Source organism: Enterococcus sp. AZ140, from assembly GCF_051714405.1.
In the GTDB taxonomy this organism is placed as follows: domain Bacteria; phylum Bacillota; class Bacilli; order Lactobacillales; family Enterococcaceae; genus Enterococcus_B; species Enterococcus_B pernyi.
Map to the genome: position 1 here is coordinate 1,330,857 of NZ_JBIORU010000001.1, position 57,671 is coordinate 1,388,527.

General features: G+C 38.1%; 43 protein-coding genes and 1 other RNA gene (2 of these 44 cut by a window edge). 40 read left to right on the forward strand and 4 right to left on the reverse strand.

Going from position 1 to position 57,671, the window contains the following annotated elements:
- The 27 genes from IGJ39_RS06330 to IGJ39_RS06460 form a co-directional block, all read left to right on the forward strand.
- On the forward strand, positions 1–205 hold the final stretch of the coding sequence (locus IGJ39_RS06330) for a Fur family transcriptional regulator (protein ID WP_019724202.1). 221 nt of this gene lie to the left of the window's left edge; the window shows 205 of its 426 coding nt (coding positions 222–426); the start codon falls outside the window, past its left edge; its stop codon occupies positions 203–205.
- Between the two features lie 372 nt (positions 206–577).
- Positions 578–1,930 carry an NADH oxidase gene (locus IGJ39_RS06335; RefSeq protein ID WP_010735565.1) on the forward strand — a complete coding sequence of 451 codons (1,353 nt, stop codon included), beginning with the start codon at positions 578–580 and terminating at the stop codon, positions 1,928–1,930.
- Positions 1,931–2,191: 261 nt separating this feature from the next.
- A complete protein-coding gene (locus tag IGJ39_RS06340; protein WP_023519579.1) occupies positions 2,192–2,482 on the forward strand; it encodes a DUF5960 family protein in 291 nt (96 codons plus the stop codon).
- Between the two features lie 237 nt (positions 2,483–2,719).
- Positions 2,720–3,424, forward strand: a complete 705-nt coding sequence (locus IGJ39_RS06345) for a DnaD domain-containing protein (RefSeq protein WP_010735563.1) — start codon at positions 2,720–2,722, stop codon at positions 3,422–3,424.
- 1 nt (position 3,425) lies between these two features.
- Positions 3,426–4,091: an endonuclease III gene (gene nth, locus IGJ39_RS06350; protein ID WP_019724458.1), complete on the forward strand. Its 666-nt coding sequence runs from the start codon at positions 3,426–3,428 to the stop codon at positions 4,089–4,091.
- Between the two features lie 474 nt (positions 4,092–4,565).
- Positions 4,566–5,141: a hypothetical protein gene (locus IGJ39_RS06355; RefSeq protein ID WP_066026564.1), complete on the forward strand. Its 576-nt coding sequence runs from the start codon at positions 4,566–4,568 to the stop codon at positions 5,139–5,141.
- Positions 5,142–5,360: 219 nt separating this feature from the next.
- Positions 5,361–5,765, forward strand: coding sequence for an IS200/IS605 family transposase (gene tnpA, locus IGJ39_RS06360; protein WP_071866345.1), 405 nt, complete (start codon positions 5,361–5,363; stop codon positions 5,763–5,765).
- Positions 5,766–5,781: 16 nt separating this feature from the next.
- Positions 5,782–6,924, forward strand: a complete 1,143-nt coding sequence (gene tnpB, locus IGJ39_RS06365) for an IS200/IS605 family element RNA-guided endonuclease TnpB (RefSeq protein WP_071866344.1) — start codon at positions 5,782–5,784, stop codon at positions 6,922–6,924.
- 641 nt (positions 6,925–7,565) lie between these two features.
- Positions 7,566–9,062 carry a helix-turn-helix domain-containing protein gene (locus IGJ39_RS06370; protein WP_019723902.1) on the forward strand — a complete coding sequence of 499 codons (1,497 nt, stop codon included), beginning with the start codon at positions 7,566–7,568 and terminating at the stop codon, positions 9,060–9,062.
- Between the two features lie 260 nt (positions 9,063–9,322).
- Positions 9,323–10,675: a lytic polysaccharide monooxygenase gene (locus IGJ39_RS06375; protein WP_019723901.1), complete on the forward strand. Its 1,353-nt coding sequence runs from the start codon at positions 9,323–9,325 to the stop codon at positions 10,673–10,675.
- A 324-nt stretch (positions 10,676–10,999) separates the two neighbouring features.
- Positions 11,000–12,460: an HTH domain-containing protein gene (locus tag IGJ39_RS06380; protein ID WP_195339253.1), complete on the forward strand. Its 1,461-nt coding sequence runs from the start codon at positions 11,000–11,002 to the stop codon at positions 12,458–12,460.
- Between the two features lie 35 nt (positions 12,461–12,495).
- Complete coding sequence (locus IGJ39_RS06385; RefSeq protein WP_396349524.1) at positions 12,496–14,235, forward strand: VirD4-like conjugal transfer protein, CD1115 family; 1,740 nt, start codon at positions 12,496–12,498, stop codon at positions 14,233–14,235.
- Between the two features lie 2 nt (positions 14,236–14,237).
- Complete coding sequence (locus IGJ39_RS06390) at positions 14,238–14,474, forward strand: hypothetical protein (RefSeq protein WP_010735554.1); 237 nt, start codon at positions 14,238–14,240, stop codon at positions 14,472–14,474.
- 29 nt (positions 14,475–14,503) lie between these two features.
- Entirely contained in the window at positions 14,504–15,328 is an 825-nt protein-coding gene (locus IGJ39_RS06395; RefSeq protein WP_019724190.1) for a hypothetical protein, read from the forward strand.
- A 13-nt stretch (positions 15,329–15,341) separates the two neighbouring features.
- A complete protein-coding gene (locus IGJ39_RS06400; protein ID WP_019724189.1) occupies positions 15,342–15,692 on the forward strand; it encodes a PrgI family protein in 351 nt (116 codons plus the stop codon).
- A complete protein-coding gene (locus tag IGJ39_RS06405; protein WP_019724188.1) occupies positions 15,634–17,943 on the forward strand; it encodes a VirB4-like conjugal transfer ATPase, CD1110 family in 2,310 nt (769 codons plus the stop codon). Before IGJ39_RS06400 ends, IGJ39_RS06405 begins: the two co-directional genes overlap by 59 nt.
- Positions 17,936–21,301 (forward strand): lysozyme family protein, encoded by a 3,366-nt coding sequence (locus tag IGJ39_RS06410; protein ID WP_438764315.1) that lies wholly within the window; start codon positions 17,936–17,938, stop codon positions 21,299–21,301. Before IGJ39_RS06405 ends, IGJ39_RS06410 begins: the two co-directional genes overlap by 8 nt.
- 19 nt (positions 21,302–21,320) lie before the next feature.
- Complete coding sequence (locus tag IGJ39_RS06415) at positions 21,321–22,250, forward strand: hypothetical protein (protein ID WP_019724402.1); 930 nt, start codon at positions 21,321–21,323, stop codon at positions 22,248–22,250.
- A 39-nt stretch (positions 22,251–22,289) separates the two neighbouring features.
- Positions 22,290–26,624, forward strand: a complete 4,335-nt coding sequence (locus IGJ39_RS06420; protein ID WP_438764317.1) for a hypothetical protein — start codon at positions 22,290–22,292, stop codon at positions 26,622–26,624.
- A gap of 20 nt (positions 26,625–26,644) precedes the next feature.
- Positions 26,645–28,813, forward strand: a complete 2,169-nt coding sequence (locus IGJ39_RS06425) for a MucBP domain-containing protein (protein ID WP_430608410.1) — start codon at positions 26,645–26,647, stop codon at positions 28,811–28,813.
- A gap of 31 nt (positions 28,814–28,844) precedes the next feature.
- On the forward strand, positions 28,845–29,405 hold the full coding sequence (locus IGJ39_RS06430) for a hypothetical protein (protein ID WP_019723728.1): 561 nt from the start codon (positions 28,845–28,847) through the stop codon (positions 29,403–29,405).
- A gap of 46 nt (positions 29,406–29,451) precedes the next feature.
- The gene (locus tag IGJ39_RS06435) at positions 29,452–29,625 is read left to right on the forward strand and encodes a hypothetical protein (protein ID WP_019723727.1); all 174 of its coding nucleotides are present in this window, start codon (positions 29,452–29,454) and stop codon (positions 29,623–29,625) included.
- Between the two features lie 67 nt (positions 29,626–29,692).
- Positions 29,693–30,883 (forward strand): hypothetical protein, encoded by a 1,191-nt coding sequence (locus tag IGJ39_RS06440; protein WP_019723726.1) that lies wholly within the window; start codon positions 29,693–29,695, stop codon positions 30,881–30,883.
- A 147-nt stretch (positions 30,884–31,030) separates the two neighbouring features.
- Complete coding sequence (locus IGJ39_RS06445) at positions 31,031–33,991, forward strand: BspA family leucine-rich repeat surface protein (protein ID WP_438764320.1); 2,961 nt, start codon at positions 31,031–31,033, stop codon at positions 33,989–33,991.
- A 54-nt stretch (positions 33,992–34,045) separates the two neighbouring features.
- Entirely contained in the window at positions 34,046–34,570 is a 525-nt protein-coding gene (locus IGJ39_RS06450; RefSeq protein WP_019724062.1) for a hypothetical protein, read from the forward strand.
- A gap of 24 nt (positions 34,571–34,594) precedes the next feature.
- Positions 34,595–35,158 (forward strand): hypothetical protein, encoded by a 564-nt coding sequence (locus tag IGJ39_RS06455; RefSeq protein ID WP_019724061.1) that lies wholly within the window; start codon positions 34,595–34,597, stop codon positions 35,156–35,158.
- 32 nt (positions 35,159–35,190) lie between these two features.
- Positions 35,191–35,535 carry an LPXTG cell wall anchor domain-containing protein gene (locus tag IGJ39_RS06460; RefSeq protein WP_438764322.1) on the forward strand — a complete coding sequence of 115 codons (345 nt, stop codon included), beginning with the start codon at positions 35,191–35,193 and terminating at the stop codon, positions 35,533–35,535.
- An 87-nt stretch (positions 35,536–35,622) separates the two neighbouring features.
- On the opposite strand, the gene IGJ39_RS06465 is transcribed toward IGJ39_RS06460, so the two are convergent.
- Both IGJ39_RS06465 and recU read right to left on the reverse strand, forming a co-directional pair.
- Complete coding sequence (locus tag IGJ39_RS06465) at positions 35,623–38,013, reverse strand: PBP1A family penicillin-binding protein (protein WP_019724059.1); 2,391 nt, start codon at positions 38,011–38,013, stop codon at positions 35,623–35,625.
- Positions 38,003–38,644: a Holliday junction resolvase RecU gene (gene recU, locus IGJ39_RS06470; protein ID WP_438764325.1), complete on the reverse strand. Its 642-nt coding sequence runs from the start codon at positions 38,642–38,644 to the stop codon at positions 38,003–38,005. Before recU ends, IGJ39_RS06465 begins: the two co-directional genes overlap by 11 nt.
- Before the next feature lie 64 nt (positions 38,645–38,708).
- Here recU and IGJ39_RS06475 point away from each other — a divergent pair, with 64 nt between their 5' ends.
- From IGJ39_RS06475 to IGJ39_RS06505, 7 genes are all read left to right on the forward strand, one after another.
- Positions 38,709–39,248: a DUF1273 domain-containing protein gene (locus IGJ39_RS06475; protein WP_108145990.1), complete on the forward strand. Its 540-nt coding sequence runs from the start codon at positions 38,709–38,711 to the stop codon at positions 39,246–39,248.
- An 89-nt stretch (positions 39,249–39,337) separates the two neighbouring features.
- Positions 39,338–39,751, forward strand: coding sequence for a cell division regulator GpsB (gene gpsB, locus IGJ39_RS06480; protein WP_010735545.1), 414 nt, complete (start codon positions 39,338–39,340; stop codon positions 39,749–39,751).
- Positions 39,752–39,769: 18 nt separating this feature from the next.
- Positions 39,770–40,141, forward strand: an RNA gene (gene rnpB, locus IGJ39_RS06485) — RNase P RNA component class B.
- A 294-nt stretch (positions 40,142–40,435) separates the two neighbouring features.
- The gene (locus tag IGJ39_RS06490) at positions 40,436–41,605 is read left to right on the forward strand and encodes a THUMP domain-containing class I SAM-dependent RNA methyltransferase (protein WP_010735544.1); all 1,170 of its coding nucleotides are present in this window, start codon (positions 40,436–40,438) and stop codon (positions 41,603–41,605) included.
- Positions 41,606–41,686: 81 nt separating this feature from the next.
- Entirely contained in the window at positions 41,687–42,151 is a 465-nt protein-coding gene (locus IGJ39_RS06495; RefSeq protein WP_019723505.1) for an ASCH domain-containing protein, read from the forward strand.
- 63 nt (positions 42,152–42,214) lie between these two features.
- Positions 42,215–43,717: a carboxypeptidase M32 gene (locus IGJ39_RS06500; RefSeq protein WP_019723504.1), complete on the forward strand. Its 1,503-nt coding sequence runs from the start codon at positions 42,215–42,217 to the stop codon at positions 43,715–43,717.
- A 30-nt stretch (positions 43,718–43,747) separates the two neighbouring features.
- Positions 43,748–44,422 carry an HD domain-containing protein gene (locus tag IGJ39_RS06505; RefSeq protein WP_019723503.1) on the forward strand — a complete coding sequence of 225 codons (675 nt, stop codon included), beginning with the start codon at positions 43,748–43,750 and terminating at the stop codon, positions 44,420–44,422.
- 176 nt (positions 44,423–44,598) lie between these two features.
- Here IGJ39_RS06505 and IGJ39_RS06510 read toward each other — a convergent pair whose 3' ends face one another.
- A complete protein-coding gene (locus IGJ39_RS06510; RefSeq protein WP_019723502.1) occupies positions 44,599–44,925 on the reverse strand; it encodes a hypothetical protein in 327 nt (108 codons plus the stop codon).
- Positions 44,926–45,052: 127 nt separating this feature from the next.
- On the opposite strand from IGJ39_RS06510, the gene IGJ39_RS06515 reads away from it, so the two are divergent.
- The gene (locus IGJ39_RS06515; protein WP_019723501.1) at positions 45,053–46,198 is read left to right on the forward strand and encodes a VanZ family protein; all 1,146 of its coding nucleotides are present in this window, start codon (positions 45,053–45,055) and stop codon (positions 46,196–46,198) included.
- A gap of 75 nt (positions 46,199–46,273) precedes the next feature.
- The gene (locus tag IGJ39_RS06520) at positions 46,274–47,623 is read left to right on the forward strand and encodes a DEAD/DEAH box helicase (RefSeq protein ID WP_019723500.1); all 1,350 of its coding nucleotides are present in this window, start codon (positions 46,274–46,276) and stop codon (positions 47,621–47,623) included.
- A gap of 107 nt (positions 47,624–47,730) precedes the next feature.
- Here IGJ39_RS06520 and IGJ39_RS06525 read toward each other — a convergent pair whose 3' ends face one another.
- Entirely contained in the window at positions 47,731–48,159 is a 429-nt protein-coding gene (locus IGJ39_RS06525) for a GNAT family N-acetyltransferase (protein ID WP_019723499.1), read from the reverse strand.
- Positions 48,160–48,518: 359 nt separating this feature from the next.
- Between IGJ39_RS06525 and alaS the strand changes: the two genes are divergently transcribed.
- From alaS to IGJ39_RS06545, 4 genes are all read left to right on the forward strand, one after another.
- Positions 48,519–51,161: an alanine--tRNA ligase gene (gene alaS / locus IGJ39_RS06530; RefSeq protein WP_019723498.1), complete on the forward strand. Its 2,643-nt coding sequence runs from the start codon at positions 48,519–48,521 to the stop codon at positions 51,159–51,161.
- A 167-nt stretch (positions 51,162–51,328) separates the two neighbouring features.
- Positions 51,329–51,925, forward strand: a complete 597-nt coding sequence (locus IGJ39_RS06535; protein WP_019723497.1) for an ECF transporter S component — start codon at positions 51,329–51,331, stop codon at positions 51,923–51,925.
- A 38-nt stretch (positions 51,926–51,963) separates the two neighbouring features.
- Positions 51,964–53,103, forward strand: a complete 1,140-nt coding sequence (locus IGJ39_RS06540) for a cation diffusion facilitator family transporter (protein ID WP_062805281.1) — start codon at positions 51,964–51,966, stop codon at positions 53,101–53,103.
- Between the two features lie 649 nt (positions 53,104–53,752).
- On the forward strand, positions 53,753–57,671 hold the 5' portion of the coding sequence (locus IGJ39_RS06545; RefSeq protein WP_438764330.1) for a QWxxN domain. 3,686 nt of this gene lie beyond the right edge of the window; the window shows 3,919 of its 7,605 coding nt (coding positions 1–3,919); it begins with the start codon at positions 53,753–53,755; its stop codon lies off the right edge, out of view.

The following is a 57,671-nucleotide window of genomic DNA, read 5'->3' on the forward strand; positions in this document are numbered from 1 at the left end:
AATGAAATATGGTGATGCATCAAGCCGATTTGATTTTAGTTCACAAAGACATTATCATGTGATTTGCCAAAATTGCGAGACGATCGTCGATTTTCATTATCCAGGTCTAGAAGATATTGAAATGGCGGCGGGGCGCTTAACTGATTTTGAAATCCATGATCATCGTTTAGAATTATATGGGCTATGTCCGAATTGCAAAAAATAAATCGTGCGAACATCTGAAACATCGATAAGGTCAAATGACTTTGTTGATGTTTTTTTGTCTTTCATTTGTGACGTGTAGAAAAACATGGGATACCTACTCCTGTGAAATTAAGAAGAAAACACACTAACAGTTTTAAAAAGGTGAAAATATTTATGCGATTTTTTATGCGATTTCGTATTCATTCACAATCACAGAGGTGTTAGTTTAAAACATCACAAAAAGAACGTTTATTTATCAGCGTTTTAAATCGAAAATGCGCAAAATATGATAAGTAAGCACTTGTGAATTCACAAGCATAAAACTGTTGGATACGTTTTAATTTTGCTATAGTAAAAATTGTCAAAGGACAAATCGTTTATCGGAGGGACACACATGAAAGTAGTAGTAATCGGCTGTACCCATGCAGGAACAGCAGCAGTAAAAAGCATCTTAAAAAACAACCCAGAAGCAGATGTTACAGTTTATGAACGTAACGACAATGTTTCATTTTTATCTTGTGGGATCGCATTGTATGTTGGAGGCGTCGTGAAAGACCCAGCAGGCTTGTTCTATTCAAACCCTGAAGAGTTAGCTTCGTTAGGTGCGAAAGTGAAAATGGAACATGATGTCACTGATGTTGACACAGAAAACAAACAAGTCACAGCGAAAGATTTAAAAACTGGCGAAACTGAAACAGTTTCTTATGACAAATTAGTAATGACTACTGGTTCATGGCCAATCATCCCGCCAATCAAAGGGATCGAATCTGAAAATATTCTTTTATGTAAAAACTATAACCAAGCAAACGAAATCATTGCTAAAGCAGAAGAAGCGAAGAAAGTAGTGATCGTTGGTGGTGGTTATATTGGGATCGAATTAGTCGAAGCGTTTGTCGAGTCTGGCAAAGAAGTGACATTGATCGATGGTTTAGATCGTATCTTGAATAAATATCTTGATAAACCATTTACGGATGTGTTAGAAAAAGAATTGGTCGATCGTGGCGTTACTTTAGCTTTAGGTGAAAACGTTTCTGAGTTCATTCCAGATGAGAATGGTAAAGTAAAACAAGTAACTACAGCTAGCCAAACATTTGATGCGGATATGGTTATTTTATGTGTTGGTTTCAGACCAAATACAAAATTAGTAGAAGGTAAAGTAGAAACATTGCCAAACGGCGCAATCAAAGTAAATGAGTACATGCAAACAAGCAATCCAGATATTTTTGCAGCGGGCGATTCAGCAGTTGTCAATTATAACCCAAGTGGTACGCAAAACTACATTCCTTTAGCAACAAATGCGGTCCGTCAAGGATTGTTAGTAGGAAACAATTTAACAGAGCAAAAAATGGCTTATCGTGGAACACAAGGAACTTCTGGTTTGTACTTATTCGGTTGGACGATCGGTTCAACAGGTGTAACAACAGAAAGTGCCCCAATGAATAACTTGGATGTCCAAGCAACACTATTTGAAGATAACTATCGTCCAGAATTCATGCCAACGACTGAAAAAGTCATGATGGAATTAGTATATGAAAAAGGAACAAATCGTATCGTAGGCGCACAATTCATGTCTAAATACGACATCACTCAATCTGCTAATACGATGTCATTAGCGGTTCAAAATAAAATGACTGTTGAAGACTTAGCTCTTTCTGACTTCTTCTTCCAACCTCATTTTGACCGTCCTTGGAACTACTTGAATCTTCTTGCACAAGCAGCTCTAGGAGAAATTGAGACAGCTCAATAATTGGTCAAAGCGTCATAGACAAGCCATCTGGAAGCAATATTGTTTCCAGATGGTTCTTTTTTTTTGGAACTCAACTGGCTATTTAAAGGTCAAAATTTTTTATTGACACTTTTTGTTTTATTTCTCACGAGACAGGAATGGTTTGTTGCAGACTTCACCAGTTGCAATTAGTTGTTTTCCTTTGTTTTTTTTGTCAAAATAATAGATGTAATTAATTTCCAACAAAGCAGATGTAGTGAGTTGGACTAGAGGAGGATCATTATGGAAAAAGAATATTTTGTACAACAGGATAATTTTATTGAAGATTACAAAAAAGTGACAGGGAATGAAACGATCGATATCGATTCATTAGCAGAAGAAGTGATCAATCAATTAAATGAAACTCAAGCAGAAGAATTCGTTTTATCTGGAGATGAGACAACAGATGGGGAGGACCATCAATTCCCGTTTAGTCGACGGATCTATACCGATGAAAATGATGGAACATTGAATACAGAGTATACGTATGAAGGACAACCATACGAGCTACGAACGGATGACGAAGTACAATAATAAACGTTCTATCGAGCGTGAGCGTCATTTTCTAAGCTGCTTGTAGATTAGATATGAGACCTTTTCATAGAGGAGAGCATATACTAATACAAGCAGCCTTTTTTTCTAGCATACATATATTCCGAAAAGTGAAAACTAAATATAAAAACCACTAAAACATTTTAAAAAAATTCAAATAATCCTTTCTTGCTTCAATTCTTGTTTTTACGTATACTAATTTTAAAGAGAGGGATAATAATGTTGAATTTAGAAAACTATTTAAAAGCTGGTCAAACGATCGTTTCCAATCTTTTGCTTAAAAATTATCATCGTATCGGCTTACAAGCAGATGAATTTTTATTTATATTACAGTTGCATATGGCACAATCAGAAGGAGATTCATTCCCGGATCTGATGAATATTTCCCAGAATATGGGCGTCAAGCAAGAAAAAGTTTTTCAAATTTTGAATCGATTGGTCAGTGGTCATTTCATAGCGATCGAAACTACACTTATTGATGGACGTAAAGCGGATCGCTATGATTTGACACCAACGTATGTGCATTTAGAAAGATTATTAGAAAAAGACTCTCTAAAGCAAGAAGAAGAAGTCCAAGAAAAAACGACACGTTCAGTCTATCAATTATTTGAACAAGAGTTTGGACGGCCCTTATCCTCTATTGAATTCCAACGGATCGGACAGTGGTTGGAAGAGGACCATTATCATCCGGAGATTTTGAAACTAGCTTTACGGGAGGCTGTATTGAACCAAGCGTATAGTTTCAATTATATCGACCGTATCTTATTATCTTGGGAACGGAAAAATTTAAAAACCAAACAGCAAGTAGAAGAAGATCAAAAACGCAGAAAGCAGCAACTGCTTCAAAAAGAAATCGATCAGCCAGCACAACAAGAAGAGCTGCCAAAAGTATCATTAAAGAATTGGCTGGAAGAATGGGAGTAATATGTTAGGTAAACAACGTACAATGGAAGCTTTTGAGAAAATGTATGAGATGTTTCCAGAAGCGCATGGAGAATTACAACATAAGAATCCTTATGAATTATTGATTGCCGTCATTTTAAGCGCACAAGCAACAGACGTTTCGGTCAATAAGGCGACACCTGCTCTATTTCAGGCTTTTCCAACTCCTGAGGCGTTAGCTAAAGCCCCACTAGAAGAGATCATTCCTAAAATCAAAACAATTGGATTGTATCGGAATAAAGCGAAAAACATCAAAGCATGTGCGCAACAGCTGATTGATCATTTTGGAGGACAGGTCCCTCAGACAAGAGAAGAGTTGGTCTCATTACCTGGTGTGGGTAGAAAAACAGCAAATGTGGTGCTTGGGGATGCATTTGGGGTGCCAGCTATAGCAGTTGATACTCACGTAGAACGTGTGACGAAACGACTAAGGATCTGTAAATTGGACGCGTCAGTACAAGAAGTTGAACAAACATTGATGAAAAAGGTGCCGGAAAATTTATGGGTAAAAACGCATCATACATTGATTTTCTTTGGACGGTATCACTGTACTGCTAGAAGTCCCCGCTGTGAAGTATGTCCTTTACTGGATATGTGCCAGGATGGCAAAATGCGAATGAAAAATCCTGCAAACAAAAACTTAAAATAAGAAAGAAGAGGTCATGACAGAAGTGTTTAGCCTCGATCAATAAGGCACCATCCACGAAAATTGTTCGTCCAATTTTTTTGTGGATGGTGCCTTATTTCTGAATTAGTTACTTTTATTCCCGCCATTTATTCGATTTTCGAATATGTGAGCGGAGGAAAATCCCACCTTTTTTTGTAAAGAAACAAATATTGAGAAAGATGCATAAGAGAAAAAGAATAAATGATTGTTTATAACATTACAAGAAAATTTTCTGAATGATACAAACGAAAATTATTTAGACGAAATAAATAATAAAACATTATTAGAATAATAAAATAAATCAGTTATTTTATTATGATGTTTTTATAAAATATGCATGTTAGAATTAGGCAATTATAACACGTTTAATTTATTTATTTTGTTTTAAGTATGTTATATTTTTAGTTTTAAATAAAAGAGTTTTCTGTTAGAATTTAATTATAGAGGAGGAATTATATGATTAAAAAAACATTGCTTTTATCAACTTTAGTTTTAACAATGGCTGGATGCGCTACATCTGCCCAAGGAGAAGATACAACTAGTACAACAAATGAGACACAGAAGGAAACACCGGTCATTACTCTTTCGGATGTAGAAGAAGCACAACAAGAATGGGCAGAGAATATTATAGCGATTGGTGAAGCTAGCTTGGAAAGTGACGAAAAAGCCGAAGAAAAAGCGCTTGAGACACTGGAAAATCTATATGCTTACGATGACGGTCAAGTGCTCTTCAAACCAACGAAAGCTGCGGAAGTACCATTTCGCGGAACAAAAGATGAAGCACTATCTTATTTTGTTGGTGGGGACATCGCAGAAGATGGTGGATTTGCCTTAGAGCCTTGGACAGATATCCGCTTTGATAATCACGATACGATCTTGAACGGTGATACAGCGATTTCTTCAGGTGTATATTATTTTACTTCTGGGGAAACCAACGAAGAAGTCAAAGTTGAATACACATTTGGTTATATCATGGATGAGGATGGCGACTTAAAAATTCAGTTACATCACTCAAGTGTGCCATTCGGATAAGAAAAGATGTATGGCTAAATCAACAAAATGACTGACTATCCTGCTTGATCTTTTAACTTAATTCAGGCAGAAGTCGCCCATCCTCTATAGGTGGGTGATGAATGCCGTTCGGTATGAGGGTTACCGTTGGTAACTCGAAAACCAACATGTAATGCATATTGCCTTTTTATTTTGTACTATGTTATAATCAGTCTATATAATAAATGAGCTGATATAACAATGGAACTAGATACTAATAATCATTCAGTGTTTCTTCTCTATTATCATCTTGTACTGGTAACTAAATACCGTAGACAAGTGATTGATGATGAAATATCTGAATTTGCTAAAATAACTTTTGTACGAATTGCAGAGTCATATCACATCACTCTCGTTGAGTGGAATCATGATAAAGATCATGTTCATATTATGTTCAAAGCACAGCCAAAAACAGAGCTGACGAAGTTCATCAACGCTTATAAAAGCGCGAGTTCACGCTTGATAAAGCGTGACTATCCTAGAGTAAAACAATATCTTTGGAAAGAAATGTTTTGGTCTAAAAGTTTCTGCCTGTTGACAACTGGTGGCGCACCAATTGATGTCATCAAAAAGTATATTCAGAATCAAGGTAATAACCACAAATAGAGAGTAGGTGAGTCTTATGGAGCGACTAAAAGCATATAAATTCAGAATTTATCCAACAGAAGAGCAGGAAATGTTCTTTGCTAAGTCTTTTGGTTGTGTCCGTAAGGTCTACAATCTAATGCTTGATGACCGAATGAAAAATTATGAAGAAACTAAAAATGATTCTTCTATAAAAATGAATTTTCCAACACCAGCTCAATATAAGGAAGAATTTCCGTTTTTGAAGGAAGTAGATAGCCTGGCTCTAGCGAATGCACAACTTAATTTAGATAAGGCATATAAGAATTTTTTTAGAGATAAATCCGTTGGGTTTCCTCGATTCAAAAGTAAGAAGAATCCTGTACAAAGCTATACAACTAACAACCAAAAAGGAACAGTAGCTTTGATTGATAATAAATTCATCAAAGTTCCTAAGTTGAAGTCTTTAGTCAAGATTAAACTCCATAGACAACCTAAAGGAATTATCAAATCTGCCACAATCTCACGTCATCCAAGTGGTAATTACCATATTTCTTTGTTGTGTAAAGAAGAAATAGTTGAACTTCCTAAAAACGATTCTTCTATTGGAATTGATCTTGGTATAACTGATTTTGCCATTCTTTCTGACGGTCAAAAGATTGATAATAATAAGTTCACGTCAAAAATGGAAAAGAAACTAAAACGTGAACAACGTAAGTTGTCAAGACGTGCATTATTAGCTAAAAAGAAAGGTGTCAATCTCTTTGAAGCCAAAAACTATCAAAAACAAAAACGAAAAGTAGCGCGGCTACATGAAAAAGTAATGAATCAGCGCAACGACTTTCTAAACAAGTTAAGTACAGAGATTATCAAAAATCACGATACTATCTGTATTGAAGACTTAAATGCAAAAGGTATGTTACGCAATCATAAATTAGCTAAAAGTATTTCTGATGTATCGTGGTCTAGTTTTGTAACTAAACTACAATACAAAGCTGACTGGTATGGATGTGAAATCATCAAAGTAGATAAATGGTTCCCATCTAGTCAACTCTGTTCGGATTGTGGTCATCAAGATGGCAAGAAAACGCTCGAAATACGAGAATGGACTTGTCCGGTTTGTCATGCTCATCATGACCGTGATATAAACGCAAGCATCAATATTCTGATCGAAGGTCTCCGAATAAAACAATTAGCTTAGATAAAATCAAGAACCGTAGGAACTACGGGGATAGCTTGGCAAATAAGAGACACCGCTGTTAGTAAAGAAATACACTATCAAGTATGCTCTATTCCCAAGAAGCTCCCACTTCAAGCGTTAAGAACCGTCAGGTTTAGCTAAGTGGTGAGTAGTTCACCACTTCCACCATGTAAGATTGATACATAATGTAGGATAGTCAAACGAATCATCGAAATAAATTATCAGCACTAACTGAAATGATTTTAAGCAATATTTGTAAAGCAACTGGAGGATCAAACGAGGCAACTCGTTGGTTCTTCAGTTTTTTTGCTAGGTATCGCATGCAAATAAATCAATAAATTTCTCTTAAATTTATTGGAATAAAATAAATTCAAGAATATAATTATTGGAATTTTATGCAGAAATATTCTAATATTAAATTGTACTTGTTTTTTTATAATAGTTATTTTAGGTTATCGCTTAAAAGCGAACGAAGGTTTACACCGTTCTCATGTCAAATAATTACTATAAATCAACAAGTATCTTTTGTTTTCTGAATAGTAAGAATATTTTTGCTATTTAAAAATGACAGGGAAAGATTGAGGTGATGTTATACTATTTGAATTTTTACATTTCAACTATAGATTGAGGAGAAAACAAATATGCTGCCAGATAAATTAATATTATTATTCATTACAAAAACACAATTTTTACAAATGAAGGTATTAAAAGAAATGAAACATGGAGCAGTCTCAATAAAAAAGCTGGAAGATGAAATGGATCTAACAAAAAGACAAGCAAGGAAGATACTTCAAAATTTGATGAGAGAGTATGATGAAAGTGAATTCTCAAAAAAAACGCACACCTCTTTGATTCTAGATAAAGATGAATTGCGCTGTATGCCACAACTAACCGATACGGAATATCTCGAATTGATCAATATTTTTCAAGAAAGATATTTTGCAGAGTCAAATTTGTATCAGACATTGTTATATGTGTTGGAAAAAAGGAAATTCAGTGTTTCAGATATCGCAAAATATCTAATCTATAGTGAGTCACATGTATACAAACTTTTAGGAAAGTTGAAAGAATTGTTTCAATTACTAAAAATTGATATTCGATTGATGAAGGTCAATGAAACATTGATTGAGTTAACAGGGAGTGAATCTACTATACGTATGTTGCATTATCTGGGAATTGCAGTCATTTCAAAAGGAAACTATTGGTTGTTCAAAACGATTACACAAGAAGAAGTAATCAACTTACGCTTATCCATCAATTTTGATCATTACCAAAATTTATCTCCGCTAGGGAAAAAGCGTATCAACTATTTATTAGCGGTCAGTTTAATATCATTGAAAAACGGGTACCAAATCCAGGATCTACCCTCAGAACTCGTGGAGCTGGGAGAAACAGTCTATAAGGAGGAGATGGATGCGTGTTTAGAAAAGCTGACTGTCAAAAAGATGATAGATGGCACAAATGCACGAAATGAATGTATCCATTTCGCCTTTCTATCCAACTATTTTGCACAAGATTTAAATAAGAAAGAAGAAAAAGAAGAACTGGGAAGAAAGCTAAGGGAGCTAAAGAAGAATTCAATCGTCACCAAATGTAAAAAAATACTCACGTGCATGATTGATTACTTTCATATACCAGAAACGATTTTTTACCAACTACTCTATTATTTGACAAACAAATTAGTCACTATCCATCATTTGGAATTATATAAATTTATGCCTATATACCATGATGCACTACCAACAAATCGTTATGGCTCCTATATAGAGCGTTGTATTGATAAAAACTTAAAATCTTACCAAAATGAACCTTCTTACAATCACATCAAAAATAGTTTTGTGCAAGTCATGTTAGGAAGCTTGGCATCCAACAGTCTTAAATCTGAACATAAAGTTTATGTGGAATTTTTTAACCTTCCAGAATCTAAAAATATAGTCGAAAATATTATTACTCATTACTACAATAATAAACGAATAAAAATCGTAGAATCGTATGATCATGCTGATATCGTTATTTCGGATACCCATGGATACGAGGATAAAGACTTGTTTTATTTTAAACATATCTCAGATAAAGATTCATGGACAAGGCTGGGATCGTATTTTAATAAAGTTATCGTAAATACGTACAAATTTTGATAACGATTGACTAAATAACATAATAAGATACGATAAATCGAAGTTATTTTCCAAATCTGTTTATCATCTCTTGGTTTAAATGAACAAAAACTGAATAATAGTTTTGTTTTTCACAAGTTATAAATACTTATATATAAATATTTTAATGTTTTTTTATATGTACTTTTGTGATTTGTTGATCAATTTATGTCTGCTATTTTTAAATAAGTTATTATGTTATAAAAATAATGTAACAAAAAATATTGGAAGGAAGGTATGATATGAAAAAAAGATTATTGGGTAGTGTTGTATTGGTTTTAAGTCTAGGAGGAATAATTTTTGGTGCGACAAAAGATGTTTCTGCTCATGGGTATGTAAGAGAGCCAATTAGTCGAGGATACCAAGGGTCATTAGATGCCCGTACCAACTGGACTGCAGCATTTCAAAAGTATGGGGCAGTGATCAATGAGCCACAATCTTTAGAAGCATTGAAAGGCTTCCCAGCAGCAGGACCAGCGGATGGACGAATTGCTTCTGCAAATGGCGCGTTAGGTTTTCAGTTAGATCAACAGACATCCACGTTATGGACAAAGCAAGATATCAGTACTGGTCCTAATAATTTCACTTGGCATTTTACGGCAAATCACCGGACTGCGAAATATCATTACTACATCACGAAAAATGGTTGGGATCAAAACAAACCACTTGCGAGAGAAGATCTAGAGTTATTATCGGAATTCGATGGTGGCGGACAATCTTCTGCGAATATTAGCGCAACGCACACAGTCAATATTCCAGAAGACCGTATGGGGTATCACGTTATTTTAGCAATTTGGGATATTAGTGATACTGCGAATGCCTTTTATAATGTGATTGATGCGAATATCAAGAGTAATGGAGCAATACCAGTCGTACCAAATAAACCAACAAATGTCAGAGCAGTAAATACGACAAAACAGTCAGTCTCACTTTCGTGGGATGCACAAGCAGCTGCTGAAAAATACAATGTGTATCGTGATGGTCAACTGATTACTACAACTTCTGCGAACAACTATCAAGATAATCAACTAACAGCAAATACCACGTATAAGTACGAAATCGAAGCAGTATCGTTTACCGGACAAGTATCTGAAAAAAGTGATGCGCTTCAGGTAACAACGTTAGCAGATAACGAAGTAGAAGTGCCAACAAGACCAGGTAACTTACATTCAATGGGGGAAACAGTGAACTCAATCTCATTGATGTGGAATCCTTCGAGCCACTCTGCAGGAATCAAAACATATGAAATCTATAGAGATGGCCAATTAGTTGGTCAAACTGCAAATACAACTTATCTAGATACTGGATTGAATGCTGGGACTCAATATACCTATACGATCAAAGCAGTGAGTAATGATTCTATTCGATCAGAGGCCAGCAACCGCTTAGTGATTTCAACAAAAACAAATGAAATTGCACCACCTAGTGAACATCGTCAATTTGAGTTAGGAAGTTTAACCAATCCAGTGCTGTACACAAAAGATGAAATCATCTTCCATGAAGGGAAACTGTATACAACATTAGTGACTCATTATAATTTTGGGGATCCATCTTGGGCGCCAGATAGTGCAGCAAGTTTATTTAGAATTAAATAACTTTTAAAAGTCTTTTAGCCTTTTGGATTAATTTAGGATTCCAATAGAATAACTTTTTTGTAGAAAGCTTAAAAACTTAGAGGGCCATTTATTGTAGATAAATAAAAATAGTGGGATGTTGTTATTAATTGCGCCTTAAAGAGGCTATACAATTTGTATAGCCTCTTTTTTATTGTTATCTCTAAAAACTAAAATCTATAAAAAAACTTTAAAAAAACTTCGTCTTCTAAAGAAATTTTTTTCTCTAAGTCGGGAAATACAATACCTCGAAATAAAAAAACATATTGTTTATAGTGAAGTTGTTATGTGAAAGGGGGAAGGTAAGTGGAAGAGATTCTTGAACGATTAATATCGAATGATTACAAAAAACGTGCCGTATTTATCTTGAATACTTTAGAGAGAAGAAAAAATGTGACCGTTCAATATCTTGCAAAAAGTCTCAAAGTAACTAGAAGAACGATTACCAATGATTTAAAAACGATTCAAGATGAATTTTCCGACACAATTGAAATATTGACTTCCTATAAAGGGGTCAGCATGTTTATATTGAACCATTTTAAGTTATTCGAGAAGAAAAAATCTTATTACATGAATGAAGACTTAGTAAAAGTGACAACAAGTATCCTTACAGGTGAACTGAAGCAGGTGATCGATTGGAGCTGGGAACTACACTACTGTGAGAAAACAGTGATCCAAAAAATGCGAAAGCTAAAGAAAATCTGCCATCAATATGGTTTGAATTTAAAACTTTCACCGGTTGAATTTATAGGGAAGGAGATCAGAATCAGGAAACTGTTTATTGATCTTTACATTAAATCAGCTTATCTAGAAATCGAAGATTATTGCCCCTATAAAAATGAAATGGAAGAAATAACCAAAATCGTTTTGGCGTTATGTTCGGATGTTTCCCAATCAATCACAAAGAAAATACTTGCTTTAACTTTTATCCGATTTGGAAAAGACAAATTATATATCCAGTCGCGATTGTTAGATTGGTTTAGAAACAATCCCTTAACGAATCAATTATTCATTGAATTTATTCAATTAGATTGTTTTAAGACCTACTCTAAAGAAGTCATTTTTGAAGAATGTTGTTTTATAGCTTGTATGATCCATTTACATGAATGTTATTACACAGAGATAGAAAAACACAATAAAGGATTTGCAGAATACTTTGGTTTTTCTGAGACAGTCAAACATTTGGTTTTAGATCTCAAGAGTGTTCTCGGGAATCGGATCCAAGTTGATAATGAGCAACTGTATTCAATTGTCAATTGCTTTTTATTTCAAGAGAAAATCAAACAGGAACTTGAAATTGATTTTTCATATAACGATGAAGAATCGGCGATGCTGATTGATTCAATCAACCGGCGGTTATATAAAGAAATGAATACAGTCATAAAAAAAAATAAAGCGATCCAAAAGAATTTCCTGCAAAAAAGATGTGCTTCATCATTTACTTCTGACTTATTACTTTTCTTATATACGAACAAGGCATGTGAAGTTTTAAGTACAGTTGTTGTTGCATTAAAACGAGGATTTTTAACGGATTTTGCTTTAAATGAAATTATTGAAAGATATCTACACACCAGGGCAAGCATCATGTACCAGGAACAATTGGAAACCATTGAAAATCCACTTGATGTAGATATATTAGTGACAAATATATTACCATTTCCGTATCAAGTTGGTGATCAAACTAAAATGTTTTATCTACCAGAAAAAGCAGATATTGACCGAACGATGGACATCGTTTCAGACTTGCTCGTTACGGATTTTAGATAATAACAAAGATAACTTATGTCGTTTAGGAGGACAAGTTGAAAAACTCAAAGACTTGGTATTATAAATTACTTTTACTATTTTTATTTCTTGTATTCGCGTATACGGCAAATCGGACCATCCTAATTTACGAGAATTTCCGACAACAGACAGAAGATATCGCACAAGTCTTGGTTCGCACAATCGATCAATTTGGACTAGAAGTCAGTCGCTTTGAGTTTGATTTTAGCTATAGTATAGCAAGTATCATTGGTACATTGACAATCGTGGGGGGGCTTGCTCTTGGTATCTTGTATCACTCAGGTATGCCGAAACATACAGAGTTTGAATATGGAAGTGCCAGATGGGGCAACAAAAAAGACATAAAGCCAATGATGGATAAAAAAAAAGACAACAATATCATTCTCACAAAAAGTGAATCGCTGTCTATGTCTGGTCGTATGAAGATCACTAAATCTAATAACTTTAATCGGAATAAGAATGTCATCGTAGTAGGAGGAGCTGGATCAGGGAAAACAAGATTCTATGTGAAACCAAATTTGATGCAACTGCATTCCTCTTATGTCGTCAGTGATTCTAAAGGACTATTGTTAAGCGAGACAGCAACAATGTTTAAAGAAGCAGGTTATGAAATCAAGGTTTTTGACTTGATCACGCGGGAAAATACAGATTACTATAATCCTTTTACTTACATCCGTAGCGAAGACGATATTTTAAAAGTCGTCAACAACTTGATCAAAAATACTTCAGACCCTGAAAAAAAGGGTGGCGATGATTTTTGGGAAAAAGCTGAAACTGCCTTATTGATGGCCACATTCAGTTATCTTTTGCAAGAAGTTGATGAGGAAGATCAAACATTGACGAATGTCGTTGAAATGGTTCGCTTAGCAAACTGTCCAGAGGATGTGCCAGATTATGTTTCCCCACTAGACGTGATTTTCAATGAACTTGAAGAAAAAGATCCTGCCAACTTTGCAGTGGCGCAATACAAAATTTTCAAATTAGCGGGGGATCGCACCGCAAAAAGTATTTTAGTCAGCTTAGGAGTGCGATTATCGCCTTTTGATATTCCAAATATCAAAAAAATCGTGAGTAAAGATACGTTAGCATTAGACACTGTTGGAGACAAGAAAACGATTATCTATATTTTATTATCAGATACAGATACGAGTTTCAATTTCTTAGCAAGTATGTTGTACCAACAATTATTCGATAGCTTAGTTTACAAAGCAGACAATGTTTATAAAGGTCGTCTGCCCCATCATGTGCGATGTGTCTTAGATGAATTTGCCAATATTGGACAGATTCCAGACTTTGAAAAAGTGATTTCAGTGATTCGAAGTCGCGAGATATCGGTCAATGTGATCTTACAAAACATTAGTCAGCTTAAAAATTTATATAAAGATACTTGGGAAACAATCATCGGGACCAGTGACGTTTTTCTGTATTTAGGTGGGATGGAGTTAAGCACGCATGAGTATATCTCCAAATTACTAGGAAAGAAAACGATCCAGCACAAGAACATCAGTATCACCAAAGGTAGTAATGGGAATTATAGTGAGAACTATCAAAAAATGGGTCGAAATTTATTGGATGTAGATGAAGTGGCTAACCTAAGTGGAACAAAAGCGATTTTGAAGATTCGTGGAATAGTTCCGTTTATATCAGAAAAATATGATATTACCAAACATAAAAATTATAAAAAACTCGGAGATGTGACTCCAGAGAATTGGTACGAACGAAATCAATCACCGAAAAATGAAGAGGAGAATGGATAGAAATGAACAATAATCAACAATTATTACAGGATGTATTTAATTTGATTTCAAGATTTACGATGGTTGGCGGAGGATTATGGATCATTTGGGGAACCGTGATCTTAGCAGGTGCGTTAAAAGATAAAAATGGCCCGCAACTACAACAAGGGATCTGGCAAGTCGTCGGCGGTGCATTGATTTTAGTTGCTGCAGTTTGGTTCGTGACCGCATTTGATGTCGGCTCACTTTTAAGTAGGTAGAAAATTTTTTATAGAAAGAAGGTTAATCAGTGCGCGCAGCGATAATGATGCTATTTACTCGAATGATGGAATATTTGAATGGGGACAATATCGCAGATTCATTAAGTCGAGGATTGCAAGAATATATGGTAGATGCCTATGAAATAGCAGGAGTCATTCAACAAACAATTATAGCCCCTGTTGCATTTTCCATCTTAGCGATATTTATTTTATTTGAATTTCAAAAAATTTCTTTAAAAGTAGAGAATGCGGGTGGTGCTCCTACTTTGGGATTTGAAATGATCATGAAAGCATTTGTGAAATTTATTATTTGCTATATTGTCATCTTAAGAATCCAAGTGATCCTTGATGCCATTGTCGCTTTAGGATCGATGTTAGCAGGGCAAATAATGGACTACAACAGAAATGATCTTTTAGGTTCTTATTACAATGTCGTCGATTCAGTCGTCAGAAGTCTTTCGTGGTGGGAAGTAATGGTTGTATTAATGGTTTTTGTCGTTCTGTTTTTAGTTTCTTTAGTTGTAGGGGTTTTTATCAATGTCATCGTCTATGTAAGATTTTTTGAATTATATATATTCAGTGCGATTGCTCCTATTTCTATGGCAGCACTGCCGAATCAAGAATTTTCATCGATGGCTAAAGGATTCTTTAAGAATTTTGCGGCCTCCTCATTACATGCTGTAATGATCGCATTAGTGTTGACCATCTATCCTGTGATCTTTATGAATTTTTTGAGTAATCACAATCAAACGATGTGGGGTCTTATTTTTGGTTTAACGATTTATATGATTGCCTTGATGTTTGCAATAAATAAGACGAAGGGATGGGCAAAAATGATTGTGTCTGCCTCGTAGAAAGGAGTAAGTTATGGCAATTGAAGTCAAAGTCCATAAAGATGTACGGGAATATAAAGAACGCATTGTCGCAGGCATGAGTGTGCGGCAATTAGGCTTTCTGTCTGTCGCAGGGTTGATTAATATCGTGATTAGTTTTGTATTTGTGCGCTTTTTTGGCTATTCCATGGACGTGATCAGTTGGCTGATGATTCTCGTTTCAATGCCAATCGTCGCTTTTGGGTGGCTAAAAAAAGAGGGACTGCCTTTTGAACGCTATTTGAAATACTATTTTATTTACCATTTTGATCAAGGAGTAGTTGTTTATGAAGAATCTGATACGTCCCAATTTGATGAAGGTCAACTTCAAACAGAAAAAGAATAAGAAAAATAAGCAAGAGGAAAAGAAATCTTTTTTACTTTTTGAAAAAATCTATGACAATGGCATTTGTCTAATCGAGGAAAATGAATATTCGCTAACGATCAATGTCGAAGATATCAGTTATCAACTTTGTTCAGAAGAACAACGTATGCAGGTATTCATTAAATATTGTGAATTTCTAAATTCTTTAGACGCTTCTATTGAGTACAAAGTCACGTTAGTAAAAAAGAAAAAAACAGTCGAAGAATTGACTCATGTGCTTTTTAAAGAAAAAAATGAACGATATGATGATAAATACCGCCAAGAAATGAATGACTATCTGACAGCGAAAATCAACGAAAAGAAGAATGCATTTGAAAAGAAAATTTTTATTACTTTTACTCAAAAACATGAGAATCAGGAATTTGCGGAAAGAGAGTTATTCTTGATTGCCGATCAAGTGGATCTATTCGCTCGAAAAATTGGTTCGACCCTCCATATTTTAAAGGGAGAAGAACGCAAAGAATTGATTGGGCAAATCTTAAATAATGAGAATCTTACATTACTGCCGAAACAAGTCGATCTCAAATTAGATAAGCGCCTGATCAAGATCGATGACAAACTAAATCAGACCCTCTATTTGAATGGTTACCCTGCCGAACTATCTGATGAATGCTTGACAGGTCTCATGGAGATCGATGAAGAAATCACTCTTACGGTTAGTTGCAAGCCGATACCGATGGCAAGCAGTTTCGACTTAGTAAAGACAAAAATGGCTTATATGGATCAGCAAAAGGTAGATGAACAGCGCAAAGCCTTAAACAGTGGGTACGATTATGACATGCTACCCTATGACCTAACTTATTCTCTGGATGAAGCAAAAGAGCTATTAGATTCATTACAAAGTAAAAGCCAGAAACTATTTGAAGTAACTGTGTTGATCAATTTCTCCGCAAATAATCAGGATAACTTAAATAAAATCGCTAGTAAAATCAAGTCAGTAGGGCGAAGATTTGGCTGCACGATCATTGAACTAGCTTATTTACAAAAATTTGCTTTGAATACACTATTACCAATAGGAAAGAATCATGTTCCTTTAAATCGATTATTGGCAACTTCTGCGGTTTCGGCGTTGATGCCATTTTCGATTTCTGAAATGCTCCACGAGAATGGCAATTATTATGGGATCAATTCTGTGACAAAAAATCTGACGATTCTTGATCGAAAAAAACTAATGGCGCCCAATGGGTTTGTCTTAGGTACACCAGGATCAGGTAAGAGTTTCTCTGTCAAACGGGAAATCGTCAATGTTTTACTGAGAAACGCCAAAGACGAAGTGATTGTCATTGACCCTGAATCAGAATATCAGCATATTTGCTCGGAATTTGATGGTCAAATGGTTCGATTGGCTGGCAATTCAAACACCTGCATCAATCCGATGGATATCAATAGTAACTATGGCGACGATGCTGATCCGATCGCTCTAAAAACCCAATTTTTGATTTCACTTTGTGAGCTGATCACGGGTGGTATTTTAGGGTTATCTTCCCAACAAAAGACGATCATCGACCGAGTATGCCGGAAAATTTACCAAGACCAGACAAAGTTGCCGACATTAAAAGATTTTTATATGGCGCTAAATGCACAGCCAGAAGAAGAGGCAAAGCAACTGGCGATTGAATTGGAGCTTTATACAGAAGGTAGCTTAGCGCTATTTTCCGAGCAGACGAACGTAGATTTAAATAAACGTTTGGTCATTTTTGACATCAAAGATTTAGGGAAACAACTTAAACCATTCGGAATGTTGGTCGTTTTAGATCAAATTTGGAATCGAATCACATTGAATCGAGAATCAGGGATCCGTACATGGTTATATATTGATGAATTACAGTTGCTCTTTACAAATGAATATTCAGAAAATTATTTCTTTGAATTATGGAGTAGAGCAAGAAAATGGGGGGCTATACCGACAGGGATCACTCAAAATGTTGAGACACTATTATTGTCGGATCTAGCCAGAAGAATGCTTTCTAATAGCGACTTCGTTGTCATGTTCAATCAAGCAAAATCTGACCGCTCAGAGTTGACTCGTTTATTCGATATATCGGAAGAGCAGGAAAAGTATGTATTAAATGGGAGTGAAGGTACAGGTTTGATGGTGTTTGGGGACACGATCATTCCATTTGAAGACCGACTGCCTAAAGAGACGAAACTCTATCAAATCATGACAACTAAACCTGGTGAAGAGGTAAAAACAAAGCAAGATTATGAATGAAACATATGAGGGGAATAAACAAGAAAACAACAAGCAACAAGATCTGTTATCGATCAAATTGAAACGTGTCAGTACGAAAGAGCAAAAAGAGAAAGCACTGAAGAAACGACTCCGATTCAAAAAACGTCAACAAAAATTAGCGAGAAAAAAAAGAGATAACTTACAGCTAAAAAATAGAAACATCGTTGATTTTAAACAACATATGGTGAATAGCCAATCAAGAAAAGAGCCATTAAGTAAAGGCGCAACAAGCAAAAAAACTTACGATAGTCAATTTAAAAAGCGCCATCTCATGACAAATAAAAAAAAGTTAAACAAAGTAAATAGAAATAAAAAACATAGTACCACTAGAGAAAAGGCCTATTTCATAAAGAATAAACACCGCTCTTCTAAAGAAATCGATCATGCGCTTTTAGGAATAAAAAAAAGACAAACGTCATCCAATAATAGTGGGACGAATCAGCGAAGTCAGCTCTCTACTGAAAAAATCAATAAACAAAAACTAGGATCAAAAAAATTCTATCATAAGAAACAACAAAAGCTAGGCAAAAATGTTCTCAATCTAGCTGGCATAAAGAATACACTTACTACGAATAAGCAGACCAGAGCAAAGAAGCTTGAAGAAAAACTATTCGGCATCAAAGACAAACTTGAACGTAAACATCAAGTGTTAAGTAACTCCAACAAAGTCAAACGATTAAAAAAGCAAACAAAAATGCCATCGAAAAAAAAATTCAAACCCAAACTGAAAAAAAATCTGGCACAAACAGCCATAGACACAGTTGGCAGGAACAAAGATGGCGAATTGAATATTCTTGGAGTGCTTTTAGTCTTATTTATTATTCTCAAACTGATCCTCATGTTATTGTCCGTCAAAGTAATGATGATCTTGGCGGTCGTGATCGTCGTGATCGTTGTGATTATCGCCATCTTTAATTTTATCGCTAGTATATTCACTATAAAAACGGAAGATATGGCATTAGCAGAGGCATATGAGCATGTCACACTTTTGGATGCCAGAAAGAACAAAGAAGTGCAACAAGTTTTTGAAGATTTTTCAGAAGATTCTGAAATTGAAGAAGTTTATTTTGTTGTAAATGGTGTTGCCAGACCAGATAACAATTTTATCTATAGCTCTGATGCAGATACGTACCTCTATTACCTGAATGCAAAATATGAAGATTATAACATCAGTAAAAGTATCTCAGCGAGTAGCAATATCTTTGGTGCAACGAGAGTTCGTGGAGAAGTAGAAGGAATCCATGACTATACCTTTAGTTACACGACAGAAATCGAAACAAGAGAAGTGCCAATTATTTATCCTGAAGACAATGATACTGAGGACACTGACCCAGAAGGAGATGGATCGGAAGACTCAGAAGATGACGATGAATCGGAAGAACCAGATGATTCGGATGAAGAAGAAGACCCAGAAGAACCAGATGATTCAGAGGAAGATGAGGACTCAGAAGAAGAAGCGGATGATTCAGAGGAAGATGAGGACTCAGAAGAAGAAGCGGATGATTCAGAGGAAGATGAGGACTTAGAAGAAGCGGATGATTCAGAAGAAGACGAGGACTTAGAAGAAGCGGATGTTTCGGAAGAAGACGAGGACTCAGAAGAAGCGGATGATTCAGAAGAAGACGAGAGCTCAGAAGAAGACGAGAGCTCAGAAGAAGAACCGGATGATTCAGAAGAAGACGAGGACTTAGAAGAAGAAGCGGATGATTCGGAAGAAGACGAGAACTCAGAAGAAGAACCGAATGATTCCGAAGAAAATCAAACAGCTAACACTCCAACTGGGGACCAACCCGCTACCCCTCGTAATGAAGAAGATCGTCCAACCCATCGTACGATAAAAGTGGCGTTGATCAATATTGAGATCAAAACAATCAGCCAGTTTATTGATGAAAATTCAGATACGTTGACAGAGGAAGAACTAGATAAATTTGGACCGATCCAGGAATTGGACCGATTTGAGAATAAAGTATTTTTGCAAAGTCCTTTTGGCATGAACCAAGAGGCCATCGTTGTTCAAAAATATGGCTATCGAGGATCAAATGACAGAAATAGACACAATCATATTGAGCTGTTGGCTGAGCCTGGCACACCTGTCTATGGCATCGATAATTCTGGATCAGGAAGGGTACATGCTGCTGGCAATGATTATGTCACTATCAATACTTCTTTGAGCAAAAGAGTTGTTTTGTCTCCATTAAAAAATGTCCGGGTGAGAAGTGGTGAGTGGGTAGACGGCGATACAATCGTAGGAGAAACCACTGGAAATTTAAAGGTTGAAGTCATAGAACGCCGAACATTCTGGCCAAACAGACACATTTATCCATCTGCTTATATTTTTGATCTGGAATTTCAATTTCCTTCTGAGATAGAAGGGTTTACACATCATTCTTCAAGATCAATCTCAGGAAGTCTTAAAAATCCTGGACAAATGATTTTACAATGGGAACATCTTGTTCGAGAAGCCTGTGAAAAGTATGGGATTCCAGAGTATGTCAACATGATCTTGGCAATCATCCAAGTAGAATCAGGTGGTGATGCAGAAAGATTCCCTGACATCATGCAGGCCAGTGAGTCACAAGGTTTGTCTCCTAATACGATCGATGATCCAGAACGATCAATTGATCGAGGCACCCACTATTTTGCTCAATTATTAAGTAAAGCGAGAACCTTACATCTTGATGATCGTGCGGCTCTTCAAGCCTATAACTACGGAGAAGACTTTTTACATTGGTTAGCAAATACTAATAAGCAATATAGCTTCCTTCATGCAGAGTTATATGCAAGAGAAAAAAGCAACAGGCAGACTGTTACTTATACCCATCCAGTAGCGTTAGCACATGGGTTTTCATGGCGATATGCTTACGGAAATATGTTCTATGTACCTATAGTAACTAACTATCTATGGCTCGAAAACTCAGATTTCCTAGAGGCTGCAATCAATGAGATTGGCACGATTCAAGGAGAGAAGTACTGGCAATGGTATGGGTTTGAAGGAAGAGTAGAGTGGTGTGCGATCTTTGTGAGTTGGGTAGCAGACCAAGTAGGTTATCTCAACCAAGAAAAAATAATCAAGTCTGCTAACTGTTTACAAATGATCAACTGGTTAACTGAAAAAGGGAACTATAAGAAGGCTTCAGAGAACTATCATCCACAACCAGGTGATTTGATTTTCTTTGATTGGAATGGAGGTGGTACAGGTAAGGATCATGTGGGAATCGTAGAGTTTACAGATGGAAATATCATTCAGACCATCGAAGGGAATACTGCCGATAAAGTAGCTAGAAGGACCTATTTTATCAATGATCCAAGTATTTCAGGGTACGGTATTCTTCAATAAAGAAAGAAAAGGATGAACGATGAAGCAAATAAAAAATATAGTTGAGTCAAAAGAAGGAAAAAGAATCGTGTTTATAGCTGTCGGCATTTTCATCGCAATGTTCAGTTTTATTTTTTACACGCTATTTTTTCATCGCAATACGAATGAAAATTTAGGATCTACCACCAATAGTCAACCTTTGTCTGTAAACGAGCAAAAAAAAGAGGACCTAAATTTAGTGGAAAAAAACGAAGCTTTAGTCTATCGGGGAATTTGGTATTCTGATCGAGCGGATGGCATGGTCTTAGAATTAAAAAATGATGGGACCTATCAGAGTACTACCTGGCTCTCAACCGGTCATTATCGTTTGGTGGATACAAAACTTGTGTTGACCGATAAAGACGAGAAGGAAGTGACTTTTGAGCTGATGACCAGGCTAGGGGAAACGATCTTCTTTTATGAAGACAATGAGGGGGACACTACCTATTTCTATCCAAGTGTTGAATTGATGGAGAAAGCAAAAGAAATGATGGATTCTGGTGGTGATGAAGTGAACGAGATGATCAGTCAGAAATGGAATGACGTGTTACTTCAAGGTAGTTGGACAGGTACGACGATGAATAGTCAAGTGTTGATTGATTTCACAGAAGATACATTTGTCCAACGAAAAGTGGATGACGGAGACGAAATAAGTCGAACTTTTTACTATCGAGTCATTTCTGAAGATATTACTGAGACGTCATGTGTGTTAGAACTATCAATCACAGATGAACATTCAGCAGTTAAAAAATTTGAAATCACATTAGAGGAAACACAATTTGGTTATCGCATGAATTCCCTCCCAGGAATGTTTTTATGGGTAAATAATTACGAAAAACCACATCAAGCCGTGCGGTTAACTCAAACGGGAGTTTTTAGAGAAAATAATTCATCTTTAGATCATTTACTTGAAAATCGCTTGAATGGTTAATCGACTCTGAAAAAATTCTTCATTGAATGGAGGAGACCGATGTTTTATAAAAAATTTGAAGACTATCTTAAAGAATATATAAACAAAGATATTTCAGTAAAATCAGTAAAACCTTATGAAGAAAAAGTATTCAATGAGTTTCAAGCAAAAGCAATATTGGATAGCAACCCTGAAACCTTGAGAGAAGAATTCCACTTCGTTCTAGACTTGATTTCTTCAAGAAAAGAAGTGAACGAAGAAAAGACCAATGATTTAAAACAATCATTTGAAAGAATGCTCCAAGACATTGATCCATCAGAATACAATGCCTTGAGATTCTCGATTTATAAATCGCGGATGATCGTCTTAAAAGAAAATATACGTAAACAAGAAACAAGGACAAAAGATGCGACACCTAATTTGACGTCACACACACAATTACAAGCATCTGAAGAATTAGTAAGTCCTAAATTAGTGGCTGAACAAGAAAGAAGATTTGCAGAACAAGCATCACTCAATAAGAAACCTAACTTAAAACAACAATCTTTATCCAATGATCAGATCAAAGAGAATGTCTCGATGCACGTAAATCCTGTTCACACGACGAATCAATATACAAAAGAAGAACACCAAGAAAGGCTTAGAGTGAGTGATTTAAAAGAACGATTTGAAAAAGAACGTTCTTATAATAAAGAACCACATTCAGCTGAAGTACCATCAGGAACAGTCAATCGATTGCGACAATACTATGAAGGTCTGAATCATACATCAAATGATCATTCACCATCAGAAAGTCGAAAGTCGTCTAGATGGAGAACCTCGCAAACGAATGATTCACCGAATGTTCAAAATAGGCAAAATCAACCGTCAGATCGACAGAACCAAAGAGATGAAGGAACATCATCCTATCAAAAAGCTCCGCCATTAAAAGGTACTAGCGAATTTGTGCGTAGAGGAAATGAAAGCACAGTCTATACGAATGAATCATCACCCACAAATAAAGCGGAGCCGGAGCAAACCGGCATGACGAACGAAGAATTTCAAAGACGGCGAGATCAATTTGGCAATCTATCTGGACCAAGTAACGAACCACCAGTCATAAAGAGAACAACTCAAAGCGAAACGGATAATTATCAGACAGCTACTTATCAAAATCCACCTAGGCAGCAACGAAGTAGTGAGCTAGTGCAAGAAGCTCAAGCTAGTAGGGCAGATAACAATGACTCATTAAGGACAAACAATGCAGAATGGAGTCAAACTGGTAGGGCAAACGAAGAATTTCAAAGACGGCGAGATCAATTTGGCAATATGCCTGGACCAAGTAATGAACCACCAGTCAGAGAGAGAACAACTCAAAGCGAACCGGATAATTATCAGACAGTTGCTTATCAAAATCCACCTAGGCAGCAACGAAGTAGTGAGCTAGTGCAAGAAGATCAAGCTAGTAGGATAGATAACAATGACTCGTTAAGGACAAACAATGCAGAATTGAGTCGAGCTGGTAGGACTGACGGAGAATTTCAAAACCGTCGTGCTCGTTTCGAAAACCTGACTAGTACAAGCAATGAACCAGCGTTTTCTAAGAAAAAGGGTCGTGGAGAAAGTGAACATCAAGGAACTTCTTATCAAAGAGCTACCACCATGCATGGCAGTAGCGAAATCGTACGTAAAGGAAACGGAAGCGCAGTTCATACGAATGATTCAGCAGCTGCAAACGAAACAAAATCGAATCAAACCGACATGACGAACGAAGAATTACAAAACCGTCGCACTCGATTCGAAAATTCCAGTGTAAAAAGTGATAACCACCTTGCATCAGAATCCACGGGACGAGTGAAGGCAGCAAGGGACCAGTTTGAAAGTGCGAATGCCCTTCGTGATGAGCGCCCAGTTCCAGAATCCACGGGACGAGTGAGGGCAGCGAGGGAACAGTTCGAAAAAGCGAGTAATCTTCGTGATGAGCGACCAGCACCAGAATCCACGGGACGAGTGAAGGCAGCAAGGGACCAGTTTGAAAGTGCGAATGCCCTTCGTGATGAGCGACCAGTTCCAGAATCCACGGGACGAGTGAGGGCAGCGAGGGAACAGTTCGAAAAAGCGAGTAATCTTCGTGATGAGCGACCAGCACCAGAATCCACGGGACTAGTGAGAGAAGCAAGAGAACGGTTCGAAAATGCGAATGCCCTTCGTGATGAGCGCCCAGTTCCAGAATCCACGGGACGAGTGAGAGCAGCGAGAGAACGGTTCGAAAATGCGAATACCCTTCGTGATGAGCGCCCAGTTCCAGAATCCACGGGACGAGTGAGGGCAGCGAGGGAACAGTTCGAAAAAGCGAGTAATCTTCGTGATGAGCGACCAGCACCAGAATCCACGGGACGAGTGAGAGCAGCGAGAGATCAGTTCGAAAATGCGAATGCTCTTCGTGATGAGCGACCAGCACCAGAATCCACGGGACGAGTTAAAGCGATGCGAAGACAGTACGAGTCCAGAACTGGGAGAGAAACTGAAGCTAGTGATTCTAACGAAACATTCCAGCAAAAACAAAATGGATTGGCTAATGAAAGATTTCGTCAACGCCAAAACCAATTTGAAAATCCTGCTGGAACAAGTAGTGATGGTCCAAAATCGGAAGAAACGGTTATAGCCGATCAGCTAGATCATAGAAAAGAAACAAGCAACCAACCTACTGTTCACTCTGCTGATCAAACAGATCTAACAGATATCGCTGCTGGTAATACGAAAAAAATCCGTGAATTGTTAGCTGATAAACTCAAATTTAATCCAGAAGAAAAAGTACCACCTGAAACAAATACCCAGACAAATAATCAAACAGATACTCAAACAGATACTCAAACAGATAGTTCCCACGCATCAGTAGAGGAATCTTCCTCAGACACTCAAAATAGCCAAATGAGAAATCAGATGAGTGAAGGTGGGGAACCGAAACCAACAAAACTGGATGAAGCGAGTATAGTCACTCGAGGAATGGATAAAAAACAGTCGGAAAACACAACTGATTCTTTAGATAAACTTGGAATAGACGCGAGTAGTGATACTTTTGGCTTAAATGAAAATGCTTCAGGAAAAACGGATAAAGCTACAGAAACCGATTTTATGGATGACAATATAGAATTGCCAGAGTCAGGACCGCTTACAGAAAAAAAGAAAATCCATACAAAAAAAAGCCGAGCGATTCAAATCGGAAGACTTTTGTTGAACTTACTACCATTAGCATCTTGGCCGTTGATCAGTATGTGGGTAACTGGCATTTTAGGCATCGTTCCAGCCTACCTTGCTATGTATGGACTACCACTAACTCTGTTTATTTACGGGACTATTTTGGCTGCCGTTTATGGGCCAAAACTCATCAACTATATCCGTAAACTTCGTTCTAGAATACAAAACTATCGCCAGGCAGAACGAAGTCGACAGAGAAACTTAGAAGATCGAGTGATTGATCCAAAAGAAAAATCGATTCAAAGAGAAACTGCCGCTCATGAGAAAGAAACAGCAAAAACAAAACAACAGAATCACTCATCAGAAAAAGACAGTCCTGAAAATTCAGAAAAAGACAAATCTGTAAAAGGTTATCTTAAAAGAAATTGGAAATCTCTCGCCATCATCTTTGGTGTTGGGATAGTTGTAGCAGGAATTGGTATCGCACTGACACCAGTAATAGCACCATATATATTTACGATAGCCACCTCAACTCCGTTATTTATGTACAAAGTAACTTCAGTTATTGCAATGGCACTTGGGGTTTCCTTTGGTGTGACTGCCTTGAGTAAAGGACTGCATGCACTACAAAGAAAGTTTTATAAAAAAGAAGATCAAACATTAGAAACGACAACACAAAAAGAAACAATCGAAAAAAATTCTTTAGAGGTAGATAAGAATTTTGATAAAGCCTATGAAAAATTGGATAAGGATGATCGTGCATCTGCCCATGATAATTCGTCAATAAAAAGTGCTGGATCAAAAGAAGATGGCATAAAACTCGCTAGTAATGAAACGAAGTCAATGGAAAAAAGTCCATATGCATGGGTCTATGGTCAAGAGACAGAAAACAAAACCCCAAATGAATCGAATCGTTCAAGTCGGTCGAATTCGTTCAATACCCATGAAACACTTCATGTGAAAGCGGATATTCATGAGCCACCCTCACAGTCATCACGTGAAAACCGTGCGACGAATCAATTAGGTGAAGCCGCAAGACATCGGTTGGATAATACAAAATCTGAAAGAAATCCACAGATTACTGAACAAAATAAGGGAATCAATCGTCAGCCGGCCGTCAAAGAGGCATTTGATTCAATCAAACAAAAAGCAATTTCGAAGAGTAATAATGCCAGTGGTAAGCCCCTACTGAAAGGTCAAATATCTTTTGAAAAATAAAGAATACGGAGAGAGATTCAATGAATAAAATCAAACTAATGAGCATATTTAGCGTCATCTTGTTGCTCTTACATTTTCCAGTGAGTGTTTATGCTACTTTTAATGATTATATGCTCGATGAGATCCATCAAGGAAAGAGCTTAAGTGCATGGTTGTATGACGAAGGAGAAAACGCAATCTCTCAACAGATCAGTGCTACACCACAAGTAGATGGTTCTTTAGGGGTTGATGTGGGGGATAGTGTAAGTTTTTCGATTAATATTCCTACCTATGCCCTTGTAACAGATCGAGGTGGTTGGATTCCAGCACTTACGGGAGGTAAGAGTGGAAATACGCCTGTACCCAATTACTTTTATACTCAGATGCGTTATGGAAAGTCACCAAATCTGCTAGGTAATTTTAGCATAGGCGAGGTGACCGCGACAAATCTTCCTTCGGGAGTGACTATTAGCAGGGTAGTTGGTCCGACTACGGGAAATCATACAAGAGTTGATGTGACAGTTACTAGGTCACAGGTGAGTGCGACAAATGGTCATACTAACTCAATCAATCTTAACTTGAGTTCGCTTTATTTAGATACATGGGCAATTGATCCAACAACTGCTGATTTTTTTGGAAACAACCCGATTAATGTAGGGGGTATCACACTTACTAATCTTAATTTAGGCACATTGTCACTGCGAACAAAAAATTCAATCAAAGTGAGATATATCGATGAGGAAGGTAATGAACTCCGAGCTCCACTGGTAGAACAAATGGAGGTTGGTCAAAACTATGCGTATACACCTCCAGTCATTCCGGGATATACCTTCAGCAGATTATCATCTGGAAGCGCAAGTGCTTCCGGTCAGATGGCAGCTGGTCCGGAAAGACTTGTTGAATTTGTCTATACAAAGAATCCAACGGTGGGCGGAGCGATCACGGTGAACCACGAATTTATCGGTGCTTCAAGTATGAATAGCAGTGCACGATTCACAAACGTGGGGAATGTGGGCGATCGATTTGAATTGACACCTAGAACAGAAGCGGGTTGGCAAGTAAAAGGTGAGTTGCCAGAAGTGATAGTGACAGAACAAGCACAAACGGTGACGATCCAATACGAGCGAAAACCTGGAGGTGCCATCACCGTCAATCATGAATTCATTGGCGATTCTTCTATGAATACGAACGAAGTGATTACAGATGTCGGGAATGTCGGTGATCGTTTTGAATTGACGCCACGAACAGAAGCGGGTTGGCAAGTAAAAGGTGAGTTGCCAGAAGTGATAGTGACAGAACAAGCACAAACGGTGACGATCCAATACGAGCGAAAACCTGGAGGTGCCATCACCGTCAATCATGAATTCATTGGCGATTCTTCTATGAATACGAACGAAGTGATTACAGATGTCGGGAATGTCGGTGATCGTTTTGAATTGATGCCACGAACAGAAGCGGGTTGGCAAGTAAAAGGTGAGTTGCCAGAAGTGATAGTGACAGAACAAGCACAAACGGTGACGATCCAATACGAGCGAAAACCTGGAGGTGCCATCACCGTCAATCATGAATTCATTGGCGAATCTTCTATGAATACGAACGAAGTGATTACAGATGTCGGGAATGTCGGTGATCGTTTTGAATTGATGCCACGAACAGAAGCGGGTTGGCAAGTAAAAGGTGAGTTGCCAGAAGTGATAGTGACAGAACAAGCACAAACGGTAACGATCCAATACGAGCGTAAAGTTGGCGGTCAAGTAGTCGTCAACCACATTTTTGAGGAAGCGCCTGAAAAAAATCGAATGGACATTCTACTTGGACGTTGGGGAGAAGCTTTTAAGGCAGAGCCAATGCAAATAGCTGGTTGGGAAGTAAAAGAAACCATCGGCCAACCTACAGGTGTATTTACAGATGAGGAGCAAGAGATAAATTTCGTCTATGTTAGAAATGAGGAGCAGCCGAGACCAGAGGAAGACAAACCTAATGACAATAAGGATAAGCACCCTGAAACAAAACCGGTGGACCAAACAACTGACAAAAAAACTTCAACTAAAAAGAATGATGGGGTCGCAATCAGAAGAAAAGAAGAGAAGCGTTCGCTACCAAGATTGAATAGTCAAGCAGGAATTTCCTTAACTGTAGTAGGGACGTCAATCGTTGCATTTGTCTTTTGGAAACAACTAAAAAAGCGAACTAAATGTAAAAATAAATGATACCAAACATTTGATTTAAAGGAGGAGTTCGATGATCACCAATGAACAGCCAGATCCAGAGGTAAAAATGCTACAAAAAACATCCTTGAAAACGCCTAAATTTGGTTTTATGGGACTAAAATATTTAGGACGATTTGTCGTCAAAGTGACGAAGATGATCAAAAATAGAATCACAAAAAAGAAAGAAAAAGAGCAATCACCTTTAGAAGTATCTGCTAATAAGACGAAGGCAGCTAAAAAACAACCTGTCAAGCTGGAAGCTGCGAAAGAAAAAGCGCCTGTTGTAAAAAATATCGCAACAAAAACCAATCGGAACCTTTTTCAGTTTTTATACAAATTAGGGACGAACTTCATGAAGGTTGATCTTTTAAAAAGTATAAAAACACTAGGTATCAGTGCAACATCCTCTCAACGAAGAATCAAATCTGCCGAAGTCAAAACAGTGAAAGCGGCAAAACAACAATCCGTTGCTAAAATCAAAAAATTGAGCTTTGCCACAGTAAAAAAAGAGGCAATCAGTAAAAGTAATAAAATCAATCAGTTATCAAAAAATAATCAGTTAACAAGAAGACCGTCATTACAAAGATCATAAGGAATTCTCATGATCAATTGGAGCCATCCTGATTGGAGGAGAAAGAATGGAACATGAGCGTATGAGTGATGAACAACGAAGAATCGGTCGTGAGACTAAGCGAATCCAAACAATGAAAAGGATAGAAGAAAACAAGAGAGAGCAAGAACGCGTTTATTTGGAGAGTGTTCGATCGTCAGAGGGATTCAAACGTTCGTTACAAAAGAAAAATAGGAAATAAGTCATTTTGTTCATAAATAATATCGCGAAGACAGATAAAGGATTTCTTTAAGAAAGTAGGAATGATAATGGATGAACAACTCGTAAAATTAAACCAAAAAATTGCACGCATAAAAGATATCAATGATCCTGAACTCGATCGTTTAGTAGCAATGAAAAATGAGTTGCTACAACAAAACGCTGTACAAGATCAAATACAGCCGACTGCTTCATCAAGCACCTTGAGAACAACTGAAGTAAAATCTAATCCTGAAAAGATTCAGCAATTAACGGAAAAAATTTCAGAGAAACAAGCGCAAATAAACCGTATCAAAGATATGAGTGATCCCCGCTATGAAAAATTAGAAGCGGAGAAAACACAGTTGATCAGAGAAAGAGAAACTGAACGTCTCAAATCAGCTAAGAGTCATGAACTTACAGACAAAACAGGCATAGCTGGGCAAGCGAATAGGGACTCAACGATCGTCAAAACAGATTTAAAAAATGTCCAAAAAATGATCCACCACGATCTGGATCAACAATTTGAAAAACTATCTAATTTTTTTGAGGAGTATAAATTTCAGTATGATTCATCAAAGGATGAAAAAAACATCAAGGAATTAGGTGAGAATATCGACATGCATAAAAAAAGATATGACCTGAAGATGAAAAATAGTTTTAATGACGCGGGTTTCTATGGCAGGTTTAAGAAAAATGAAAAACAAAGTGAACTAGCACTCGGAAATTTTATCGAAACCTGGAAAGAAGACCAAGGCTACCATCGAGATACTCATTCCGCTATTGAAAAAATCCATGAATTGAAAGATACAATTGTAAAAAATCATAATTTAGAGAAATACAGTATGAAAGTCAACACGAAACAAAATGAATTAGCCGAATTACAAAGTAAAAAACAGCGAATCAATTTTTTTAGTAAGTATATTTTTAATCGCGAAAAATATCGTCAATTAAAAAATCAGATCCATGAATTAAAAAACGAATTGAATATTATAAGAGAAGCTCGATCACTAGCTATGAAAGGCGATCTCACAAAAGCAGAAAACTTATTCAATGTTAGTGAACGTACAGGGACTTCTCATGAAGTGAAGCAACGAAGACTTACTCAAAAAACGTTATCGCCTTCCTTGGCTACAAGTATTCCTGGTCCTAGTAAACTGCAAAACAAAATGGAAGCAAGCATAAGCAAATCAGCAGAAATCATGCAACGCAAGAGTTCAGAGAAATTGCGTAGTTCTTCCCCTAAAGAGCAACGCGCATAAAAAAAGTATCTCTAATCGATAAAAATTTTATCGATTAGAGATATCAATGATTAATTGTCTGATGAATAGTCACCTTGTTAATTTATAAGAACTCTAACAAAGAAAGAATATTCGCTTGTTGCAACAGCTAAAAGTTAAGGAGTACCAATGAAAAGCAAAATAAATAGTAAAAAAATAATCATCTTAATAACCGTATTAGTGATTCTTTTGACCCATCTACCTTTTCATTTTGCCTATGGATCAGAAACTAGTGAACCTGCACCCGAAAGCCAAAATGATCCAAGTTTAGGAGTAGAGAGAAATGCAACAATCACATTTGAAACAAGTCCTTCAGAAGGTGGTAGACCTAGTTCTATGCCTCATGTAAATCCGCCATGGGGAAGTTTATTTTACACTATCAGTGCAAATCCGAACCAAGGGTTTCGTTTCGTTCGATGGGAGCTAATCAACGGATGGAATGCTTCGATAGGCAATCTAAATGCTGAAACAACAAGTCTTACTATCTCTACTGGTGGCCCTATAGGACCACCAGTGCATGAGACGATAACGATACGAGCAATATATGAGAGGGTTTACAATTTAACTTTCCAATCTTCTCCAAATGCTGGAGGAAATCCAAGAGCGGATCAAACAATACTGGCACAAGGTGAAACGACCACGATCCATGCCAACGTTTCGAATGGATATCGCTTTGTTCAATGGGAGCCTGTTTCTGGAAACGCGACTATTGCAAACCGAACGAGTCAAAGTACATCCATTACGATGGGGACAGGAGATTCGTCCATTCGAGCAGTCTACGAACAAATCACCCATAGTGTGAGTGTGCAGGCAAATCCAACGATTGGTGGCAATCCTAGGGTTTCAGCTTCATCCGCTGCCCAAGGAGCAACCATCAATTTGAATGCGAATCCAGCTGTCGGGTACCGGTTTGTCAATTGGCAGTTTCGAACCCAAAATGGTGCAACCATAACGAATAGTAATCTGGCGAATACCAGTTTACGAATGGGTACGGGACCTGTGAGCGTCCAAGCCAATTATGAACGCTTGCAACAAGGCAGTGTCGTCGTAAGGTATGTGGACGAAGAGGGGAATGAGTTAGCTCAAAGCGATATTTTAACGGGATTTAGCGGAGAAGCATATCGTACAGAAGCAAAAGAAATCGAAGGGTGGGAATTGCTTGTTGCACCGGAAAATGCAACAGGGGTTTTCACGAATAATGAGCAGATAGTCACCTATATCTATCGGAAGAGTCAGGAGTTATGGGGAACCGTCCCTTGGGAATACGACGAGGCAACGAAAACGATCCATTTGTATGGTGGAATCGCTGGATCGGTCTCGCAAGCGCCATGGAAAGTTCACTCAGAAGTTGAAACTATTCGTGTCATCAATGAAGTATTTTTACCAGAAAATAGCGCATCTTTATTTTACGAGTTAAATCAGTTGAAAAGTATTGAAGATGCAGGAAAGTTCAATACATCCGGAGTTACGAATATGAGCAGAATGTTTGCAAGTACAACAGCACTAAAAGAGCTCAATATTAGTCAATGGGATGTGTCTAATGTAACTAGCATGAGTCACACATTTGCATGGATGAGCAATTTAATAAAGTTAGATGTCAGTCAATGGAATGTGTCTAATGTGACGAATATGAGCCACGCATTTGCTTGGACATACAACTTGGCGGACATTGATGTCAGTCAATGGAATGTTGAGAATGTGACCAGTATGACGAATTTATTTATGTCTTCCTCTTCACTAACTGAATTAGATTTGAGTAATTGGGACACAAAAAATAAAGATATTAGGGGCATGTTCTCTAATACTTGGAGACTTTCATCTCTTAAATTAGGAAAAGAAACAGTGATTGAAGGTACCAGGTTACCAAGGATCACATCTACAACTGAATATACAGGCCGATGGGTGCTTGAAGAAAGTTTGGATAGTTCAGTTCGAACAATCGCGTTTGAGAATTCAAACGAATTTATGGCAAATTATGACGGAAATCATCCAGGAACTTATGTATGGGAACGTTCTCGTCCGGAAGAATTAGTGGCAGCATTAGAGCCATTAAGTGACCAATCAACAGCAATCACTGGTTGGATGACAGAAGTAACGGATAGTCGAACAATCACTTACCAAAATACAACGGGACAAACAGTCAGTGTAACTAAAGAATCACCGAGGATCAAGTGGGGAGATTACCAAGATGCAGATCAACGAATACGACAGTTTGAGATACCCTTGGCAGAAAATGAGCGTTTAGCAACAGATACACAGGTAACACTCGCTGTTGCTAAACCATCCGTCGAAACAACTGGTGATTTGACGATTGAAGAAAAGGTAATCAAAGGGATCGACTACACTGCAAATCACTTCACATTAGAACGTAAGAAGTTAGAGGCATTAACCAGTGAAGCAGAACTCCATGAATTGATTCTGAAGGAAAGTCAGGCAACAGCACACGATGCTTTGACACAGGACGATCGCAGTCAGGAAATTAAAATCGTAGCTACGGATTTAACCAAGGATGAAGTGGACGATGGCACGTATTTTGCTACATTTCAAGTAGGGAACAAAGCCTGTCAGTTTACAATAGGCATTGATGTTAGCTCGAAGATCCATCATCTAAAAGTTTCCATACCGACGAAAATGGTGTTCGAATCCCTCTACCAAGGCGAGGAAACTAATCGTGAATTTGTTAGTCCAGATTACGAGATCCGTAATCATTCAGATCTTTCTGTTGATACGTATGTGAATCAGTTCATTGTTGAAGATGATGCAGGGGTCACCTTGTTAAGAGAGGATGAAAATCCTTTAGATCACGCGCCATTGCAAGAAGGACGACCGAAAAAATTCTCTGATATCAAACAATCACTATTGGAATTACAGTTGATGTCTAATGAAACCAAAATTTCTTTATATGGACGAAGAAGTGAACAACGCTTGGCACAAGTTGCACCATACTCAAGTGTCCCTTTCCATTTGACCGGTCGGTTTTATGGGCCATATCCTAAGTGGATCTCGGAAAGTGACAATGAACAAGGGGGCTATTATCAAGATTCATTCGTTCCCACCTATCGTATGATTTTACGATTTGTTCCCAGATAGCGGGCATAGATGTACGAGATAAAAGAATGATAATGACTAGGAGACGTTCAACCAATGAGTAAAACAAAACGAAGGAATCAACAAAAGAAACGACGGAAGAACGGTGTCTTATTATTGTTTGTTTCTTTAATAATGATGGCTGTTGCTAGTTGGTATTGGTTTGGTCACAAAGAACCCATTCCAGTTATCAGCGCGGATTTGTTACCTGAAATCAGTGATGCGAGTGATCAACGGATTTCTGAGCGTGCGCAAGAACTAGCAGATGCAAATTATTTCACCTTGCAGATCAACCCAGAAGCAGTTTTCGAAAATGGCAGAAGTCGTGGATCGATCGAAATCGTCAATCCTGGCACGAATGTTTATCCGATTGCGGTCGATATCACGATCAATGATACGAAAGAAGTGATTTATTCTTCTGGCGCGATTTATCCCAATCAATTGATTGAAGCGGTGTATTTGAAACGACCTTTAGAAAAAGGAGAATATCCAGCAACAGCGACAGTCAATATCTATGATCCAGAAACCAAAGAAAAGCAAGGCGTAACCGAAGCAGAAATCAGTATATTGATAAAAAATTAATCCAATTTAAGTGAGGCTACCTAAATGAAAAAAGCAACAAAATTAGTGTTAAGTATTCTAACAATTACAGGAGTATGTATTAGTGGAATTACCGCTTTTGCTAGTCCAGTCCAAACCATCGATGGGCGAGAAGGCGCAACTTCTGGAGATATCACTATAAAGGGGATCATCGGTGAATTTGATAATACAAAGCCTGGTCCAAATCCAGAAAATCTCGATCAATGGATCAATGTGACCCTACCGACGACAGCTATTTTCCGGACAACAGAAGAATCTGAGCATAAAAAGATTACTTCTCCGGCTTATCACGTGACGAACCATTCTGCGCTAAGTGTGCGGGCTTCCGTCTCAAATGTGACAGAAGTCAAAGAAATGAGCGAAGTAGATCGACTAATGATCAATACGATCGAATTATTCAACAAAGGAGTTTCGACAGTTACAGCTACGCCTTTATTCACCTTATCTGGTAATGAGGGGAATCATACAGTCGGTAACTTCCGATTTAGTGGGGATGCGACACCGAGAAATGCTTCCGTAGAAAGTAATCCGAGCTTTAAACTAGTATTGAATTTTGCAGTAGAGGAATAAAGCAAATGGAAAATTTACTATCAGATAGTAAGATGAGGAAGTATAGAAGTAAAAAATGGCAAGTTTTATCGGTGCTACACATACTTCTTATTATTAGCTTATCCTTTTCCACCATAGTCAAGGCAGAAGAGGTGCAATCCACTCATAATATCAGAGTATCTGGTACGATTGGATCGACTGTTGAAGAAACAAAAGAAGCAAACAAGCATCAGACACTAGTCGCTGATCTTTCTGCGATCACTCGAAAAAATCTACCCGAAACAGGAACAGTAGTAAATCAACGAATTGTTTTCTTAGGTTATCTGTTGATTGGTATTTCTGGGGGAGTAGTTTTGTTTTCTAGAAAACGAAACTATCCTATTGAATACTTAAAATGATCGATCTAGTAAGGAAATGAGCGTTGAAAAATGACAGAAAACGAGTAAACAAAAAAGCCATCCGCAGAGGATGGCTTTTTTCTATGGTCAATCACTACTGTTTCTAGACGAAGCTCGAGTAGAAGGTGCAGTTCGTGTCCCGCTGTCACCACCAGCAGCATTTGTATCTTCAGAACTTGGCGGCGTAGCAGAGGATTCAGGTGGTGCTTCTTCGCTAGAAGATGCTGGTGGTTCTGTAGAAGGCTCACTACTTGGTTCAGTTGGTTCACTACTTGGTGGTGTCGACTGTTCAGAGCTACTAGGTTCAGTCGTTGAGCTTGTAGAAGTCTCAGGAACAGTTTCGCTCGTTGAAGAATCTGGAACAGGAGTTACAGGGACGACCGCAGATGAAGAAGGAATCGTCGTTGACGGCACCGTAGCGTTTGAATTGCCAGATGATGATGCATTTCTAAAGAATAATTCACCACCAGAACGGTACAGTCCGTTAGGCATCGTCCAATCCGTATTTGTCACATTTGCAGAGACAAATTTCATCAATTCGCGATAAACATCTGAAGCTACATCTGTTCCAGTGGAAGTGATCGGAGTCATTTTATCATTGTATCCCGTCCACACAGAAATGGCATAATTCGGTGTGTAACCAGCAAATAAAATATCTGGATAAACGCCCGTTGAGGTACCTAACTTAGCATATTCCTCGTCCGTATAATTAGATGTTCCTGTTTTACCTGCTTGGATCAACCCTGGGATTGCGGCATTCGTACCGGTTCCGCGAGTAATCGTATCTTTCAAGATGTCAGTAACCATATACGCTGTTTCTTCAGACATCGCTCTTGTTCCTTCTGGTTCAAATGTTTCTTCAGTACCATCTTGGAAAACGATCCGATTAACGTATTGTGGTTTATAGTAAGTGCCACCGTTTGCTAAGGCAGCGTATGCTGCGGCCATTTTTTCAGAAGAAGCACCGTATTTTGTACCATCTTGTTGTTCAGTATTACTTGAAATCGCATTTGACTGATGGATCGTGCTATATTCGATCCCTAAGCTACTCAAGAATTCTGCGACTTTATCTGCGCCAACTTCATTGAAGAGCTTGACTGCCGGGACGTTTCTTGAAAGGTATAACGCTTGGCGCAAGGTGACCATTCCCATGTAACGGTTGTCCCAGTTCGAAACAGGAATAGAAGTTCCTTCATAATTGTAAGGTGCGTCGGCGATCAATTTACCAGTAGAATAGTTCAATTCTTCAAATGCTGGCGCGTAATCAGTGATCGGTTTCATGGTTGAACCAAAGTCACGAGAGGTATTAACAGCTAAGTTATTACCTAAAGAGACATCATCCGGAATGTTTCTTCCACCGATCTGCGCGGTGACTTGTCCAGTATTGACATCGATCAACGTAGTGGCAACTTGCATTTGATCATCTGGATATGCAACGTATTGATCTGTATTCACTACATCATATAAGTGTTTTTGGGCATTCAAGTCTAAGTTCGTATAAATATCTAAGCCATCGGTATAGACATTCTTGTCTGTTTTAGCATGGACTTCATTGATGACCTCTTTGACATAATTGTCGACGATCCGTGTATTAGTGTCTTCTTGGGTTAATTCTTGTAACCCATCCGTGATCGGTGTGTTGATCGCTGTATCGTACTCTGTTTGAGAGATTTTTTCGTTTTGGAGCATCGTGTACAAGACAGTGTCACGACGTTTTTTTGCTTGCTCTGGAAACTGGTAAGGATCATAAGCTGACGGTGCTTGAGGCATTCCTGCTAAAAGCGCGGTTTGCGGTAAATTCAATTCGCTTAATGTTTTTCCAAAGTAAGATTGAGCCGCTGTTTCCATGCCATAAAGACCGTTAGACATATAGACTTTATTGACATAATAGGTCAATATCTCTTGTTTTGATTTCGTTTGTTCCAGTCTGACAGCCATCCAAGCTTCTTGGGCTTTACGTCTGATTGTTTGGTCTTCGGTACTAGTTGAGAAGAAAGAGAGCTTGATCAGCTGCTGAGTCAATGTACTACCACCCTGTAAACCACCAGATGTAAAGTTGGATAATGCGGCACCGATGATCCGAACAGGGTCGACACCGATATGTTTGTAAAATCTTCGGTCTTCGACTGAAACGATGGCATCTTCAAGTGTCTTTGGCAGTTCGTTGGCAGAAATTTTCTCTCTTTTTTCCGCCCCTAGATCCTCAAATAACTCGCCATCTTTCGTATAAAGTTTTGACGAAACTGTTGCATCCAGTTTTTCGTCTGTCAAAGCAGGCGCATCTTTGGCATAAAACCAAAAAAGTCCGACCCCTGCGAGAAAAGCGACACAGATCAAGGAAAGACCAATTAAAAGAATACGTGTGATCAATCCTTTTCGATCTTTTCCAGTGCCTTTTTTCGTTGATTGTTTTCCTCTTTTCTTTGGAGAAGAAGAGGAGGTGCTTCTTTTAGAAGATCTCGTTTGATTAGTTGGCATTCTTTGGTTCTCCTTCATTAGATTCTAGGTACTGTTCGATTGCTTGCAAGTATGGAACACGAGGGGCAAAGCCACTTGGAATCTCGATTCCTAATTTTTCGATCAATGAAAGCGGCAAGGATTTCCTTCCTTGTGTCTGTTGTTCGTGCCAATAATGGACTAAATGTGTACTATCTAAATAAAAACAACGCTGTAAGGTAGAAAACCATAAAAGGACAAAACAGATTCCTCCTTGTTTTAGACAAGCTTCCATATGTGAGATTTGATGGGGATGGAAATTTTTAAATGGAAATGAAGTTTTGTTTTTTGTCTCTTTTGCTTCAAAATCCAAATAGAAACCTCGATAGACACCGTTATAATCAGTTGTGGAAGCTTGAGTAAAATAAGCTTCTTTAATGACAGCGGCACTACGTCGAGGGTAGTCAACTTTTACGATTTGAACCGGTGTTGGCTTTTTATGGATAACGGCCATTTGATGTGCCAGATAATACTCGTTGCTTTCATTGATGGCTTCTTCAAATCGCATCCCGCGATTGCCAAACTCCGTATGTGGGTTCCTTTTTACTTGTTTTTTTTCTTTGGACGAGGCATCCTTGATATAAGGACGGCCATTTGGATAGCGTAAAACCATGATCGAATCACTCTCCTAGGCCACATTATAGCAAAAAAGCACAGAGAAAGAAAAGGAAACTGGAATGGATACAATAAAAGTAATGTATATCTCTGGTTATCGCAGTTTTGAATTAGGCATATTCAAAGATAATGACCCTAAAATGACAGTTATTAAAAAAGTTTTAAAAAATGAATTGACCCAATTGGTAGAAGAAGGATTGGAATGGGTGATCATCAGTGGGAACTTAGGCGTCGAATTATGGGCAGGTGAAGTCGTCGCTGAAATGAAGACGGATTATCCAGAATTGAAGCTTGGGATCATTTATCCGTTTACAGAGTTTGGTAATGGTTGGAATGAGAACAATCAGGAAAAGAAAAGGCTGGTAGAACAGCTTTCTGACTATCGTGAGTCGGTGAGTCACCAACCCTATCAATCACCAAGTCAACTAAGAAATCATACCCAATTTATTCTACAACATACAGATGGGACACTATTGATTTATGATCCAGAATATCCTGGAAAAACAGACTATTTTTTTAAGGATGCACAAAAATATCAAGGGAGTCATCCTTATGAGATTCGAACCGTCAGCATGGATGATTTGCAAAATTTTAGTGAATAAAATAATATAGTGTTTGATTTATCAAGTCTTTTCCGATACAATAAAAAAGTAGAAACGTTAATACGTAAATGAGAACTAGAGGTGTAAATATGGCGAATTTGATTTATAGTCCTAAAGACATTTTACAACAAGAATTCAAAACAAAAATGCGCGGATATGATCCGATAGAAGTGGACGAATTCTTAGACAATATTATCAAAGATTATGAGAATTACAGCAAACAACTCCTTGCTTTACAAGAAGAAAACGATAAATTAAGTGCAAAAGTCGCTCAATTATCGAAAAACCAAGGAGCAGCTCCAAGTCGTGCACAACAAACAGAAACTCCGAAAAGTGCGGCAGTAACGAATTTTGATATTTTAAAACGTCTATCAAATCTTGAACGTGAAGTATTTGGTAAAAAATTAGATGCACAAGCAGGAAATGTACCACCAGTAACACCTAATCCAAACAACTATACAACAACAAACGAACATGACAACGAAGCAACACGTCAGTTTTAAGCAATGAATCGATTTGTGGTTTTCGGGTAATCGCGGTCTGGCTTTGACCAGACTGAGGAAAGTCCATGCTCGCACAGGCTGTGATGCCTGTAGTGTTCGTGCTTAGCGAAAAAATAAGCTAAGGTACTCTTTTTAGAGTAACGGCAGGAAAACAAGCTAAGGTTTCGGCTATGCTTCAGTATCCTTGAAAGTGCCACAGTGACGAAGCGAACGAGGAAACTTGTTCGGTGGAACGCGGTAAACCCCTCGAGCGAGCAACCCAAACAACGGTAGGGGCGCTTTTTGTCGGGGAATCAGAACGAGACAAAAGGGCAGTTGATCTGCAGATAGATGGTTACCGCTTTGTTTTTTCTCCCTGGAAAAACAAAGTACAGAACATGGCTTATAGAAAACCACATCTTCAGGGAATAAATCGATAGGCGAATAACAGCCTACAAAATCAGTACTAACAATAGCTTTTTCCTACGTCTGGCGTTTTCACATAAAAAAGATCGGATGTAGGGGATTTAGAAGAGGGTGTGACGGAAGCGCACAGCTCCAAGAATTAAGCAGCAACATACGAAAATAGCTTATCGTATTTTTGGGTGTTGTTGCTTATTTTCTAAGGGCTGCTTCTGCCACACCATTTGTTTGATTATAGAGGACGAATGTCATGCCTCTTTTTTGATTGATAAGGAGAGTACAATGGATAAAAATAGAGAATTCAATTTAATAGCGACAGCGGCAAGCGGGCTAGAAGCATTAGTAGGAAAAGAACTTAGAGATCTTGGCATCGAGTGCCAAGTCGAAAATGGTCGTGCGCGTTTCAAAGGAACGATGGAAACGATCGCTACAACAAATCTATGGTTACGTACAGCAGATCGTATCAAGATCGTCGTGGGTGAATTTGATGCCCGTACGTTTGATGAATTATTCGAGCAAGTCAAAGCGTTACCATGGGAAGATTACCTTCCATTAGACGCCTCTTTCCCTGTTGCAGGAAAATCGATCAAATCGACACTTTATAGTACACCAGACTGTCAAGCTATCACTAAGAAAGCAATTGTTGAAAGACTACGTACGTATTATCATCGTCCGTCTACTGTGCCATTGACAGAAACCGGTGCACATTTCCAACTAGAAGTTGCTTTACTGAAAGATCATGTGTTAGTGACCCTTGATACAACTGGTCCAAGTTTGTTCAAACGCGGTTATCGCTTAGAAAAAGGTGGTGCCCCATTAAAAGAAAATATGGCAGCAGCTTTAGTGATGTTGACGAACTGGCGTAAAGATCGTCCGTTTTATGATCCCGTTTGTGGTTCAGGAACACTGTGTATCGAAGCTGCACTGATCGGTCATAATATCGCCCCTGGTTTCAATCGTGAATTTGTGTGTGAGACGTGGGATTGGTTCGATCCGGCTATCATGGAAAAAGTTCGTGCAGCAGCAGAAGAACAGGCAGATTATGATATCGAATTAGATATCACTGGGTCTGATATCAATGGTCAATTGATCGGTATCGCCAGAGCCAATGCGGAAGAGATCGGTTTAGGAGATTCCATCACTTTCCAACAACGGGCAGTGAAGGACTTCAAAACGGAAAAAGAATACGGCGTGATCGTTGCTAATCCCCCTTATGGTGAACGCTTAGGTGAAGAAGAATCCGTTCGTCGTCTCTACAAAGAAATGGGTGAGGTCTTCCGACCATTGAAAACGTGGAGTAAGTACATCTTGACAAGTGATTTGGCATTTGAAGAATTTTACGGACAAAAAGCAACAAAAAAACGTAAATTATATAATGGTGCATTGCGCACAGATCTGTTCCAATATTGGGGAACTCGTCCACCAAGAAAAGAACGGACTGAAAACGAATAACTAGGATATAAGTATGGACACCTAAAAACCATGGTTGGGACTTTAAGACCTTTGACCCTATGATTTTTGGAGGAATTCAAAATGAATGAACAAGCAAAAAAGTATTGGAAAGAATTTTGGCAAGGTGAACTCCCTCCAACAAATGTTACGGCAGAGCAGTGGGGTTGGGAAGGGACACCGATGGCAGATGAGTTGGCAGACTTGATTTTAAAGGGGATCAAAACGGCGTCATGTTCATCATACGATGAATGCCTGTATTACGATGAAGACCCGTTGTCTAAAATCGGCAGTTATACCATTGTTTTAAATAGTAAAGACGAATCTGTAGGCATCATAAAATATACAGATATGACGATAATGCCAATGAATGAAGTAACAGAAGAAATTGCCCGTGCTGAAGGTGAGGGTGATTTGAGCTATGATTACTGGTATAAAGTTCATAAAAAATTTTTTAGGGAGTTAATGCCCCAAATTGGAAAAGAATTTTATGAAGAGATGCCCCTTGCTGTTGAACGGTTTGAATTAATCAACGCAAAAGAAATGTAGTAAATGTAAGTGAGCGATAACTATTGGATAAATGATAACTAGGATAAGTTGGAGGATTTTTGGATGAATGAAAAGGAATTTTTGAAAGAAGTAAAAGAAATCGATTTAATGAGTCAAGCGTTAACAGTATTGGACTGGGATATCCAAACAGGCATGCCAGAAAAATCAAGTGAAGAACGCAGTGAAGTCAACAGTTATTTATATGGGCTATACTTCTCAAAAAAAGTCGGACCGAAAATCGCAGAAGCAATCGAATACTTCTCTGCGCACCCTGACGAGTTGTCTGAAGTCGGAAAAACGGTTTTTGAGAAAGTCAAAGAAGACTATGAATTAGAGCATAAAGTACCGGAAGAATTGATGATTGCATTAACTTCTGCGACTTCTAAAGCCCACACAAAATGGCAAGAATCGCGTGAATCAAAACAATTTGCTGATTTTGAATCCGCGTTATCTGAGAACATCAAGATCACAAAACAGTTGATCCCATATTGGCGTAAAGAGGAAAAAACGGATTATGATGTTCTGTTGAATAAATACGAACCAGGAATGACAGTTGAGATCTTAGATCAAGTATTTGCTCAAGTCAAAGAGGGCATTATGTCCATCCGCCAAGCCTTAGTGGAAAAAGGAACAGCGCCAGAGACGGATTTTCTTTCACGTAAAATGACGAAGGAACAACAAAAACGTTTTGTAGTCGGTGTGATCAAACAGTTAGGGTATGATTTTTCACGAGGTCGCTTAGATGACACGATCCATCCATTTATGATCGGGATTAATCGTAATGATGTCCGCATCACGACACGTTGGAATGAAGAGGACTTCAAAATGGCAACGTTTGGAGTAATTCATGAAGCCGGACACGGGATGTATGAACAAAATATTGATGAAAAATATACGTATACACCAGTTGGTGAAGGTACTTCGATGGGCATCCATGAGTCGCAATCACTTTTCAATGAAATCATTGTCGGCAGCAATCGTAGTTTCTGGGAAAAACAGTACCCATTCTTCCAAGAGTGTGCTGAAGGAACCTTTGATGATATTTCTTTTGATGATTTCTATCGTTCATTACAGTATACAAAAGCAAGTTTGATTCGGATTGAAGCAGATAGTTTGACGTATCCATTACACATCATTATACGTTATGAGATCGAAAAAATGATGTTCAATGAAGGGTTAGAAGTTGAGAAATTACCAGAAGTATGGAACCAAAAATATGAAGAGTATTTAGGTATCCGTCCAACAAACGATTTAGAAGGAATCTTACAAGATGTCCATTGGTCAGGTGCAAGTTTTGGTTACTTCCCATCTTATGCGTTAGGATTCATGTATGCTGCACAATTATTACATGCAATGAAAAAAGATATCGCTGTTGATGAGATTTTGGCTTCTGATGATTCCTCACCGATCAAAGAGTGGATGACAGAAAAAATCCATCAGTACGGTGCATCAAGAAAACCAAATCAATTGATTCAAGATGCGACAGGAGAAGTATTGAATCCGCAGTACTTGATCGATTTTATGCGAAAACTTTACTTTAGCGTTTATGGTGTTGAAGAAGTCTAAAAAATTCTCAAATAGAAGGTGAAAGCGGCAGTGGATAAATTAAATGAAATTGCTAATTATAGCATGGCACAATTGTCTTTGGATCGTTCAGGACATGGGGTGGACCATACGAATCGAGTAGTCGAACTTTCCCGACAAGTCCTTGAGACACTACCGCAAGCCGATCCTTTTATCACGCTGGCAGCGGCATATCTACATGATACGATCGATGATAAAGTGGTCGAAGATGAAGGGCAAGTGAAAGAAGGACTCAGAGTCTTTTTGGCAAACATCGGAGTGGCAGAATCAGAGATTCATCAAATCTTTCATATCATCGAAAATATGTCTTTTTCAAAAAGTTTGTCTGATAACGTCGAATTATCCTTAGAAGGCAAGATCGTACAGGATGCAGATCGCTTAGAGGCATTAGGTGCAATGGGTATCTTACGTACGGCATATTATGGAGGACATAAGGGGCATCCGATTTTTGACCCACTTATCCAGCCAATCAATTATACGAACAAACAAGAGTATCGTAAAGGCTCGACAGTCATCAATCATTTTTATGAAAAATTGTTGTTATTGCCAGACCAAATGAATACGGAGTATGCGAAACAAGAAGCAAAACGACGTGAAGTGTTCATGCGTGAATTTCTAGAGGAGTTCTACAAAGAATGGTTTGTGGGCGAGAATTCACTTGATGCACAAACTTGGCGTAACCGATAATTAAATCGACATGTCTGAGCCATTCGACCTCTCGCGCCATCTAAAATAAATAAACGGCGTAAACAGAAGGAAGTTCTTCGTAAAATAAGGCGTCATCCACAAAAAGTTGAAAAACAATTTTCGTGGATGACGCCTTATTTTTTGAGGTTAAACGCTTCTGGCTTGACCTCGTCTTCCTATTTGTTTTTTTTTCGAATTTGCTTGATCCTTAACAAAGCGCGAAAGATATTCAACAAAAATAATAACGTAGCAATACCAATTGGTACCCAGATCAAATAGACAGAATAGCCAAGTTCTGCAGAAAGTTCTGCACTTGAAGTATGTGAAAGCTCAGAGACTGCTTGTTGCCATGTCTGTAAGTTGAAAACAAGCATAAAGCCTGCGATGATCAATAGAATAAAGCCTAAGTAATGGATCGATGTCCGCTTACGAATCAATGCAAAGACTAAATAGAGAATAAGTAAAAATGCTGGAACACCAAATACAAAATAAATATTAAGCAAAATGAATCGCCTCCTCATAATAATCATACTTCAATTGATAGGAATTTAAAAATAATTTAGTCATTACTTGCATTCTTTTCACCAATATTGCTAAGATAACTGTATTCAAAGGAGGTCTTTTTGTTTTATGGCAAGTTATATCGAGCCGATTCGTTTTGCGTTGATTGTCTTTCCTTTTCTCGCATTGGCGATTTCTGCTATCTTTTTTATTTATGAATACCGAAAGTATGGAACGTTTCTCCTAACTAGAGCGGTCATTTTATATTCATTTGTCTTTTATCTATTATGTGCTTACTTTTTAGTGATTTTACCTTTACCTACTAAGGAAGCTGTTGCGCAAATGACAGGTCCAAAAATGGAATTACACCTATTTGCGTCTTGGGAGAACTTCAGAGCGAATACAGTCCTCGTGTTGTCCGATCCGAGTACCTATTTACCTGCGATGCGACAAAGTGTTTTTTTAGAGCCATTATTCAATGTCTTTTTACTCTTACCTTTTGGCATCTATTTAAGGTATTATTTCCGACTATCCTTCGTCAAAACGGTCATTGCAAGTTTCTGTCTCTCCCTATTTTTTGAGTTGACACAATTAACCGGTCTTTACTTTATCTATCCACGTCCGTATCGATTATTCGATGTCAATGATTTACTGACCAATACATTTGGCGGAATGCTTGGCTATCTTGTGACACCAATCTTTACGTTTATGTTGCCAACAAGAGCGAGAATGGATGAAGTATCTTATGAAAAAGGCAAGACAGTCTCTTTGACACGCCGTCTGGTTGCCTATTTAATTGATTGGTTTTTCTTATCTATTTGTACGTCGATCATCGGAGTGGTTGCCGGATTGTCGATTGGAAGTAGTGAGTTCACCTCCTATAGTTGGTGGTTGTTCGTGCAAGTCTTTCTCTATTTCATGCTTCTTCCTGTCTTTACAAATGGTCGAACACTTGGGAAAAAAATCGTCCGGATCAAGCTTGTTGAAGATGGGAGAGAACGAATCAGATTTCGTGCATTGTTCATTCGATATGCGTATCTCTATTTCTTATTTTATGGGCTAGGCTGGTTGAGCCAATTAGTTGGTCCAGTCATCAATCAAGCGACAGGTGTCACACAGATGAGTGCAGTGTTCATTTTCTTATGTACTTTGGTTGCACAGTTCATCTTCGGTCTGAATCTATTCTTATCTTTTATCCGTAAAAAGCGAGTTTTATTCTATGAAAAAGCGAGTCATACTTACACGATCAGTACGATCAAAGATAGAAAAGCCTGACCTTTTCAAGCAAAATAAGCAAATTTATGGTATAATTCCAAAGTCGTGAAAAATACAAAGAGAAGAGGTGTCGAAATGAGTCATTTTAAACAATTCAATTTTCATCCGTTTATCAACGAAGCGTTAGCAGAAAAAGGGTTCCAACAACCAACAGAAGTGCAAGAACGATTGATTCCTTTGATTTTAAAAGGGAAAAATATCATCGGACAATCACAAACTGGTTCAGGAAAAACGCATACGTTTCTTTTGCCTCTATTTCAAAAAATCAATGCCAATAAAGAAGAAGTCCAAGTGGTAATCACAGCACCAAGTCGTGAACTGGCGACGCAGATCTATGAAGCTGCTGTTCAAATCGCTAAGTTTTCCGATCCGGAGATTCGCGTATCGAATTTTGTCGGCGGAACAGACAAACAACGTCAATTAAATCGCTTGAATCACCAACAACCGCAAATCGTTGTCGGTACACCAGGACGTATCCTTGACATGATGAATGAGCAAGCTTTAAAGATCCATACAGCCTTTGCGTTCATCGTGGATGAAGCAGATATGACCTTAGATATGGGATTCTTGAATGAAGTTGATCAAATCGCTAGCCGCTTGCCAGAAAAATTACAATTTTTAGTTTTCTCAGCAACGATTCCAGAAAAACTACGCCCATTTTTGCGTAAATATATGGAAAATCCAATCATCGAAGAAATCAAACCAAAAGCAGTGATCTCAGAAGATATCGAGAATTGGTTAGTTTCAACAAAAGGAAAAGATAAGAATCAAACGATCTATCAATTATTGACGATCGGGCATCCTTATTTAGCAATCGTCTTTGCAAATACGAAACAACATGTAGACGAAATCGCTGATTACTTGAAAAACCAAGGCTTGAAAGTAGCGAAGATCCATGGAGATATCACTCCTCGTGAACGTAAGCGTGTGATGCGCCAAGTGCAAAACTTAGAGTATCAATATGTAGTTGCGACAGACTTAGCTGCTCGTGGTATCGATATCGAAGGCGTTTCTCATGTCATCAATGCGGAGGTTCCAGAAGATCTAGATTTCTTTATCCACCGTGTCGGTCGTACTGGTAGAAATGGTTTAAAAGGAACCGCGATCACTTTATATGCACCAAGTGATGAGGCATTGATCGAAGGCATCGAAAAAATCGGTGTTGTCTTTGAGCCAATGGAAATCAAAAATGGTGAAATCGTTAAAACCTATGACCGTAACCGTCGGACGAAACGTGAAAAATCAAAAGACAATCTTGACCCAACACTGATTGGTTTAGTCAAAAAGAAAAAGAAAAAAATCAAACCTGGTTACAAGAAAAAAATCGACTGGGCGATTGCGGAGAAAAATAAAAAAGACCGCAAGATCGAAAGACGTCAACAAACGCGTACAGCCAGAAAAAATAAAAAGAATTCCAACCAATAAGAGCAGTCATGAGCGAATCACGCTCCCCTTGACTTTCAGCCCCAAAAACCTAAATAGGAAATCTATTTTGGGTTTTAGGGCTGATTTTTTTGATTAAACAGTTGATATTAGGAGAACTGTTTTCGCATCTGTTGACAAAGAATGCCGTCTTCGATCAGTGGGTCTGAAAAACTCTGATAGCCCTGCTTTTCGTAGAAAGGAACGGCGGGAATTTCTGCAATCAAATAAATTTCTTTGAATGCTTCATTTATTGCTCGCTTTTCTGCCAATTGAAGCATTTCTCTGCCAATCCCACGTTTGCGCCAATCTTTTGCGACACAAAAACGATCAAATTGGATTTGTTCGTCACTTTGTTTTTGGTAACGTAAGGTAGCAATTGGCTGTTCGTCATGGATCATGACAAGGTTTGGGTAATAGGCATCCTTACCGTCAAATTCTAAATGAGCAGGTATTTCTTGCTCTAACACGAATACGTCATAACGTAAAACGTAACTGCTGGCTTTTATCCATTCTTCGGTTCCAAAATACGTTTCCATTGTTTTGCCTCCCTAGGGTTCTTTCCTGATTATAGCAAGGAAAACGTAGACCGCAAACAATGAAAAATCAAAAAGTAGGATTGACAGCATCGCTAAGAATACGTATACTGATAAAGTACAAAAAGGACATAGTTTGTTTTAGACTGACTCACAGAAAATTCTTTCTCGGCTGAAAAAAGAATAGTCACTGTTCAAACTGCTCCCTTTTTCAATTTGATAGAAATATCAACGCGACTCAGCGTTAACGAGTTTAAGAGGTAATGAGTAAACATCATTGCAATCAAGGTGGTACCGCGAGTTTTCGTCCTTGGCTGTAATGGTGTTTTTTGTCGTTTATTATGTAGAAAGAAGGTAAAACAATGAAAAAATTAAGCAGTGCAGAAGTACGTCAAATGTTTTTAGACTTTTTCCAAGAAAAAGGACATACGATCGAACCTAGTGCTTCACTAGTACCGGTCAATGATCCAACCTTATTATGGATCAACTCAGGAGTGGCGACACTAAAGAAATATTTTGATGGATCTGTTGTACCAGACAATCCAAGAATCACGAATGCGCAAAAATCGATTCGTACGAACGACATCGAAAATGTAGGGAAAACTGCCCGTCATCATACGATGTTTGAAATGTTAGGGAACTTCTCGATCGGCGATTATTTCAAAGAAGAGGCAATCCACTGGGCATGGGAATTTTTAACAAGTCCAAAATGGATGGCGTTTGATCCTGAGAAATTATATGTCACTGTTTATCCAAAAGATACAGAAGCAAAACGTATCTGGCACGAAGAAGTAGGATTATCTCTTGACCATATCGTGGATGTAGAAGATAACTTTTGGGATATCGGCGCTGGACCATGTGGGCCAGATACAGAGATTTTTTATGATCGTGGCGAAGCCTATAATGACTTGGAAGAAGATGATCCTGAAAACTACCCTGGTGGCGAAAATGAACGTTATCTTGAAATCTGGAACTTAGTATTCTCAGAGTTCAACCACAAACCAGATAATACGTTTGAACCTCTTCCACATAAAAACATTGATACGGGCATGGGCTTGGAACGAATGGTTTCAATCGTTCAAGATGCACCAACCAACTTTGAAACAGATTTATTTATGCCGATCATCCATGCAGTTGAGCAATTGAGCAACAAAGTAAAATACGGTGAGGATGCCTTAACTGATATTTCATATAAAGTAATCGCTGACCATATCCGAGCATTATCCTTTGCGATCGGTGACGGGGCATTGCCTTCAAATGAAGGTCGTGGCTATGTCTTGCGTCGTTTGTTACGTCGAGCTGTCATGCACGGGAAAAAATTAGGGATCGAGCAAGCTTTCTTATACCGTTTAGTGCCTGTTGTTGGCGAAATCATGGAGAGCTATTATCCTGAAGTGCTGGATCAAAAAGAATTTATCGAAAAAGTCGTTCGTACGGAAGAAGAACGTTTCAATGAAACGATCAACGAAGGGCTTGAGATCTTGAACCAAGTGATCAAAGAGGTAAAACAAGCAAACGGAACAACGCTTGCAGGAAAAGATATCTTTAAACTTTACGATACGTATGGATTCCCAGTTGAATTGACAGAAGAAGTGGCGGAAGATGAAGGATTGAATGTCGATCACGCAGGCTTTGAAACAGAAATGCAGGCGCAACGTGATCGCGCGCGTGCGGCTCGTAATACAGAAACATCTATGGGTGTTCAATCTGCTTTATTGACAGATATCAAAGTAGATAGCACATTCATCGGTTATGACCATATTGAATCTGACAGTGAATTACTAGTGATCGTCCAAGACGAAACAATCGTCAGTGAACTATCGGATGGGGAAGCGCAATTGATCTTTGATCAAACACCATTTTATGCTGAAATGGGTGGACAAGTAGCCGATCAAGGTTGGATCATTGATGCCTCTGGTGAAACAGTAGCAAATGTGACTGATGTTCGAAAAGCACCAAATGGACAATTCTTGCATAAAGTAGAAGTCCTTTCTGAGATCAAAGAAGGAAACACCTATCATTTATTGATTGATGAACCAAGACGTAACCGAATCATCAAAAACCATACGGCTACTCACTTATTGCACAAAGCATTAAAAGAAGTATTAGGCGATCATGCCAACCAAGCAGGTTCATTGGTTGCACCAGGTCATTTGCGTTTTGACTTCACACATTTTGGTCAAATCACAAGTGAAGAATTGGCAAAAATGGAACAAATCGTAAACGAAAAAATCTGGGAAGCCATTCCTGTTGAAACGATCGAAACAGACATCGATACAGCGAAAAATATGGGCGCAATGGCATTGTTTGGCGAAAAATATGGCAACGAAGTCCGTGTGGTCAATATCGGCGGTTGGTCGATCGAGTTATGTGGTGGTACGCATGTCGGTAATACCGAAAACATCGGAATCTTTAAAATCGTTTCTGAATCAGGGATCGGTGCAGGGGTTCGTCGGATCGAAGCGGTGACAAGTAAAGAAGCTTATGAATTGTTGGAAAGCGAAGAACAACAACTAAAAGAAGTTGCGGCAATCGTGAAATCACCACAATTGAAAGAAGTCGTAGCTAAAGCAGAACAATTGCAACAACAGTTAAGAGAGCTACAAAAAGAAAATGAACAATTGGCAAGTAAGTTAGCGAACCAACAAGCAGGAGATATTTTCAAAAATCCAGAGACGATCAATGGTAAAACGATCATCACTGCACAAGTAAAAGTAAAAGATATGAATCAATTACGTCAATTAGCCGATCAATGGAAACAAAAAGCAGTTTCAGATATTCTTGTCTTGGCAAACGAACAAGAAGGTAAAGTCAGCTTGTTAGCAGCAATGACGCCTGAAGCAAATGAAGCAGGCTTGAAAGCTGGCGATTTGATCAAAGCAATCGCACCGAAAGTCGGCGGTGGTGGCGGTGGTCGTCCAGATATGGCGCAAGCAGGTGGAAAAAACCCAGCTGGTATCTCAGACGCATTGACAGAAGCAAAAACATGGTTAGAAAATAAATAGAAGCAAGCGTAGGTTTTTACTACAAATAAATGGCAAGCGAGTTTGGGATGATTTCCCAAGCTCGTTGCTTTATTTTCATTGGCTCAACGGTTGTTGCTATGTACACATTTATTGACAAATCAACAAAACGCTATAGGATTAGAGTAAAGCAAACAGGGGGAGATTCAATGAATAGCAAAAATAAAACATTTCGGTTAGTACTTCGTGCCATTTTGTTAGCCATCATTATCGTTCAATCAATGATTCCATGGTTAGGCTTTATCCCATTAGGTTTTATAAGCTTGACGATCATCCATATCACAGTAATCGTAGCGGCCGTAGTATTAGGACCGAAAGATGGCATGTTGATCGGCTTGTTCTGGGGAATTGCGACGATCATCCGAGCCTACGCGATGCCAACTACACCGTTCGATACATTGGTTTTTACCAATCCAATCATCTCAGTTGTACCCAGAGTTTTAGTGGGACTAGTGGCTGGCTTAGTATTTCATTGGTTGTATAAGCGTTCCTCTACGATCGTCGTACCGGCTGTTGTGGCAGGAATTTTAGGTTCTTTAGTCAATACGGTCCTTGTTTTAGGATTTATGGGCTTATTTTATACGAATGCCACAGCTCAAGCTTATGGTGTCGATGCTTCGGTCTTGTTCAAGACACTTGCTGGAATTGCTGCAATCAATGGAATTCCAGAAGCTATCGGCGCGGGGATCATCACACCATTACTCGCCAAAGCATTATTTGCAGCAACACCTTTAAAACCTGAATGATATAAGACCAGCAATCACAGATAAAAGGAGTCACAAATTTGGCAAAGAAACAAGAAACACTAACAGCAAAAGAACGAACAAAAAAAGCATTGATGGCAGGGGTATGGGGACTGTTAACTAATGTGATCCTATTCGTTGCGAAATTGATGATCGGACTACTCTCTGGAAGTGTGTCGATCATGGCGGATGCTATCAACAGTTTGTCGGATACCGCTTCTTCTGTTTTGACTTTGGTTGGCTTCAAAATCGCGGCAAAACCAGCAGATCCGGAACATCCTTATGGACACGAACGTTTTGAATATATCAGTGGACTATTCGTATCTCTCATCATCACGTATGTCGGATTCCAGTTCTTACACTCCTCAATTGAAAAAATCATCGATCCGGAAAATATTGCCTTATCACCGATCATCTTTTTAGTTTTAGTCTTTTCGATTGCTTTAAAAGTTATTCAGGGACGTATGTACAAGAAAACCGCAAAAATGATCGATTCGGAAACGTTACATGCCACTGCCAAAGACAGTTATAATGATGTATATACGACCTTTGCTGTTTTACTCTCAGCTTCTGTCGAATGGTTGACAGGGTGGCGCGTGGATGGCTATATTGGCTTCTTGTTAGCACTTTACATTTTGTACAGCGGCGTAATGATGTTAAGAGAATTCGTATATGAATTATTAGGGAGCCGTCCTACTGTTGAACAGATCCAGGCGATGGAGGAGCAGCTAAATGGCTATACAAAAATACTCGGTTATCATGACTTGTTAGTGCATAATTACGGACCAAATCAACGTTTTGCTTCCGTTCACGTGGAAGTCGATGATCGGCTAGATTTGAATGAAGCACACAAGATCATGGACATTATCGAAAAGGATTTTAAACGATCATTAGGTGTAGAATTAGTCTGTCATCTAGATCCTGTACCAGTCAACAATGAGAATTATCAAGAGATTCTTAATGAGTTGAAAAAAATCATCAATGAGACAGCAGAAGGCTTGAAAATCCATGATTTCCGCATGATCCATAAAGGACAGATCCTACAATTTGATGTCGTTGTCCCTGAAGGTACGCGTTTGTCTGACGAGGAATTAGAACGAATGATGCGTATCCAAATAGAAAAGAGAGTCGGGCAGTATCAATTAGATATCACCTTTGATCATAATTATTTACTTTTCTAAATAGTTAAAAAAATGAGCGACGGTTAAACATCAATAAGCCCATCTGATGCGATGAGATTTTGATTGAACTGTTCCGCTTAACTAAAATAAGCAGAAAACCTGAAATCTTGTATTTTCGGGTTTTTTGCTTATTTTTTTAAAAGAATGCTCATGGAACACCGCCACTTCATCTTTAGGGGAGAACAAAGGGTGATGATATTATTTTTTCTGAACGGTGTGTCCACTCTTTTATCAATTAAAATGAACTTAGAGGTGGTGTCGTAGTCGTACAATAGAATGTATCATTTATTAAATTTGTAATTTTTAAGTATACACTTTTTGAACAAATAATTTATAATCTATCGTTTGAATTCTGTGGAAAAAAGAAATTAAATCGCTTTGTTGTCTTTTTTTTTACTGTATTAAGAAATAATAGTGGTTGTTTTATAAATACTATCAAGTACTATAAAAATAAATATTCTGTTCCATCAATGATTCTGAGATTTTCGGTAGTGACAACAGGAATAATTATGGATGTAGGTTGTGTCTTTTAAGAATAATGAGTGTCAATGATTCTTATCATTCACAAGGTGAAAATTCTTGTTTCAATGTTCAACTGTTGATGAAGTCCTAGCAATCAATCATTCGAATCCATTGAGGAGGGAATAAGATGCCGATAGAAGATCATCGTAAACCAATAGGAATATTCGAAAATAAAAGACATAAAAATGTGAACAGGAAAGCCGAGCAAAGAATGGTCAATTATATTTCTGAACATTCTGGCAACCAACCAACAAGAAAAGGGCTAAAGACGGCAGTCGGAATGCTTTACGCATTCAGTCTGTTCCAAAATTTCAAATTAGAAGAGGAAATGCCAAATAAACAGAGGGCAGTCCAAGAAGACCGTGCCATTTTTGAGATGGATACTTTTGTGGTAACTGATGAGTGGATCAATCATAAAGACGAAGTGGTGCATTCGCTGTCTTCAAGTTCAACCTTCGATGCCAGAACTATCCCCGGTGTATCAAACAATAACAGAACACAAAGTGAATTTGCCCCAAAGATAAATACGTCAACCCCGTTAGTTGAAGCAGCGCAGTTATGGAGCTTAGCGGTTCATAAATTCGTACATGGCATAGTTGAACTAGACGATTGCACGACGACAAAAACAGAGACAATCGGACGGAAAGCGGGATTGTGGGAACAACCCAAAAACGTACAAACGCACTTTAAAACCATCTGTAAAGTGGCAACCGCTAAATCTCAAAAAATAAATGAACAAGAAACAGAGCCTTCACACGACCTCCAACAATTCTATTTCAAAAAAATTCCCCCAACAAATGACAGAGATTATTTTGAAGCGAAAGACATCGCGGAAAAACTTAAAAATGTGTTTGAAGAGTTCGTTGATGAAACACCCAGCATTATTACGACAAAACAAAATGGGACACACAACACAAATGCCCCCTATTTCCATGGTATGACTGAGGACTTTTGGTTCTATCTAGCCGATAGCTTCCGCTCATTTATTCGCAACCCATTGAAATCTAGCGCTGAAAGACCAGAAGAGGGAACTTCTCGCCAATTTTATAAATGGCTCAAAGACACCTTCGATGGGATACAAAAAGCGCGTGAACCGTTTGGCAGAGAACAAAAAATAAATCCTCATGAACATCCTTTTTCTGCACATAATTTAGCACTGCTCAATCTCCCATCATCAAAAGAAGAATCAGAACAGTTGTTAACGACTATTTGGCAGCTAACGAGTAGATTTGCTGAAAGCATTAGCGGATTTTTTGATCAAAAGACAAACTTTTTTGGTGTAGATGCTACATCACTTCCTTCTCATTCCATGACAACTACACCTGCTTCGGCACAGATTTCCAAAATACGTTTTACTTCTTATGAGGATCTTCCTCAAACAACGGTCGATAGAATCAATCATATTATCCACAACTATTTACATAGACGACCTTTTCCAGAAAATATGATGACGCCTATGATGCCATTTTGGTATGACCACGAGGTGTTTCAACAGCGCAGCAAAACAGACGAGGTCAACGAAGCAGTCAAAGACTTTATGGGTGATCTATCTCTTCATGACTTGTTTGTGCTGATCAGTAACTGGGAACAAGACACGTTTGCCTTTCATCTTATTTTAGAGAAACGAATCTCTCTAGCGCATCTTATCCTAAAAAAATATGGGATACCAGATCGAGAATTAACCTATAGAGAGGCCGTCGCAATTGCCCTTCAGTGGCGAACGAACAATATTTTCAAAGGCTTTGGATTCACTGAAGTAAGTAGTGTGATCGTTCATTTGACGCTTCCTAAAGGGAAGATGAATAATCTTACGACTACGATATCTCCGATCACTTATTTAGCTCAAGTACACAATATCAAAGAAATTTTGGAAAATAATGAAATGCCGGCAGGAATCTTATTCCAAGATTTGCCAATCTTTTATTATGAATATGATCTTTTTATCAACCGAGACAAAACGGATAATGTAAAAGAACTTCTCCTTGAGTTCCTCAAAAAAAATAAAGTGGAGATCCAGGGACAAGCTACGTCTAAAAAAATAATGGCTGGTCTCAAAAAATTTGTAGAATCGGGGGGAAGTTCTAACCCTTTGGCACAAGAATCAAGAGAACAATTCATTACTTATTTTTTAATGAAGGCCTACGAAGTTGAAAATATTCGGTTAGGTGATCCATACTTGCTAACCAAAACATCAGCGGTGCAACAACAATTGAAAGTAAATCTATTATTGAAAGGATGTACCTATAAAGAAAATTCTGAACAGACAGAAGATATTCGCCTGTCTTCACCAGAAACCCCTTATACTATTCGACTTCAAGAACAAAAAAAAGTAAGTGGGAAAATCTTTCATGACTTTATACATGATCAGGCAATGACGGTATCGAATGTTAATCCCATCAAGCCATATTATTATGATTATCCGATTTTGCTCCAACGTGAAAAAACACTGGTTGTAAACAAAGCAGTCAGAATTTTCCTTATTTCAAAAAGTTTATCATTGGGAAATGTGTCAAACAGTGAATTAGTAAGGAAGTTACAAGGTTGGGTATTGAATGGGGAAAACTACGAGGAGATTGTCCAAAGACAAGAAGAGGCAGCCGAACTACTTCTTGAGCATTATGGTATTGAAGAGCGACCTTTGACTGTTCAGGATGCTCGTGTGTGTATTCTTCAATGGGAAGATAATAATGCGCAATTAAATTACCTTATTGATGAGAAGCCAGAAAGGAAGCACAATGACAAAAAAGACGGGATCGATACGTTTCTACAAGAAAATAACCTACAAAAAAAAGCAGAAGATGCACAAAGTGTTGAAGATACACCCATCCAAAAAGAGGAGACGAAACGACGAGTCGCTGATTTTCTCGTAGAACAAGGCCAAAGTTGGAATATGTCTGACCCCAGTGCCTTTGCGCATGCAGTTACTCATTGGGTGTTATTAGAGGGAGCAACGATTGAGATGATTGATCCGGTCAAGATCAAGCAATTGGCACAAGTGATTTTGAACGAAAAAATCGATGGGGTCATCTCAGGTGTACAAGCCAAATTAACATATATAAAATGGTTATTTGAAACATTTAACCTCGACGATCAGACACATGAATTACCTGTAAACATTAACATGACAGACAACAAAAAAACGGAACAACATGAATTCCCTTTAAACATTAACATGACAGACAATAAACAAACGGAACAACATGGATTACTTGTAAACAATGACATGACAGACAATAAACAAACGGAACAACATGGATTACCTGTAAACAATGACATGACAGACAATAAACAAACGGAACAAACCGAGAGGGAGCCAATAGATTCCATTGTAAGCAAGGAACGATGGCGTAATAAAAATATAGGTGTTCAGTTAAATCAATTTTTTATGCAACATGGGGTTGTTCCTTTTGATCAATCAACGGAACGAATATTGATATCTATGGGGAAGTGGTTGACACAAGAAGGTGTTGGCATGGTCTTTATGCCAGACAAAATTCAGCCTATCGCTAAAATCATTTTAAATGAACTAAAGATGCAGGGTGACGCGTCAGAGGATAAAATTTCTGTAAAAAAAGCTGAAACTACAATTATGAAATGGGCGATCGAAAATATATTGAATGGATCGGTTGAAGAATATATCATAAGAAAAATCATCGATTCACCCGATCCTTCAAGCTTTACGATCGGACAAATCAGAAATTTGTTAGAGGTCGATTCGCTAAGAAAAGAAGGCGTGATCACTCTCCATACTATCATCGGAAAAGATAGCAGAGAGGAAGAAATGTTAAGAAAGGATCAAGTAGTTTTTGAAAAACTATGGATAAAATTTATCGAAAAAGTATTACCCAATTATTTTCTTGAGTCTAGCCAATTAGCTGATGATTTACCGATTTCTGATTTCGACTCATTGATGCAATTAGCTGGGGGAAAACTATTGGCAGATGCTGGATATCTGTCAGAATTTAGCAGGGAAGACGTTATTAGACTAGGTATCTTTTTTTGCGATTACTTGGAGATACAATCGATTCAGCAAATTGAAGTCTTAC

Coding starts and splice junctions, on each gene's coding strand:
- IGJ39_RS06335 (WP_010735565.1), top strand. CDS start 578: ATGAAAGTAGTAGTAATCGGCTGTACCCATGCAGGAACAGCAGCAGTA.
- IGJ39_RS06340 (WP_023519579.1), top strand. CDS start 2,192: ATGGAAAAAGAATATTTTGTACAACAGGATAATTTTATTGAAGATTAC.
- IGJ39_RS06345 (WP_010735563.1), top strand. CDS start 2,720: ATGTTGAATTTAGAAAACTATTTAAAAGCTGGTCAAACGATCGTTTCC.
- nth (WP_019724458.1), top strand. CDS start 3,426: ATGTTAGGTAAACAACGTACAATGGAAGCTTTTGAGAAAATGTATGAG.
- IGJ39_RS06355 (WP_066026564.1), top strand. CDS start 4,566: ATGATTAAAAAAACATTGCTTTTATCAACTTTAGTTTTAACAATGGCT.
- tnpA (WP_071866345.1), top strand. CDS start 5,361: ATGGAACTAGATACTAATAATCATTCAGTGTTTCTTCTCTATTATCAT.
- tnpB (WP_071866344.1), top strand. CDS start 5,782: ATGGAGCGACTAAAAGCATATAAATTCAGAATTTATCCAACAGAAGAG.
- IGJ39_RS06370 (WP_019723902.1), top strand. CDS start 7,566: ATGCTGCCAGATAAATTAATATTATTATTCATTACAAAAACACAATTT.
- IGJ39_RS06375 (WP_019723901.1), top strand. CDS start 9,323: ATGAAAAAAAGATTATTGGGTAGTGTTGTATTGGTTTTAAGTCTAGGA.
- IGJ39_RS06390 (WP_010735554.1), top strand. CDS start 14,238: ATGAACAATAATCAACAATTATTACAGGATGTATTTAATTTGATTTCA.
- IGJ39_RS06400 (WP_019724189.1), top strand. CDS start 15,342: ATGGCAATTGAAGTCAAAGTCCATAAAGATGTACGGGAATATAAAGAA.
- IGJ39_RS06405 (WP_019724188.1), top strand. CDS start 15,634: ATGAAGAATCTGATACGTCCCAATTTGATGAAGGTCAACTTCAAACAG.
- IGJ39_RS06410 (WP_438764315.1), top strand. CDS start 17,936: ATGAATGAAACATATGAGGGGAATAAACAAGAAAACAACAAGCAACAA.
- IGJ39_RS06415 (WP_019724402.1), top strand. CDS start 21,321: ATGAAGCAAATAAAAAATATAGTTGAGTCAAAAGAAGGAAAAAGAATC.
- IGJ39_RS06420 (WP_438764317.1), top strand. CDS start 22,290: ATGTTTTATAAAAAATTTGAAGACTATCTTAAAGAATATATAAACAAA.
- IGJ39_RS06425 (WP_430608410.1), top strand. CDS start 26,645: ATGAATAAAATCAAACTAATGAGCATATTTAGCGTCATCTTGTTGCTC.
- IGJ39_RS06430 (WP_019723728.1), top strand. CDS start 28,845: ATGATCACCAATGAACAGCCAGATCCAGAGGTAAAAATGCTACAAAAA.
- IGJ39_RS06435 (WP_019723727.1), top strand. CDS start 29,452: ATGGAACATGAGCGTATGAGTGATGAACAACGAAGAATCGGTCGTGAG.
- IGJ39_RS06440 (WP_019723726.1), top strand. CDS start 29,693: ATGGATGAACAACTCGTAAAATTAAACCAAAAAATTGCACGCATAAAA.
- IGJ39_RS06445 (WP_438764320.1), top strand. CDS start 31,031: ATGAAAAGCAAAATAAATAGTAAAAAAATAATCATCTTAATAACCGTA.
- IGJ39_RS06450 (WP_019724062.1), top strand. CDS start 34,046: ATGAGTAAAACAAAACGAAGGAATCAACAAAAGAAACGACGGAAGAAC.
- IGJ39_RS06455 (WP_019724061.1), top strand. CDS start 34,595: ATGAAAAAAGCAACAAAATTAGTGTTAAGTATTCTAACAATTACAGGA.
- IGJ39_RS06460 (WP_438764322.1), top strand. CDS start 35,191: ATGAGGAAGTATAGAAGTAAAAAATGGCAAGTTTTATCGGTGCTACAC.
- IGJ39_RS06465 (WP_019724059.1), bottom strand. CDS start 38,013: ATGCCAACTAATCAAACGAGATCTTCTAAAAGAAGCACCTCCTCTTCT.
- recU (WP_438764325.1), bottom strand. CDS start 38,644: ATGGTTTTACGCTATCCAAATGGCCGTCCTTATATCAAGGATGCCTCG.
- IGJ39_RS06475 (WP_108145990.1), top strand. CDS start 38,709: ATGGATACAATAAAAGTAATGTATATCTCTGGTTATCGCAGTTTTGAA.
- gpsB (WP_010735545.1), top strand. CDS start 39,338: ATGGCGAATTTGATTTATAGTCCTAAAGACATTTTACAACAAGAATTC.
- IGJ39_RS06490 (WP_010735544.1), top strand. CDS start 40,436: ATGGATAAAAATAGAGAATTCAATTTAATAGCGACAGCGGCAAGCGGG.
- IGJ39_RS06495 (WP_019723505.1), top strand. CDS start 41,687: ATGAATGAACAAGCAAAAAAGTATTGGAAAGAATTTTGGCAAGGTGAA.
- IGJ39_RS06500 (WP_019723504.1), top strand. CDS start 42,215: ATGAATGAAAAGGAATTTTTGAAAGAAGTAAAAGAAATCGATTTAATG.
- IGJ39_RS06515 (WP_019723501.1), top strand. CDS start 45,053: ATGGCAAGTTATATCGAGCCGATTCGTTTTGCGTTGATTGTCTTTCCT.
- IGJ39_RS06520 (WP_019723500.1), top strand. CDS start 46,274: ATGAGTCATTTTAAACAATTCAATTTTCATCCGTTTATCAACGAAGCG.
- IGJ39_RS06525 (WP_019723499.1), bottom strand. CDS start 48,159: ATGGAAACGTATTTTGGAACCGAAGAATGGATAAAAGCCAGCAGTTAC.
- alaS (WP_019723498.1), top strand. CDS start 48,519: ATGAAAAAATTAAGCAGTGCAGAAGTACGTCAAATGTTTTTAGACTTT.
- IGJ39_RS06535 (WP_019723497.1), top strand. CDS start 51,329: ATGAATAGCAAAAATAAAACATTTCGGTTAGTACTTCGTGCCATTTTG.